Source organism: Pseudodesulfovibrio halophilus DSM 5663, from assembly GCF_059568665.1.
Genome location: NZ_JCANTV010000010.1, coordinates 175,043 through 232,713, shown reverse-complemented (window position 1 = coordinate 232,713; position 57,671 = coordinate 175,043). Strand labels below are relative to the sequence as shown.

Below are 57,671 nucleotides of genomic sequence, written 5' to 3'. Positions count from 1 at the left end.
ATATTTTTAGCCGTCTGTTTTGGGCAATTTTTATTGCCCGGAATTACGACGACCTAAGCCGACATCGCCCAAGAAGTTTTCATGACGGACAGTCAACCCCTTGCTTCGAAAAAGGGCTTGGGCTAGGTTCTTGCGCGTTCACGATGTCCTTCAGGTGGCCTACCGGTCGCAAAAGGGAATCCGGTGAAAATCCGGGGCGGTCCCGCCGCTGTAACCCCCTCCCTAAAGGGAAAGGAAAGGTCCATGAGCCACTGCTGCAAAGCGGGAAGGCGGGCCTGACGGGGAAAGCCAGAAAACCTGCCTGAAGCGTATCCAGCCCGAAGCGAAGCGCGGACTTTGCCGAGGGTCATGATTGGTTCATATAATAGAAAAACAGTTGCCGTGCCGTGTCGGTTCAGCCGTCCGCGCCGAAAGGGCAACCCTGCAAAACAGTCAAACGCCGTCCACCGTGGTCCGGCGTTTTCAGCTTTCCGCGAAGCGCTGTTTTCAAGAGAGACACATGCCGGTTCAGATTCTCAAACGCGACGGATGCCTCGAAACCTGGTCGACCAAACGGGTCGGCGAAGCCATCTTCAAAGCCCTCAAGGGCAGCGGCATCAAGGACCCCCTGCTTTCCACCCGGCTGGCCAAGAAGGTCGAGCAGAAGCTCCGGAACGTGGACGTTCCCGAGCAGGAAATGGTCCAGGACATGGTCCAGCAGGTTCTCATGGAAGCCCGCCTGTACAAGGTGGCGGAGCGCTACATCATCTACCGTGAGAAACGCCGCGAGATGCGCGCCCAGAACGAATCCTTCCTGAACATATCCGGAGTCACCGAAAGCTATCTCGACAACATCGACTGGCGGGTGAACGAAAACTCCAACATGGTCCACTCCTTTCAGGGCCTGATCCTGCACATGGCCGGATCGGTTCAGGCGAGGTACATGCTGGACAAATATCCCGAAGAAGTCCGTATGGCGCATACCCACGGATACTTCCACATCCACGACCTGTCCTTCGGGCTGGCTGGCTACTGCTCGGGCTGGAGCCTGCGTGACCTGCTGCTGGAGGGCTTCAATCTGCGCGACCGCTGCTCGTCCACCCCGGCCAAGCACTTTGACGCCGCCTGCGGACAGATCGTCAACTTCCTCGGCACGCTGCAGAACGAGTGGGCCGGAGCGCAGGCCTTCAACAACGTGGACACCTACCTCGCGCCATTCGTGCGCTACGACGGTCTGGACTTCCACACCGTGAAGCAGCAGATCCAGAAGCTGCTGCACAACCTGAACGCCACCTCACGCTGGGGCGGGCAGAGCCCGTTCACCAACTTCACATTCGACTTCGTGCCGCCGTCCCACATCGCCAACGAGCCGGTCATCATCGGCGGCGAGTTCCAGGACACCACCTACGGCGAATACGCCGAGGAAATGGCCATGATCAACCGGGCCTTCCTCGAAGTCATGCTCGAAGGCGACGCCGATGGCCGCATCTTCTCCTTCCCCATCCCCACGTACAACGTGACCGAGGACTTCCCCTGGGAGTCCGAGGAAGGCAAGCTGCTGCTGAAGATGACCGCCAAGTACGGCGCGCCCTACTTCCAGAACTTCATCAACTCGGACCTCAACCCCGAGGACGTGCGCTCCATGTGCTGCAGACTGCAGATGGACCTGCGCGAGATCCGCAAGAAAACCGGCGGCCTGTTCGGCGCGGGCGACCTCACCGGCTCCATCGGCGTGGTCACCCTGAACCTGCCCAAGCTGGCTTACCTCGCCCAGAACGAGGACGACTTCATCGACCTCATCACCGAATACGCGGAGATGGCCCGCGACTCGCTGGAGTACAAGCGCAAGGTCGTGGAACACAACCTTGAGGCGGGCATGTTCCCGTTCTCGCGCCGCTACCTGAAGAACGGCTTCAACGGCCACTTCTCCACCATCGGACTCATCGGCGGCCACGAGGCCTGCATGAACCTGCTCAAGAAGGGCGTGGACACCGATGCGGGCTGCAAACTCATGGAACGCGTGCTCAATCACCTGCGCCAGCTGGTTCTGGACTTCCAGGAACAGACCGGCCACCTGTACAACCTTGAAGCGACCCCGGGCGAGGGCACCTGCTACCGCCTCGCCAAGATTGACAGGGAGCTCTACTCCGACATCTACGCTTCGGGCGACGGCGTTCCCTACTACACCAACTCCACCCTGCTCCCGGTGGGCGTCACCCCGGACGTGTTCTTCGCTCTCGAGCATCAGGACAAGCTCCAGACGCTCTACAACGGCGGAACGGTGTTCCACACCTTCCTCGGCGAGGCAGCCCCGGACGAAGAGAGCGTGCGTCAGTTCCTGATCAAGGCCATGAGCAAGACCAAGATTCCCTACATCTCGGTCACGCCGACCTTCTCGGTATGCCGCGATCACGGCTACATCTACGGCGAGCACTTCTCCTGCCCCACCTGCGGCGACGAGACCGAAGTCTACACACGCGTTGTGGGCTACTACCGGCCGGTAAGCCGCTGGAACAAGGGCAAGCGCGAGGAATACAAGGAACGCACCGAATATACCATGAACAGCTTCTGCGACGCCTGCTAGCAGCCACGAATCATCATGATTCTCGACGCCAACCAGATAGCCGCCATCCAGCAGCGCAACGACGAGGAGCTGCGCAGGGGGAACCGGGCCACCCACGGGTACCCGGCCAACACCATTCAGAACCTGCTGCACACCGTCGAAGCGCTCAAGAAGGAGAAGCGCAAATGGAAAAAGCTGGCGCAGCAGCGAGGCAAGGCGCTCACGGAGATAGGCAGGCTCGCCGGTAACGGTGACAACGACTCCGACTAGCTCCAGCCTCCCGCACGATAGCAAGGCCCGCTTCCCGACAAGGGGAAGCGGGCCTTTTCATACTCGGGAAAACAAAGTGCACTGCCTTGGCGAACTGCTGCCACGTCGGTCCGGCAGACATAACCGTCGACATCCCTTACACGTTCTGCGGCAGTCGAAAGAAAAACCATCTATTTTCCAAAGCCTTGCGATTGGCGTTGAACTTGCTTGTATCTTCTATTTCGCACATGAAAAAATGGAAGGTCACCCATGCTTCGATCCCGCCTGATGAATCGCGACAAGCTTCTGGGCACTCCCCTTCATTTGTTCATGATCGCCCTGTACCCGCTGGGGTGGGTGGTCATTACCGCCATCTTCGGCGGCAGAGTGATGGGCATGGATACCCTTGCGCTGCTGGCCTACTCCTCGGGATATCTGGCGGCGGCGCTGGTGGCGCTGCACATGTGCCGTAAGGAGTACGAAAAGGTGCGGCTCTTCGACCCGCACTCCAAAGTCTTCAACGAACGATTCCTGCTGGTGTCGCTGCGGCTGGAATACAACCGCAGCAAGCGCCACAGCTTTCCCATGGCCCTCGTCATATTCTCCTTCAACGGCATGACCAGCGTCTCACAACGTGTGGGGATCGCCCCCGAGGACCTCAATGCCAAACTGGTCGGCCCCGTCTTGCAGAGCATCCGCACCAGCGACATTCTCTCCAAGCTCGACAACGAGCGTTACGCCCTGCTGCTGCCCAACAGCGGCATCGACGGCGCACAGGTGGTGGCGAACCGGATTTCGGCAGAGCTGAACCGCGAACTGCAGAAACTGCGCCTCGGTGCCCGGGTGGACCCCGTGTACGGAATCTGCGGATTGGACTGCAACGGCGTCAAAGCCCCGGAAGACATCATGGCCGGAGCGGTGCAGGCCCATCTGGAAGCGTCGGATTCGGTGCGGAACAAGGTCGGCATCTGCGGCGCGCAGTGCAACTGATTCAGGCCTGACGAAAGACCTCGAGGTAGGCTTCCACCATGGCCTCCACGGAATGCTCGCGCATGATGCGCGCCCGCGCTGCCACGGCCCGCTCCTGCAGGGCGGATTCATCCGCCAACAGGGCGTCCAGCGCCCGGGCGAGCTCCGAGGAGGAGCGCCCCTCCAGCATGATGCCGACATCGTCATCCACCACGTTGCCGATGGAACCGACATTGACGGATACCACCGGCAACTCCGTGCTCATGGCCTCCATGACCGAAAGAGGCAGCCCTTCGTCCCGCGAAGTGATGGCGTAGACATCCAAGGCGTTCAGCCAGCGGTGGACGTCCTGCACCATGCCGGGGAAACGGCAAACGTCCAGCACGCCAAGCTCTTCCGCCCGTGACTGCAACGCCTCCCGAAGTGAGCCGTCACCAAGAAGCACAAGGTTCAAAGGACGGCCATCCCTGTTTCCCTCGTCGACGAGTCTTGCAAAGCCTTCGATGAGCAGGTTCAGGTCCTTCACCGGCTCCATCCGCGCGCAGGTACCCACTACTCGTGCATTCGGCTGGATGCCGAGCAGCTCCCTCACCTCATCCCGCACTCGCGCATTCGGCCGGAAACGGATCGTATCCACGCCGTTGGGAATGCTGATACAGCGGTCGGCGGCTTTCGGCAGACGCCGTGCGAACCAGTCGCGAATTTCATCCGACACGAAGATGAACTGTCGAACTATCGGGGCGATCTGCTCGAACCGCCGCATCACGTCGGGACGAGCTTCATAGGAATGGTAGTCGTGCTCCACGTGAACCAGCTTTTTTCGAAGAGCGAACGCGCCGGGAGCGGCATGAACGAGCTGCCGGAAATGATGGGTGACCACAACGTCCGCGCCGTAGTGCATGAGGCGTCCGAGTCTCAACATTGCACCGGGACGGATGCCGCTGGAAGCACCGAGATGCATGGCAGGGACACCCTTGCCGTCCAGCCGCTGCCGGAGCGCCCCGTCGGCACCGAGGGCACATATTCGCGAGGCAAAACCGCGTGCGGTAAACCGTTCCGCAAGGGTTGCCGCCAGCGATTCCGAGCCGCCCACATTGAGCGAGTCCAGGACCTGAAGAATCCTCATCGCGCCTTCCCCGCCCCGGATGCGGCCTGCTGACTGGACGATGCGGCGGTCCAGACGTCCCCCTTTCCGGTCAGGAACTTGTGCCACGCGAGCACCACGGCGGTGTTGAGCAACAGCAGTGCGGAGAGCACCCGCGCTGGCAGGGAGCCGCCGGAGGTCGCATACGCGATGCAGGCCGTGAGCCAGCAGGCGAGCTGCACCATTCCGAAGAGGGTCCACAATCCTCCGGCAAAAAGACAGGATATCAGGCTGCCCGCAAAGAGCAGCGGCAGGAAAAGTCTGAGCATCTTGTGCGAAATGAAGCGGAACCACAGCCGGTTGCCAAGGGGAGAGAACAGCTCCGGCGCCAGCCGCATCAGCTGAAGATTGCCGTACAGGGTGCGGACCTTGCGAGCCAGCTCCCCCCTGTCGTGCACCGGCTTGCGGTCCACGGCAACGGCATCCGCATCATAGAGGACTCTGTAGCCGTCCAATACCGCGCGCATGGGTATGAGCAGATCATCGAGGATCGTCCCCTCTGGCACGGGCCGGAAGCATTCGCGCCGGAGGGCATAGATGGCCCCTGTAGCGCCAATGGCCGAATCCGTGGCGGCTTCGGCGGTGCGAAGGCGCACTTCGTAATCCCAGTAGGCTCCCACCCCCGCCGCGGCGCCCTCGCCCTCCTCCGGGGCGATGACCAGCCTGCCCGAGACGCCGCCGACGCTCGCGTCGGCAAAGTGAGAGACCAGGCGCCGCGCAACATCCGGGGCAAAGCTCTGCCGAGCATCGCCGAACAGCAACAGATCGTGTCTCGCGGCCTCCACCCCGACATTGAGCGCCGCAGCCTTGCCCGAAGGCACGGGCAACCGCACGAGCTCGACCTCGTCTGCGGCGCGCGAGCGAACAATATCCTCGGTCGCGTCGACCGACCCGTCGGACACCACCACGATCTGCAGGAATTCGCGGGGATAATCCATGGCCAGGAGATTATCCAGCCGACCGCCTATCTGACTTTCCTCGTCGCGGACGCAGATGATCACGGAAATCGGGCGCGGCTGATCGTCCGTTCCGACGCCTACCGGCCGAAGCCTCGCCCGGGTCAACTGAAGAAACGGGTAGCCGACGACGGCGTAAGCCAGCATCGCCAGAAAAAACACGGCCAGAGCTTCCATGTATCACCGCCTCCCTTGCATGGTTAGCCGAAACCGGATCAGTTGCATCCGTCCGGAGCGGTCGGAAGCACCTGCGGACGACTGATGCCCACCGTGACCGTCTTTGCCTGATGCCTGATGGTGTCGATGGGGCGGGTCATCTCCTCGATGGCCTTGTTCAGCACCGCGAGGATATCGTCGAGCCGCGCATCCGCTGCGCAGATGACCGAAGGCTGCGTCATGAGCCAGAGCATGTAGTTCGCGAGCGAGGCCCCAACATGGGCCGGAAGCGCCGAATCCGTGGCTTTTGACGCGATGCGCTCGTTGCAGGCGTTGAGCTGGGTCAGCAGCGCGGTGCGGTCCCAGCGCCCGGGGTCGGCGATCATGCCGCCCACCATGGCTCTGGCCGCCCGGAACGGCGCCGCCTGTTCGTCGATGGCCTTGGCTGCGGCGATGCCCCACCAGTGTCCGGCCACGGTCTCAAGAAGGAAGTCCAGCCCGCCGCCTACGCGCGGGACCTTGACGATGGCCTCGGCCACCCGGTCGAACCGGGTTTCGCCCCGGGCGCAGAACACCACGGGCCTGCCATTGTGCGCCTTGAAGATGGCTGTCTCCTTCACCGTATCCATGACCACCATCTCCGGCAGGTCACTCGCCATGACCAGCGTCAGCGGCTCGGTGGACAGATCGATATGCTTCTTGTCCTCGGTCACGTCGCACGGGATGGACTTGTAGCAGAGTTCGGAGAGCTTGATCCGGACCTCCTGCGCCGCGATGCGGTTGGCACCGTTGCCCACGAGCGCCCAGTACCGGTACACGGGAGCGAATGTCCGGGCCACGTCCGCAATGGCCTCCTTGTCCCGGAGCACTTCGTCTATGGCATCGGGGAGCGCTTCCAGCGCACGAATCTCCTGCAGGATTTCGGACTTGGCCATCGTGCCGAGCAAGTCCGCGAACAGCAGCGAGAGCAGTTTCCCGGCCGCCACCTGGGAATAGAAGGCCTTGGTGGACGCCACCGCCATCTCCACGTCCCGACCGTCGGAGGTATACACGCAGGAGTCAGACTTCTTTACCAGCGGCGAATTTCGCCGGTTCACGATGCAGCTCACCCACGCGCCTCTGTCTCGACACAGATCCACCACCCGGTTGGTGTCCGTGGTCGTTCCCGACTGGGAGACGGGAATCAGCAGCACGTCGTTCATCGGCTTGTCACCCATAAAACCTATGAGCTCCGAGCCGGTGTAGCTTTCAATGGAGATGCCGCTGCCGTCCAGCGCCCGGCGCATGAGCTCGGCCACGGCCATGGCCGCCACCGCCGCCGTGCCTTGCCCCACACAGATGATCCGCCCGAGGCTCCCGTCCCCTGTCATGTGCCAGACCAGTTCAGGCCCGTTCACGAACCCGGCCGGCAGAAAATCCACCTGATCGGCACGCACGGCGTACTTCCCGTTCAGGGTATTGCGCACGGACTGCGAAGCTTCGTGTACCTCTTTTTCGATATAGTGCTCGAACTCGCCCCGGAAGATGTCGCGGGAGAATATCTCAATGGCCTCTTCTGGCAGCGGGACTTCTTCGCCGCTTCCGAGCGAGCGGGCATGCGGCACGGCATCGGCAGGGGCATCGTTTCGCAGGATGACGGAGACCCCGCCCTCGCGGTGGACGGCCAGCGGATGAGAGCTGCGGCTTCTTGCGGCGAGGCCGTATGCCTCCGAGGCCACGAGCCAGCCGTCGCGCACCTTGCCGACGTAAAAACTCTGTCCGCTTCCCTTCTGAGCCAGAAACTGGCTGTCGAAGTCGTTCATGTTCTGCATGACCACGGCGAGAGAGCCTTCGCAACGCTTGAGCACGCTGCGGAAGCGCTGCTCGGCATCGCCCTTCGCGGGGGCGTCCAGATGAAATAACACCGGAAGAATCTTGGCGTCTGTGGAGATGACCTTGGGGATGCAGGCCCCGCGCGAAACCACGGTCTCTTCCACCAGCGTGTGGTAGTTGTCCACGTCGCCGTTAAGCACGAACATGGTCTTCTCCAGTCCGGTGGACACGTCCCCTTCCACCAGCCCGTCCACAGGATGGCAGTTGGGAACCGAGATGATGCCGTTGGATGCCCAGCGGGTGTGGGCAATGATGTTCACGCTCTCAAGCCCGGCGGACATTTTCCAGAGCAGCTCGTCATGGCGGATGGCCGTGCGAAGCGCCGCGCCGTTGTCCCCGAGCTGCCCCACGAGCTGGGCCACCTTGTAGAGAAAGCGGCACACCGTACGCCCGTCTTCGAGGTTACGCATGAGGACCTGCCCGGTATCGGCGTTTCCAATGCCCGCACGACGTTTGACCTGTTCACGTTGAGAGTCGCTCAGCGCTTCCATGGGGTCGACACCCGCAGGGAGCGTGAAGGCTATGGCAATTCCAGCCGAATCGCGGCCGCGCACTTCGAGCCTGTCCAAGGCCTCGAGGACCAGCTCCGAGCTCCAAGCCAGATAATGCCTGTCGCGCCGCGAAGGGGTGGCCGCCAAATCCTGCGGCATGATTGCGACGGTGCGCTCGACGTTGCCGAGCACCTCCATGTCCAGCTGCCAGTGATAATCTCGCAACTTTTCATGCAGCGCCTCAAGCTCGTCGGTGCGCGGCCCCTTCTCCAGAGCGACTGCGGCGGTTCCGGTCAGCCGGGCGATGCTGTCGCGAAGGGAGCGGGCGTTTTCGAGCACCGCAGGGTCTGCCATGAGTCCCATGTGCAGTTCGAAGGACATGAGCTGATCAAATGAGTCGGCCAGCCGGTCCAGCGGCTCGGCCGCTTCCAGCGGATCGAGTTCCCGACAGCCCTCGAACGTCTTCGCGAAATCCGCAAGCCAGTCCAGGCCGCTTTCCCCGGCCCAGTCACCGCAACTCAGAAAACTCGCTATACCGCACATACTGCCGCTCCCATGCGTCCATCAGGCGTTTCGGACGCCGTGTTTCTTCATCAGGTCATAGAAGGTGGGTCGGCTGACGCCAATGGAGGCGGCGGCCTTGACGATGTTGCCCGACTCCCGCTTGAGCGCGTCCTCGACCATGTCCCGCTCCAGAAGCATTCTGGCCTCCTTGAGCGAAAGGTCGTTGGTATGCAGCCGCTGCCGAAGCACATCGCCGCCGTTGATGCCGAGATCGTCTGGCGCAATCTGCGGCCCGGTGGCCATGATAACGGCACGTTTGACGCGATTCTCCAGCTCGCGAATATTGCCGGGCCAGTCGTAGCCGTTGATGCACTCCAGCGCCTCCGGACTGAACGACTTGCCCCGGCTTCCGGTCCCCGCGCCGACGCGCTTGAGAAAATAGTTCGCCAGCAGCGCGATGTCCGCCCCCCGGTCGCGAAGCGGCGGGAGCACTATGTTGACCACGCCGATTCTGTAGAAAAGATCCTCGCGGAAGGTGCCGCTCTGCATGGCTTCCTGAATGTCCACGTTGGTGGCCGCGATGATGCGCACGTCCACTTCGATGTCGCGACGCCCGCCCACGCGGGTGATGACCATCTCCTGCAGAAACCTGAGCAGCTTGACCTGAAGTGACATGGGCATCTCGCCGATTTCGTCGAGGAACAGCGTCCCCTTCTCAGCGTACTCCACCTTGCCTTTCACGGTGCGGTTGGCTCCCGTAAAGGCGCCCTTCTCGTGGCCGAACAGCTCCGACTCCAACAGGTTCTCCGGAATGGCGCCGCAGTTGATGCAGACCATGTCCTTGTTGGCGCGCGGCCCCTTGGCATGAATGGCTCGGGCCACCAGCTCCTTTCCGGTGCCGGACTCTCCCGTGATGAGCACGGGCACGTCCGAGGCCGCCACGCGGTCAATGAGCGTGAAGACATCCTGCATGGTCCCGCACTCGCCCACAATGCCGCAGTCCGCCACGGAGGAGTCGCGAAGGTCCTGATTCTCCTGTTCCAACGTCTGCAGGTACATGGCTCGGTCGATGATGATCTTGAGCTCGTTCAGGTCGATTGGCTTCTTGTAATAATCATACGCCCCGCCCTGCACGGCCTTGAGCGCGGCTCCGTGCTCCTCGTTGCCGGTGATGACGATGATCTTGGACAGCGGGTTGATGCGCAGCATCTCGCCGAGGCAGCGCAGTCCTTCCTCCACACCATTTTCATGCGGAGGCAGTCCGAGATCCAGCGTCACCACGGAGGGCTCCTGCTTCCTGAACATATTCAGTCCTTCCACGCCGTCGCGTGCGAAGGTCAGCTCGTAGCCGCCCTTTGAAAGACCCCACTTGAGCTGGCGACGCACTTCGTCGTTGTCGTCGATGATGAGTAGCTTCTGCATGAATTCCGTACCCTTGATATTTCGCCCGGTTACTCTGTCACGGGAATGCCGGGGAAGTTGACGCTGAAGGTCGCTCCCTCGCCCTCTACGCTGGTGGCGAGGATAGCGCCGCCATGGGCTTCCACGATCTGCTTGCTCTGGTACAGGCCGATGCCCATGCCCTTGCGTTTGGTCGTTCGGAAAGGAAGAAAGAGGCCGTCCTTGAGCAGTTGCGGGTCTATTCCGCCGCCGAAGTCCACGACCTTGAGTCTAGGACCGTCCTCGTCCTCCTCGACGATGACCTTGAACGGCTTGCCGCCGCCCGCCTCCATGGCGTTCATGAACAGGTTGAGCGTGACCTTGCGGATTTCCTCGCTGTCCACCCGCGCCTTGACGCCGCCTCCTTCGAACTCGATCCTTGCGTCGGGAATCAGCTTGGCGGTTTCCTTGGCAAGCTCCATAAGGTCCACCGGCTTGAGCTTGAGTTCGCCCTTGCCGGGGATATTCGTGAGCTGGGCGATGAGAACGTTCATGCGGCCCACGATGTTCGAGAGCGAGTCGAGCATATCTTTCTGGAATTCCGGCTCATTAATGTATTCGCGGGCGTTTTCCACGAGCAGCGAGAGCGGATAGACCTGATTCTTCAGGTCGTGCAGCACAAAGGCCGCAACCTTGCCGAAGCCTTCCATGTCTCTGGCCTCGGCCAGTTCGTCGCCGAGCCGCAGGTTCATGATCACCGCCGCGGATTGACGGGCGATGGACTCCATGAGCTCCCGGTCCTCTTCGTCATAGATTTCCACGGGATTGATGGGCGGCCCCAGCAGAATCAGGCCGAGCAGGCCGGAGCCGGTGAAAAGAGGCAGGATGAAACGGACTTCGCGACTCTGCAGGAACGCGTCGGTCTCTTCGTTGAAGGAGAACTTCCCGGCTCGCATGTCGATGATCTGCTTTTTACCCTTGAGCAGCCAGATGAGTTCGGACTCTTCGGGTATGGAGAATTCGGACTCGTCCATTTCATGGAAGTGCAGCGGAATGAAGTCCGTGTTGTGACGACCCTGCATGAAGACGCTCGCTCCGACCACGCCGAAAGTTTCGCAATAGACGGTGAGAATATTGCGATACAGTTCGTCCCTGCTCCGGGAGGAGGTGACGCGGTCCGTGAACTTCTTCCATTCGATGCGATAATCGTACTTCTCGCCGTAGAAATTGCGCTGGATCGCCAGACGAACCTTTCGGCGAAGGTTCTCCGAGAGCGAGAGCACCACCAGCCCGACACAGGCGAAGAAGGCGACCACGAAAAACGCGTAGGTGTTGAAGTCGTCTCCGAAGAGCTTCATGCCCTCCCCAAGCAGGCCTATCCCCAGCAGGAAGATGGCGCAGAAAAGGACCACGAAGGACCTGTACGCCAACCGCCTCGAGATGACGATGCGCTCGTCGAACCCCCGGCTCAGCTCGGAATAGGCAATCATCAGCACGCCTATCACCACGCCAAGAGAGCGGGCAGTGCCGAAGCCCATGTCCACGGCCCGGAAGAGCAGGCTCTGGCTGAAATACAGGATATGGGCGGCAACGATGGTTCCGCTGCCGACCATGGCGAACTTGATCTTCCACTTGGCGCCGTGTGGCGCGTTGGTGACGGTTGCTTCGAGGTTGAACAGGGCCACCGCCAGAAAGAGCATTATCTGCAGGTAGAAGAAAAAGGCCACCGGCTCCAGAAAGAGCATGTTGTCCAGCGCAAAGTCGGGCGAGTAGAAAAAGCTCTGCGTGGGAAAGAACAGCGCCATGACGAACGGAACGAACGAGAGTCCGAGAATAATCCGCTGAGTTATGGAGACATCACCCGGCGAAAAGCGTCGGTAGTAGCTCAGGCTGAAGAGTATCCACGCGGGACACAGCAGCCCTTCCGCCACGTGAGCGTATCGTTTGTACTCAAGGAACTCCTGCGGGAACTCGAGAGCGAGCAGGTCGAACACGTTGAGCGCCGCCACGGTCCACAGCGCCACGAACAGCGCGATACGGGAGCGCCCGCGGTCCCGGCCCACCAGCCGGTAGAGCGGGTACAGCAGCGCCAGAGCAATAGCCAGTGCTTGAATGGTCATATCCATGATCTCCCCCTCCTACGCGAGCCTAACTCGGCAGAAACGCCTGAATGGTCGGATAGAAATCCGACACGAAGCGGGTCACCGCGGATTCGGCCACTTCCCCCCGACCGTCCGCTGAAATCCTGACAAAAGCCGTGTCGCGCCTGCGGCTGGTCACGGAACCGAGAATCTCGCCTATTTTCAGCGCGTACTCATTGGTGACGGGACGTCCGCAGACTTGGAACCAGTAATAGAAGACGGTGCGTTTCTGCCCGCGCCGGTAGACGGCGCTGACAACCTCGAGTTCCCGCCCCTCCACGGGAATACGGCGACGCTTCTCGGACTCGAGATACCAGCCGCTGCCCGGAAGACAATTCTTGGGCGAATGAATGGCCCCTGCCTCGGGCCCGCCGTCGTGGTAACCTATGTACAGCTCCACGGCCCTGCCTTCCGGCCCCGCGTACTTCCTCGCCAGATAGTCGCTGGGCTGAAGCACCTGAAGCGTCCTGTCCGAAAAACGCCAGTCCCGAACGGCGCGCCACTGGTCCACCGCCGCCGGAAACTCGGAGAACGGCCGGTTCAAAGGCGTGGCCACATCGCTGTAAAACCGGATGAAGAGTCCCGCGCCCCCTATCAGCACCGCAACCGCAAGTATTCTCAGGTTCATGAGGCCACCTCGTGGGCGTTGGTGTTGGTCGAAGTTCCGGTATCAAGAACGAATCGTGCACACTCTCCAGCCACGCGGCACCCCGGACCAGGCGAAAGACGCCCTGCCGTATGCGGAAAAGGTCCGACGCTTCCGACGGTGCTCGCCGAAGCGAATGTGGTCTGCCCAGAATGGTCAAATGGGAAAGCGGGCAAGAAAAAAGCGCCTTCCGCCCTGTGAAGATCAGGGGCGTGAGGCACTGCGAGGGGAATCAAGGTTGCGGGACGTTCGCCATATGAAGAGCGGGCCATGGCGGCATGTCTGCGGCTATGGCGACACGGGCCTTGTGCGGCTCGTCCAGAGCGGGTGCTGAACCTGTGCGGATATGTGGTCATGTACTATTTCTGTTCGAGCATGCCCTCCCGTTTGCAGTCTTTCGGAATCATCAGTAGCTCCATGTGAACTCTAGTCCCACCGTGTTCGAGACGTAGTCACTGGAGGAGCCAGTGCTGTCGTAGCTCTTGAACCGGTAAGTCAGGCCGGCGGAGGCGCGTTCCGTAAAACTGTAATGAAGGCCGTTTGCCACGAGCCACCTGGTACTCGTATTCGGAGAACTCTCCAATTCGAGCGATGCGTCGTAGGTCAAGCGGAGCCTTTCGGTCAGTTCATGCTCGCCTCCTGCTGAAGGTACCCATTTGCTCGTGTCGCTCGAGTTTTCGGACGTGCTTTCATACACGTTGTAGGCCAGAGCGACGTTGAAGCTGCCTCTGTCATATTCCTTGACCACGCTTGCGGAATAATCCTGCATGGCCCTTGTATCCGCCGTGCTCGGGTCCTCGCGGTACTCGAAAGACGAATTGAACCTTGCCGTCCACCCCTGATCCATGGCGTGAGTGACGTTGAAGTGCCACGGGAACTGAAGGGTCGAACTATCACTGGTGTCCTTGAAGTTCGTGTAGGCGGGACCGATCCTGAAATCGATCTCGGACCCTTCGGCATAGGTGTACTTTGCGCCCAGCGCGGCCAGATATCTTTCAAAACCGCCGTCTTCCGTGGGGTCTCTCGGTTCGTGATTCTCGTACTGCACCGAACTGGACATGCTCCAGAGCTTGGTCAGTTCGTGCTCCACGTCCCAGTAAAGGCGGTATATCTGCTTGTCGACGCTGTCTTCGCCGGAGTACCAGATGTCGTCGTACTTCGCGCCGATGGTGGTCTGCGTGCGATCCTGAATCGGGAAGCGGAAATAGGGATTGAGCGTGAACGTGTTGGAGTCCACGGTGTCGACGCTGGTGTCGTTCTCCGAGACCTCGCCGCGGGTAACGTCGGTGAACCTCTTTGTGTAAACGTCGCTGACGTCCACGTAGAACAGGTCCTTGAGCGCTTCCACGTTGAGATTCGTGTTCAGGGAGTGGTTCTGCTCGTCGTCCCGCCGGTTGCGCATGTAGTCCTTGTATTCGAAGTCGTAGGACAGATTGAACCGGACCCTGGAATGGTCGTACGTGGCAGTGACCCCGGGCCTGGCAATGACGAGATAATCGCCCCTGCCGTTTCTGGTCTCGTTGACGTTGTCGTTGTATTCCGTCGCAGCCGTGAATCTCGGCTTGATGGTGAAGTCGGCCGCCATGGCCGGAAGGGAGGAGAGAACGGATACCAGCATTGCGAGCGCAAGAATCTTGAGTCCGATGATCCCGTTTTTCAGACGCTTCATGCCGATAACCTGTCCATGGTGTAGGTTGGCCACAAGTAAAACCAAATTGAACCATTGGTACACAATTACCTTTAAGTATGCAAGATGAAACATGAGTCTTCATGTCTTACCCATCCCCCAGCAGAAAGCGGCTGATCCAGCTCCGGCGCTTGCCCGGCCGCAACCTCGCCTCCCCCCTTACGGGGCCGGTCGAAGCCTGCGCCTGCGCCGGTCTTCCGAGGCCGATGTCCCCATTACAGGAGAGCGCGTGGTCCACTCTGCCCCCTAGAGCCATGAGGCTGTTTTCGAGCCGCTCGAGGCGGTCCATCATTTCAAGCACCGAAGCCTGACCGCCTTTCTCCAGCTCCTTTTCAAGCACGTCTATGCGCGACTCCATGTCCTTGATGTTGCGCAGCACCCGCTCGGCCTGCCGGTTGCGGCCGGAAGCGGTCTTACGCGCCGAAGGATACGCTTTGGAGCACTGCTGCGTAGCCGCGCCGGCTTCGCCGGACCAGTACTGCTGCTCGAAATCCAGATCTTCCACGATTTCCATGACATCCTCGCGGGACGTCTCGCACTTTCCGTTGGCGCACGCGTCCATGAGAATGTAGTCGCAAAGGATGTTCACGAGCCGTGGGATGCCGTGCGTGTTGCGGTAGACTTCCTCGAACACCCCTTCGCCGAAGACCAGCGCGTCGCGATTCCCCGCTCGCTCCAGTCTGGAAAGGACATACTCCCTGAGCTCGTTCTTTTTCAGCGGCGTCAGATGGCAGGCGACCTGAATGCGCTGCCTGAGCTGGAGAAGCGCCGGGCTCCCGAGTGTCTTGCGCAGCTCCGGCTGACCGACCAGAATGATCTGCAACAGCTTCCCGCCATCGGTTTCGAGATTGGAAAGCATCCGCACCTCTTCCAGCAGCTCCAGCGACAGGTTCTGCGCCTCGTCGATGATCAGCACCGCCTGATTGCCCCGAGCGTACTCGTCGATGAGAAATTCATTCAGGTCGCGCACAAGCTCGATCTTGCCCCGGCCCTCGGTCTCCAGACCGAAGTCATCGTTGATCATGGCAAGCAGCTGCCGGGAATCCACCCGCGTGTTGAAAACCTTCGCCAGCGTGACGCGGTCGAGATGGGTCTTGATCAGCTGCCGTATAAGGGTCGTCTTGCCCGCCCCGATCTCGCCGGTAAGCAGGATGAACCCGATCCTGCCCTGTATGCCGTACTTCAGGTACGACAGAGCCTTCCCGTGCGTATCGCTCATGTAGAGATAGTCCGGATTGGGCAGCAGGTCGAAAGGCCGCGAGTTCAGGTCGAAATAGGATTCGTACAAGCCACACCTCGATGAGTTCAGTCGGCGTAATAGTATTTGTAGGGCGAATATCCCGAGTACCCCATGCCGACACCCATGGCGGCCTGATTGTAGACCGCGCCAAGAATGTTGGAACCGCTCAGGGCCTCGACGGTGTCGCGCACTTCGTACTGCGTAACCTGTCCTTCCTTGACCACCAGCACCACTCCGTCCACGATCCGGGCAAGACTTCTGGTCTCCGCGAAAGGCAGAACCGGCGGGGAATCCACAATGATATACCGATCGGAATAGCGATTCTTCATTTCGGTGAGGATCTGCTTCATGCGCCGGGAGGCCAGCAGCTCGCCGGGGCTCTGCATGGCCTTGCCCGCAGGCAGGAAGGTCAATTTGCCCAGCCCGGTCTTTATGAGCGCCTCGCTCACATCTCGTCCGTTAGTGAGGCACTCGGTCAGACCGAACTCCGGCTCCAGTCCGAGCAGCTGTTGACAAGTGGGGCGCCGCAGATCGCCGTCGATCAGCAGGACGGTATGGTCGAACTCCTGCGCAAGGCTGATGGCGAGGTTGGTCGCAGTGACGCTCTTGCCCTCTCCCGAGGTGCCGCTGGTCACGAGGATGGTATTCTGAAACCCGTCGCGCTTGGTGACGCGCACAAGGTTTTGCTTCAGTTTGCGAAACTCCTCGGCGGCCGGACATTGCGGGTCATTCACCGAAACCAGCATGTGCTGTTCGGCGATGCGGTCCAGCACCTCCTGCGGCGGCTGCGGGGTGCGGTGCATGTAGCCGCGCGTCTCCACGCGGCGGCGGGGCTCTTCTCCGCGCATTTCCGTCGCTGCCCTGAGGGCTCGTTCTATACGACTCATGAAACCGTTCCTTTAGGCCAGCGCGGCCCTGATTTTCTCAAGCGTGTTGTCGACCAGCGGGAGATGCAGAAGCTCCACCGCGAGGAAGAAAAGGGTCACGGAAAAGACCAGCCCGGAGATGAGGTACAGACGGATATTCCGCAGTCTGCGTTTGCGGTCCTCTTCCGGGTCGCGGACCTTGGGGACCACGGCGAAAACCGGCAACCCCAGACCGCGCAGGTCATCCACCGTCTTGATGGACGGGTTGATGAAGTCCAACAGTACGATCAGCGCCAGCGCCAGTCCGAACCCTCCCGCCATGCCGCCGGCCATTATTATCGGCCGGTTGGGGCTCGTGGGGATGGACGGGACCACGGCCGGGTCGAGCACCTTGAACGAGACAGACTTGTCCTGCAGCTCCATCTCCTTGGAAACTTCGGACTGCCCGTAGCGAGACACCAGCTTCTCGTAGATGATGACCTCGTTCTGTCGGCGACGCTCCAGTTCGGCCAGCTGCGTTTTCAGGGCGGGAATCTGCCTCAGGAGTTCGCGATTCTTACGAATCTCCTCTTCCAGATTGTCCCGCTTGGTCTCGAGGGATTTCAGCTGGACCTTGATGCCCTGATAATCGCCCGAGCGGTAAATCTGCTGACGTTCCATGTCCCCGTTTTCCCGAATCTGACGCTTGGTGGCCTCGATAGACTTCCGCAGCCGGATCACCTTGGGGTGCTGTTCGGTATAGCTCGTGAGAAGCGTCTGGAGCCTTGCCTCCTGATTCATCAGCTTACTGCGCGAAGGGGTGTTGCTGACGATCATGCTCCGAGCCGTATTCAGCTCGTCCAGGCGTATCTGAATGCCCTCGAGCTGCTGCTCCGCGCGGTCGATACTCGCACGTATCGACCCCTCGTCAGTGGCGAGCATCAGACCGGATTCGCTCTTGAAGTCGTCGATTTCCTGCTCGATTTCCTCGATACGATTTTTGAAGGTGGCTATCTGCTCCGCCAGAAACTGCGTCGCCTCATAGGATTCCTTGCGCTTCTCCGAGGTCTTCTCCTCGATGTAGAGCCTCGTCAGGGTGTTGACCACATCTCGGGCCAGCACGGGGTCGCGGTCGGTATAGGAGATGTCGAAGACGCCCTTTTTTTCGTCCAGCCGGATCTCGAGCTTGCTGTTGAGGGTGCGGATGAGGTTGTCCCAGTCCGCTCCGGTACGCAGCTTGACGTCAAGGTCGAGGTCCTTGATGACCTTGAGCAGCATGGACCGGCTGAGCATGGTCACCTTGATGGCCTTGATCTTCATGTCCATGGACGGCGTGATGGCGATGCCCTTGACCAGATCCTGAATGACGTTCTGTTCGATGAATACGAGGCTCTTGGCCGTGTACTTCTTCGGCATCACGTAGCTGACCACAACCGCGCCCATCATAACCAGAAGCGCAACGCTCAGGAACAGGCCCTTGCGCTCCAACACCAGACGCAGATAGCGCATGATGTCGAAATCGCCCTGATCGCCGGTGTTGTTTTGCTGTTGCGTATTCATGTCCTATCCGGGGCTAGAAGAAACTTTCGCTGACGATGATGTAGTCGCCGGGCTGGAGCAGCACGTTCTCCGTGAGGTCGCCCTTCTTGATCAGCTTGTGCGCGTCCACCTCGATGCGTTCGCGTTCGTCACCGTTCTTGCGGACGATGGTGAACGTGTCCTCGTTCGCATACTTGTTGAAGCTGCCGGCTTCGAGCAGGGCGTCGAGCACCGTGAATCCCTCGCGGCAGAATATGGCCTTGGGCTGCGTCACGGCGCCCAGCACGAAAACGTTCATGTTCTCCTTGAGAGGAATGAACACGGTGTCGCCGGGCTCGAGCTTGATGTCGCTTTCGAAGTCGCCCTTGGTGAACAGGGCATGGAAATCCTTCATGACCTTTTTGCCGTCCCTGTAGACGTAGGCCTCGTGAAGGTCGGCCGCCGCCAGAGAACCGAGCGAGGCCAGCAGATGCAGCAGCGTGGTGCGCTGGGTCAGGTCGAAAACGCGCGATTCCACCCCGCCGCCAACGATGTAGACCTTGCTGCTGGCGCTGTTGAGCAGGGAAATGTTGACCAGGGGCTCGCGCACCAGTTCGGAAAGCTCGGTGTAGAGCTTCTGCTTGAGCTGCTGCACGGTGAGACCGGCCGCGTGCACGTCCTCGATGCCGGGCATGGAAATTTTCCCGTCCGGCCGGACCACGGTCTGGGTCTGGAGCTCATCCTCTCCCCATACCTGAATGGAAAGGGCGTCTCCTTCACCTATGGAGTAATCCGATGCGAAACAGGGTGCGGCAAGTGCCAGGACCAGACAAAAGGCATAGATGAAACTCTTCACGACAGTCCCCCGACTTTTTGAAGTTCTCGTTCTCCCGACCCCATGGTCGTCGTTCATGTCCGCTAGCGCCCCATCTTTCGGGCCATGACCGCCACGGTGGCGAACATGATCCTGAAATCCAGCAGGAGCGTGTAGTTCTTGATGTAGTAAAGATCGTAGCGGAGCTTCTCGATGGAATCCTCCACCGAGGACCCATACGGGTAACGGACCTGTGCCCAGCCGGTGATGCCCGGCTTGACGAAATGTCTTTCCGAATAATAGGGAATTATCTTCTTGAGATCCCTGACGAACTCGGGGCGCTCGGGCCTCGGCCCCACGAGACTCATTTCCCCTGCAAGCACGTTGATCAGCTGCGGCAGCTCATCTATGCGCGTCTTGCGCAGGAAGTTGCCCAGCCGCGTGATGCGACTGTCGTTCTTGTCGGACCAGACCGCGCCGCATTCCTTTTCCGCGTCACAGCGCATGGTCCTGAACTTGTAGATGAGGAACTCGCGGTCGCCCCGCCCCACCCTGACCTGCTTGAACAGCGCCGGTCCGGGAGAGTCGAGCTTTACGGCTATCGCCACCAGCGGCAGAAAGGGCCCGACGATCATCAGCCCGAAGAGGCTCAGGACGATGTCGAGCATCCGCTTCACAATGCGCCGCAGGCCGGTGATCCTGAACCCCTGAGCAAAGATGAACCAGCTGGGCGTAATGTTTTCCAGCATCAGCTTGCGGTTGACCTGCTCGTAGAATCCGGGCGCATCCAGCACTTCCATGCCGCTGAGCTTGCAGTTGAGCACTTCCTGCAGCGGGAATGCCCCCCTGCGCTCGGACAGGGACACCACGATCTTGTGCGCCTTGAGCTTTCTGGCGCGGCTGAGGATGTCCATGGTCACCGGGTTGTCCGGGTCCTGATCGCTGAACTGGCCGGGACGGCATTCAATGTAGTCGCGGAGTTCGTAACGTCCGTTGGAGGACTTCACGAGCTGCATCATGTCTTCGGCCATGGCGCCGTTTCCGACGATGACCACGCGCCGCACCATGCCCGGAAAGCGCATGACGTTCTGCGAGGCAAGAATCCACAGGGCGCTGGTCGCTCCGAAGAAGCACAGGATCTGAAGCACCACTTCCTCAAGCCTGGTGAACATGCCCACCTGCCAGTGGATCAGAAACGCGGCGTTGGTGGCGATGATGAGGCTCAGGAGCAGTCCGCTGAAGCCCTCCTTGCCCCTGCGGCGCGCCCCCTTGATGATCATTTCGGACGCGACGGACGACAGGATGATGATCCCAGCGAGCGCGGCGAGGTCCATGCCTCTGGTTTCAAACAGCACGAAGATGTCCGGCATGTCCCTGAACGCCGCAAGCGGCATGAAGCCCAGAACAAGGGCCAGAATCACGAAACTCTTGAAAACGCGTATGGAGGCATAGGTGACCATGATATCTCCTCGGGTTATCCGCCGTTGATCTCGTCGAGCAGCTTGCGTGCCCTCTCGGCACTGTCCGCGTCGGAACTCTTGAGCGCTCCGTTCAGCGCAAGCCTTGCCTGCTCGACATTGCCCTGCGTCCGGTAGGCATAGCCGAGGTGGTAGAGCACCGCCCCGTTCTCACCATCCAGCTCCCGGGCTTTCTCCAGCACCTTCACCGCTTCGTCGGCCTTGCCGTTCTTGGCGAGCGTATAGCCGAGCGTGTCCATGACCGCGAGGTTGGACGGAGAGTTCACGTAGGCCGTATAGGCCAGACGCAACGCTTCAGCGGCGGTCTCGGGATTCTCCACATAGATCGTCGCGAGGTTGTTGAGGGCGGGCACGTAGCGGTCGGACAGTTCGAGCGTTCTGTTATAGCGCTCCACCGCTTCATCCATGCGACCCATGGACTGGTAGATGCTGCCCTGCGCCGAATAGGCGGGGTAGAACTTGTCGTCGCGCTTTATCGCCGCGTCGAGGTAGTTCAGAGCCTTCCGCGGGTCGCTGCCCGCGAAGTGTCTGCCGAGGGTCAGGAAGATCTGGGGCGTGGGGCCGCACATGTCGAGTCCGCGCTCCAGGGCCATGACAGCCTTGCCTTCCTGCTCCAGACGACGGTGAATATTGTAGAGCGTGAGGTATCCGCCGGGATTCTTCGGCTGAAAGTCTGTGATCTGCCTCGCGGCCACGAGGGCCTTTTCAAAGTCGCCCTTCATCATGAGGGCTCTGGTCCTCAGCCCGAGGGAAGAACCGGGGCTGTGGCGCTCCTTCTCCCGGCAGATTTCCAGCACTTCGTCATAGCGCTTCATGCCCAGCAGCACTTCCGCCTGCATGGCCTCAAGACCGGCGTGACCGCGATGCGCCTCAAGCCCCTTTTCAACGAGCTTCAGGGCCTCTTCGGGCTTCTGCTGGCGAACCTTGTAGGAGGCATATCCGGCGTACGCTTCGGGTATGTCGGTCTGCAGCCCCTTTTCAAAGCAGGCTTCCACCTCTTCGGGACGATTCATCAGCTCCAGCACGGCGGCCTTGCCGAGCAGTCCGCGAAGAATTTGGGGCCGCTGTTCCAGCAGGGCATCGTATTCGGCCAGCGCCTCTTCGGGCTGCTCCAGAGCGAGCTGAAGGCCGGCGCGCATGAGGTACGGCGAAGGATTCTTCGGATCAGCCGCCTTGGCCTTTGCCAGCAACTCCTCGGCGCGGTCCATCTCGTTGGCCGAGAGCGCGATGCGGGCCAGCAGGTTGTAAATGGCAACGTCCTCGGGGCCACCGGTCAACCCTTCGGTCAGGGTCTGTTCAGCGAGATTCCTGTCGCCGTTTCTGAGATAGAACGAGGCGAGAATCACGCGCGGGCGGAAGCTGTCCGACGCGGAAGTGATGGCTTCGCGAAGCGTATTCTCCGTTTCGGTCAGTTCGCCGAGGGAATACTGCAGCGCGCCTATCTTCATATAAGCCCCGGTGGCTTCGGGACGGTCCCGCGTCACGGTGGAGTACATCTCCAGCGCCTGATCACGCTCGCCGCGCAGCATGTGCGCGTCGCCGAGGGTCATCCGTGCGGCCACGTTGTTCGGGTCCGCTTCGAGCACCTTGCGGGCCTCGACCATGGACTCGTCCACGCGCCGTTGCTGAAGGAGAATGGCGCTGATCATCTCCCGCGCACGCACGAACTTGGGTGAACGGTCGGCAACGTTTCGGAAATGAGTGATGGCGGTTTCGAGGTCTCCCTTCCCATAGGAGCTGAGGCCAAGGAAAAACAGGGTCTCCAGTTCCGGTCTTTTGGTCAGGGCCTTCTGGAAGGACTGGATGGCCCCGCCGTAATCCTTCCGGGTATACTGGATCAGCCCTGTGAGCTTGTCGCCCTCGGGGGAATCCGGGAAAGTCTTGTTGAGCGACTCGGCGACGCTTTCCGCGTCGTCGAACTGCTTCTGTTCGATATGGTTCTTCCCCACGATATAGCGGGCGACAGGGTCATCGGGATGCGCCTTGCTCAGGCGTTCGTAAGTGCGGAAGTACTCCTCCCTCTTGCCCTCTGCGGACTGACGCGCCGCCAGGAGGTAAAGCCCCTGCTGATGGTCGGGCCACTTGGCGAGGAGCGCGGCCAGCGAATCGTCCAGCTCTTCCTTCATGCCCAGCTCGGCGTAGGTGCGCACCAGCGCAACGCGGGCCGTATCCCTTTCAGGGGCAAGGCGGACCACCTTTTCCAGTCGCTCAAGCGCCTCCTGATGGCGTCCGAGTCCGGAATAGGCAGCCGCGAGATATTCCTGTGCCTTGGCGCTGTCCGGATTCTCCGAACAGTATTTCTCAAGCAATACCGATGCTTCATCGAATTCACCCCGCGCGAGGGCGATCCGCCCCAGATCCAGATTGACACGCTTGTCGTAAGGATTCTGGCGCAGATACTTCTCGAAACTCTTTTCGGCATGATCAAGTTTGCCGGCCATGAGATAGGCCCGGCCGAGGCCGTATCTGGCTTTCATTTTTTCGGGGGCCTTTTCCAGCACGGTCTTGTAGATGACTATGGCACCCTGATGGTTCCCTTCGGAAAGATACGTGGCACCCTCGTTCATCATCTCTTCGACACTGCTGCCGCACCCGGCCACAGGGGCAAGAAGCACGGCAAAAAGGATTATCGCAAAAAGGAATCTCAAAACGACCCTCCGGGTTCTTGAGTGAGGATTCATGATGCCGCATCCCGTCCGGCGGCACCGGCAATCGTCCTGCAACCTGCCCCCTAAATAGCCAGAATTATGCCAAGCCCATTTGAGACCTTTTACACCATTAATTACATATAGTTATATGCGATCAACAATCTGTGGATCACCCGCTTCGGACGCTCATGTCCGGCAAAGTCGGACAGGGGCGCCTGCCTCTCGGCACGAAGTGAGCCGTCCCATTATCCGCACGAGAAAAGTATGAATTCTTAATTTTTTTTAAACCATTAAAATCAGCATCTTGGACAAGTTGAATTTCACTGTCACATTTTTTGCTCAGAAGAGTTTCGGAACAAAAAATACTCTGGACAGCAACGGAGAGGGACAGATGAGGAAAAACCTTGCAGACGGGATGTTTGAAACCCTTCGACTCAAACCCCGCCGTTGGACTGTAACCGGAGCCGCCGGTTTCATCGGATCGCATCTGGTGGAAACGCTGCTTCGGCTCGATCAGTTCGTGGTGGGAATGGACAATTTTTCAACCGGTTACCAACACAACATTGAAGACGTGCGCAAGTCCGTAAAACCCGGACAGTGGCAACGCTTCAGTTTCATACACGGTGACATCCGCAACCCCGGCGACTGCACGCGATGCGTTTCGGGCAGCGACTACGTCCTGCATCAGGCGGCCATCGGGAGCGTGCCGTGGTCGCTGGACGACCCGGCCTTCAGCAACGACAACAACATAAGCGGCTTCCTGAACATGCTGCTGGCGGCCCGCAACGCCAACGTCCGCAACTTCGTCTACGCCGCATCCAGTTCCACCTACGGCGACCTGCCCGGTCTTCCGAAAAAGGAGGACATGGTGGGCGTGCCGCTGTCCCCCTATGCGGTGACCAAGTACGTGAACGAGCTGTATGCCGAGGTATTCAACACCTGCTACGGCTTTCCGTGCATCGGGTTGCGCTATTTCAACGTATTCGGCCCCAGGCAGGACCCCAACGGCGCCTACGCGGCGGTGATTCCCCGCTGGTTTGCCACCGTGCTCGACGGCAGACGGCCCGAAATCTACGGCGACGGAGAAACCACGCGGGATTTCTGCTACATCTCCAACACGGTCCAGGCCAACATCCTCGCGGCAACCACGGAAAACCCGGCGGCGAAGGGGCAGGTCTTCAACGTGGCCCTCGGTGAGAAAACGTCCCTCAACCAGCTCTTCGGGCACATACGGGATATCGTGGCCCGCCGAAATCCGGAGGCGACCTCGCTGGAGCCGATCTACAGGGAGTTCCGTCCCGGTGACATCCGACATTCGGTGGCGGATGTGACCAAGGCATGTGAGCTCCTCGGCTACTGTCCGGACACGTCGGTCGACAAGGGGCTCGCTTACGCGTCCCAGTGGTATATCGCCCAAACACCCCAGCCCGTAGCGCCATGATCGTCACGATAGCACGACAGAACCTGCTTCACGACAAGGTCCGGCTGGCCGTGACCTTGACGGGAGTGGTGTTCGCCGTCGTGCTCATCACCATCCAGATAGGACTGTTCATAGGCTTCACGCACACCATCTCGGCGGTCATCGACCACTCCGGCGCGGACGTCTGGGTCACCTCCCCCGGCGTCAAGAACTTCGACATCGCCCTGCCCCTGACCAAGGAGAAATATTATCAGGTGCTCTCGGCCCCCGGAGTCGAGAAGGCCTCCAAGTTCATCATCCAGTTCGCCGACTGGAAAAAACCGGACGGCGGGCAGGAATCAATCGAGATCATCGGCTTCGAGCCTGACAAGGAGATGGGCGGACCGTGGGGATTCGTGAAAGGCACGCCCGCAATGCTCGACCTCAAGGACGCCGTGGTGGCAGACCAGCTCTACATGGAGAAGCTCGGCATCGGCAAACAGGGCGAGAGCGTGGAGATCAACAGCAAGAAGGCGCGGGTGGTGGCCTTCACGCGCGGCATACGCTCGTTCACCACCTCTCCGTTCGTCTTTGCGTCATACAAGACCGCCCTTCAGTTTTCGCACCTGCGCCCCGACGAGCTGACGTACATCCTCGCCAAAGGGGAGAACGGCATCACTCCCGGCCAGCTGCGGGACTCCATCGCCCGCAACGTGAACGGCGTGGACTCCTACACCACCCGCGAATTCAGCGACAAGACGCGCGAATACTGGATGCTCAACACCGGTGCCGGGACAAGCATCCTGCTGGCCGCTTTTCTCGGACTGGTGGTGGGCACGGTCATCGTGGCCCAGACGCTCTACGCCACGACGCTGGACCACATCGGCGAGTTCGCCACGCTCAAGGCCATGGGCGCCCCCAACTCCTATATCCATTTCATCCTCATCACGCAGGCGACCCTGAGCGCCATTCTCGGCTACGGCTTCGGCATCGCCATCTCCTACCTTGCCGCAAGCATCAGCCAGTTCGCTGCCATGGCGATCATCATCCCCCTCGAGGTGGCCGTGGGCATGTTCTTCCTGACGCTGGTCATGTGCGTCAGCTCCTCGCTCATTTCGATCCGGAAGGTCATGACCCTCGATCCGGCGCTCGTTTTCAAGGGACGATGACATGCAGCAGCCACGCACCGCCATATCGCTCACCGGAGTGACCAAACGATACGGGGAACCGCCGTCGCAGGAATACGCCCTGCGCGGGGTGGATCTGGAGGTGAAACAGGGCGAGGTCCTGCTGCTGATGGGACCGTCCGGAAGCGGCAAGACCACGCTGCTCTCCATCATGGGCTGCATCCTGAGCCCCACGGACGGCGACGTGGTGGTGGCGGGACAGTCGGTCACCGGGCTGTCCACCGGCAGCCTCGCCAGAGTCCGGCTCGACAACCTCGGGTTCGTCTTTCAGGAGTACAACCTTTTCCCGACCCTCTCCGTCATCGAAAACGTCATGGTGGCCCTCGACCTGCGAGGCATGAGCAAAAAAGACGCCGCGGCGGCCGCCATGGCCGCTCTCGAGAACGTGGGCCTCCCTGAAAAGGCGCACGTCTACCCCGAAACCCTCAGCGGCGGCCAGAAGCAGCGGCTGGCCATCGCCCGCGCACTGGCGGGGTCGCCCAAGGTCATCCTCGCTGACGAGCCCACCGCCGCGCTCGATTCAGAAAACGGCAGGCTGGTCATGGACCTCATGTCCTCCCTCGCCGACGACGGCACCCGCTCCGTCGTAGTGGTAACGCACGACCAGCGAACCTTCGAGTTCGCCGACCGCATCATCACCATCGAGGACGGCCTGCTTCTTCCGCCGAAGGAAATGAACAACATTCGAAAGTCGAGGAAAACATGAGAGTACTGCTTCTTCTGCTCGCCCTCACGGCAGGTCTCGCCGTTGCCGTCCACTATCAGGCGCCGGGATGGCTCGCACGACTGCTGCCGCAGGTGGACAACTCCACCGAGGCCTTCGAGTCCGTGCCGCCGCTTGAGGAGTCCTCTCCCTGGATCGCCGCCTACGGACGGGTCGAACCCGTCTCCGAGGAACGAGCCCTCGCCTTTGAGATCAGCGGCCTCATCGAGTCGGTCTCCGTGAAGGAGGGCGACCCGGTACGAAAGGGGCAGGTGCTGGCCAATCTTCGAAACGAGGACTATCAGGCCCAGCTCGCCTCGGCTCAGGCCATTCAGGAGGCGCGCAGGGCTACCTATGAGAAGTTGGTGGCAGGCGCGCGCAAGGAGGAAAAAAGCGAGGCATGGGCCGCCGTGGAGCGCGCCCGGCTGGTGATGCAGAACGCTCGGGTCGAGATGCAGCGAAGGAAGGAACTGCTGGAGAAGAACCTCATCGCAAAGGAAGAGGTCGACCGCGCCACAAGGGATTTCCGCGTGGCCCAGAAGCAGTACGAGGAGGCGGTCCAGCGCCATCTCATCGCCAAGGACCAGTCCCGAAAGGAAGACATCGCCTCGGCCTACGCCGAATTTGACGCAGCGAGGATGCAGGCCCGCGAGCGAGAGGCAAACCTCGAAAAGACGCTGCTGCGCTCCCCCATAGACGGAGTGGTGCTGCGCACACACCGACGGGCCGGGGAAAACGTCTCAATATTCTTCGAAAGCCCGGTGCTCACCGTCGGCGACACCACGGAATACAACATCCGGGCCGAAGTCGATGAAAAGTTCGCGGCCGGGGTCAAACTGGGCCAGTCCGCTTTCTTCGTCTCCGATGCCTTCGGAAACCGGCGGTTCGAGGGTCGCGTCGTTCGCCTCGGAAGGATGACCGGCAAAAAGAAGCTGCCTCTGGATACCCCGGGAGACAAGGCTGACACCGAGGTGCTGGAGGTGATCGTCTCCATGGACGAGGACCGGGACCTCATCACCGGCCTTACGGGTGACGTTTTCATCAAGACGGGCCAGTCGGCCAAAAACCGATAAAGGATCAAGGCTTCATGATCTCCCCCGCAGCAGCAAGAATCATCCCCTTCGCCGCGTACATGACCTTCATCGCTCTGGCCGAGCTCGCGGCTTTTCTCCCCGAAGACGCGCTCGAACCGGGTTTCTTCGACACACTGTATCCGCTCCGGGCCGGGCTGACTGCCCTGCTTCTCTGGGTATTCAGAAAACATTACACCGAAATCCGCTGGAAAGAACTCGCCGACGCTCGCGTTACCCCGGTCACAGTCGCGGTGGGTATTCTGCTGTGCGGCGCCTGGGTGAACATGGACTGGGGCTTCGCCATACAGGGCGAACTCACCCCCTACGAGCCGGGAGCGCAAGGGGCGGCACTTGTCGCAATGCTTGCAGTCCGCGTGGCCGGAGCCACGCTCGTAGTGCCCATCATGGAGGAGCTCTTCTGGCGCTCGTTTCTTGCCCGGTATCTCGTGAACCGTGATTTCCAAAAGGTGCGCCCCGGCGCGCTCACCGCCCTTGCCGTGATCGCGACGTCGGCCCTCTTCGGTCTGGAACACAACCTGTGGCTGGCCGGGATACTGGCCGGGGTCGTCTTTGTATTCATCTACATGCGCACCAACAGTCTGGCCCAGTGCATCCTCTGCCACGCGGTCACGAACGGCGCGCTGGCGTTGTACGTGCTGAGTACCGGCGACTGGCGCTTCTGGTAGTGTCAAGAGCTTCCGAACATTCTGTCGGGGAGGTTTACAAAGCCAGACCTCACGGACCCACCTGCCTCACTTAAGAAGCTGAAAAAAATAGATAAAACAACTTGGCACACCAGTTGCTTAAACTAGGGCAAATCGCAACTTTTTTTGGAGGAATGACATGAGAATTTTCAAGACCCTTATCCTGACAGTCGTCACCCTGGCTTTCACGGCCAGCCTTGCCGCGGCAGCCCCGATTCTTGCTGGCGGCTACAACTACATCAGCTTCGACGGCTTTGAAAACGTCTACGGCCGCACCGCAGACAACATTGCCGACCCGCTGGTCGACGGAGATGTCGTCTACGGCGTCTTGCAGGCAGGCAACATCAAGGACAACATCGGCACGGTGGTAAACCAGCCCGCAGGCTCCGAACTGACCGGCTTTTTCGCCGCCTCGGCCCAGTACGTGAACGACAACCTGACCTTCACGTCCCTGAGTGCTGCCAACGACACGTACAACTACTACACCGTCGACGGCGGAACCGTTACTTGGAACGACGCAGGTCTCGGAGGCATCATGGGTGACACCTTCAGCGCCGACGAGCTGGCAGGCTACTCCGTGATGAAGCTCTTCAGTGACGACACTGCCGACGTGTCCTCGCCTGATATCGCTACCAGCATCGCCACCCACACCGATGGCGACGAATGGGCGACTCTGGCCCTGACCCCGGGTAACAGCTACTGGTACAGCATGCTCGATCCTGACGGCTTCGGCACCAACATCTACGGCTTCCAGTCCTACGGCGAAGCTCCCTGGGGCAACGCGCTGATCAACGACCCGACTGAAAGCGTCTTTGACTACGACGTGGCCCTCTTCGGCGAAGCCGACATCAGCGCCAACGCCAACCCGGACATCCCCTGGCTGATCGACATCGCCGACCCCGCTGTCATCGCCACTCCGGAACCGAGCACCTTCCTGATCCTCGGCCTCGGACTCCTCGGACTCCTCGGCTTCAGAAGGAAGTTCCAGAACTAACCGGCAAGTCAGATTCCTCACAAAATCAAGGGAGTCTCCGCAAGGAGGCTCCCTTCACTCTTTTCCAGACACCGGGCCCCATCCCCTCCCAAAAGCTCGCAGCCTGTCCGCACAGCGTCCCGCCCCCACGCACAAACGGCCCAGAGCGCCTGCCCCGCTTCTGCCTCACACGCGAGACGGCCACCAATTCCACCTCGGGATGGCCACGGGATGTGCTCGTCCCAATGAGTCTTGCGTGCGCGAAGAGTCGGCTCACCGTGCGAGCCGACCAGCCGTTGTCCGCAGCCGAACGAATATGGGTCAGGAGATCAGGAAACTTTCCACGGGCCGCCTGTGGGTGCCGTGTCGGATGGCCGAACCGAACCCCACGCGGAAAAACATGACGGGCACCGAGGCCAGAAAGCCCGGAAAGACATCTTCCACCAGCGGCCACGAGCGGGACAGTATATCCAGATGTCGGTCACTGCCGAAGGAGCTCTCCCCTTCAAGCAGCACGCGCAAACGGAACAACGCCGGGGCCGCTGCGGGCTGGAACTGAATGCCGTAATGCGCAAAGCGAAGCCATACACGCTGCAGCGCACGCCCCGCCCTCAGAAAGTCCTCGGGGCTGCGGCCGTCCATGGAGATGAACCCCACACCGCCCGACTTGCGGATGCCCCGCGCCGAATGCGCCGCCACCGCCCGCGACGTGCCGAGCAGGTTGGCCGCGCGCATGACGGACCAGCTTTTGGTGGCCCTCAGAAACAGTTCCCCCGGCTTGCCCGCTTCAAGATTCTTGAGGGGCAGGCCGTCGCGCGTGATACGCTCTTCCTGCGGCGTAAATCGAATCATCGACACAAGATGCTCATGCAGCGAGCGGTTCTCGCTCCGCAGCATGTCCAGCTGCATCACGGCCTTGGCAAAAGTTCGGATGCCATCCCGATCATTTGCCCAGTGCAGCCGCAGTCCGGAGAAACCGTCCAGTGTCTCCGCAACGGCTTGCCATACTCCGTCGGACACGGCCTCGCTCGAAAATTCTCGGCGATTGGTGGTGCGAAGCCAGATGGCGTCCAGAAAGGAATCATCCGCAGGGTCATCCGTGGCACGCAGTTCCATGCCGTAGACACGGTCGGGCTCGTCCCCCGGGAAGCATTCCACATCAAGCCTGCGTCCGCAGGCGCGGGCCGCGACCGACATGTTCTCAGCCACGGCACCGCAGGACATGAGGGACGCGGTCTGGGCGACATTGAAGAAGCTGTGGTCCGCCTCACGGTCAATGAAGAGATCGATCCGTCCGGGGCTCTTGCGAAACCGCCAGGGCTGAACATTGTCGCCCGAAGGCGCACGGACCCCGGCGCGGATCAGATAATCCAGCACCGTCCCGTCGCCGCTGTCGGGGGGTGGCGAAGCGACGGGACGGTTGCCGGTGGGACGGGGAGATAACAGAAATTTCTTGAAGGCCCAGAGCTTGGCTTTCTGAAGCGGTCCCTGATTCCCCTTGAAGAGTCTGCCGCGAACCAGTTTGCGCTTGTATGCGTCAAACTGAAGGTAATAGGGAACGGCTTTGACGCCTTTGCGCCCGAGGATGACGCGAATGGCCTCCATGGAGGCCTGCGCGGAACAGAGCCCGCAGGCCAGTGCCGAGGAAGGACCGCGCTCCGCGTCAATGTCCACGGCGTTGAGGTCGATGTATCCGGCGTGCGTGGCCCGCGGCGAGAGCCCCATGGCGAATTTGAGCAGCCTGTCCCGCACCGGGGTCTCGTCGGTTATGTCAAAGTATTCGTCAAACCCCATACCTCCGGGCATGAACACCAGCACCGCCGAACTGAACCCCATGGGGCCGGCCGTGATGACGGGAATACCGAGCTCCAGGGCACGCTTGAAGACCATCCGACGCACCTCGAAAACGAAGAAGTCGAGTCCGTCCAGAACAACGTCCGCGCCGTGGAGGAAATCGTCCAGATTGTCAGCGGTCACGCCCTGGGGGAAAGTCCGGATATCGAGGTGCGGATTCACTTCGGTGGCAATGCGCACCATGGTATTCAGCTTTTCCGAACCGAACGTGGCTGCGCTTGCTCCATACTGGCGGTTGACGTTGACCGGATTGAACTCATCCATATCCGCGATGCTGAAGCCGCCCACGCCGCAACGGATCATGGAAACGAGATGGCTGCCGCCCACGCCTCCGAGCCCTGCAACCGCCACGCGTGCGCGCATGAGTCGATCCAGCTCGTTGGCATTCATGAGGCCCAGATTCCGTGAGAAGGCCGCCGCGTGATATTCCGCGCGGCTGCTCAGACCGTATCCGGATACTTTCCGCAACAGTTCTTCACGATTCACGGTCGCCCCCCGACATTGCGTTCCGCATCAGTGTCCGATTTCTCCCTTTCCCCCGATGGCCTGAGGATAGAGATAGGCGAGCACTTGCATCTGTTCTTCGTTGAGCCCGTTGAGGACGTGCGGACGCTGATCCAGAAAATACTGTACAATGGACTGCTCCAGCGGCCTGTCGTTGCCCACGGAATATTTCATGTCGGGATCCATGACCGCGTTCTTCATCTTCACGAAGAAGGAAAGAAGGTCCGTGTCGAAGTCGGCCTCGCCGTAAGCATCTCGCATTCGCTGATCGTAGGTGTGCACATCGGCGTGAAGCGCCACCGCGGGCGCGCCGACCGCATCATACATGCGCTCTTCGGCAAGCTGGTCGAAAAGGAATATTTCCTTGTAGAACCTGACATGCTTGGGATTGACCATTATGCACACGTCGTCGAGTTCCACGAGATGGGCGTAGTGAAACAGCGCCTTGGCGAGGTAGATGACCAGATTGGCCCAGCGACGGTTTCTGGGAGTGGCCAGCGCACCGACTTCGGCAACCTGTCTTCCCTTGGCTCGCAGTGCATCCAGCTCCGGCTTGTAAACGGCATCCATGGGCAGACCGAAGACACGCGTGTCCTTGTACAGGCTCATGGTCGAGATGACCTTCAGGTAGGTCTTGAAAATAAATACGGAAGTCGTCGGCAGCAGGCTGTGAACGCCGTAGAGCATGCCCGTTGGCTCCGGGTTGGGCACGTACCCGGCATTGTAATACTCCGTGTAGACGACCCGAAAGGCCTGTTTCAGCTCGTCAAGCGTTTCCCCTATCTTGATGCTGGGACGATCGATATCGTCGAGGTTGTCCCGAACGAGTGCGGAACGCCTTATCCTGATGGTGCGTCGCCGCTCCACTCCGTTGAGCGGAGGCTTGCCGACTTTTCCTTCCTTTGCAGCCATTACCATCGCCATCCACCTGTCCAGCTCATTGCTCACCCTTCCATGTAATTTGAGAGCATTTCGATCGGTCTCGAGTCTGATGTATCGAACCCGCCTCCCATGCTCACGCCGTTGGACACGTTGCTCCATGTCTTGCGGCAGTAGAAAGAGACCGTCTGGTACGTCTCCGGAATGGTGAAGACCACTTCGAAATACGACACTCCCGACAACCTGTCCGCGAACCCCATGTCGAGGTTATGAAAGGAAATTCTCATGCCCCCCTTGGAAATATCCTTGATGGTGACCGGCAGACTGTGCACGCCCCTGTCGGGGATGTTTACACACGATACCGCAGGAATTGACACTTCCAGCCGCGGATGCGCCCGTCTGTCGCTTCCGCCGCGCTCCGTCACCCCTCCTTTATCCTTGAGATACCCTAGGACAATTTCCCGGGCGCAGTCTCCCGCAGGGCGTTTGTGACTCTGCGCGACTGCCTGCAAAGCCTGATATTCCGAGTGGTTCATATCAAAGCAAACCTTCACGAAGAACCTCCTGTACCTTTGATCCCCTGACCATCGCCGCACCCGGAGGTGCGCCAGCCTACATTGTTACGATTTCCCGTATTCCGGCGTCGGATTGTCATGGTTATTGCTATTAACATGCCAATAAAAGCCGAACTCCCTAAAGTCTCTGACAACAGGAAAAATCATGCAGATCACTTTCCAGGATATAGCTCTCAAACCCATGCCCAAGACGATCGCGCAGACCGATCTGAGCAGAATTTTTTCACTTTTCAAACGCTTCGAGTCCAACCACATCCCCTACCCGGTGGAGGGTGGCAACTTCCAGTGCCTCTGCGCCTCACAGCTCGCGGCGCTGACCATCTGCAATGCTCCGCTGGACATCGAGCAGGCGCTCAAACCCCATGTAAAAAAAGTCCGCCCGGCCGATCTGGTGGAGAATCACCTCACGGAAGGCTCCCAACTCCCCGAACTTTTTGTCGTCGAGGACGGTCGCCGCCCAGTGGGATGGACCAACCTCAAACGGGTGCTGGTAAACACCCTCCTGTGGTCAAGCCCCCGGCTCGACGAGATATTCTCGCCGCATAACGGCATCATCGTGCTGGAAACCGAATCCGTGTACGAAGCGCACCGGAAACTGCTCATGAACAGGACGGAAAGCGCCATCGTGACTGGCGGCAAGCACATTCGCGGCATCATCATGGATCGCGACATCAGCAAACTGGTTCAGGAAGGGCGCGATATCTGGAACCTGAAAGTGCGCAAGGCCATGCGTGAAGTCCCTGTGCTCGGCTCCTGGGTGTTGCTCAAGGACGCCTACACCGCATGCATGCGAAACGATGCGGAAAGAGTCGTCGTGAGCGACGCCGACGGCACTCCGCTCGGCACCGCCACGCTTGGCGACATCGTCAATGCTCTGGGCATCCGTTCGCAGATTCCGCAAAATGCGGACGGAGAATCCTTGGCCAGTCCGGGCCTTTATGAAGCGGCCTTCATGGACACGGTGTTGAGCCAGTCCATGCAGACCGGAATTATCGGACTCAACGACAGGCTCCGGGTGGTGTATTACAATGAGACCCTGCGCGGCCTTCTGGACAAGTCGGACCGCATCAGGGTCGGCGCGGATATAGAGGCCATCTCGCGCTGCTGCGGGAGTTCTCGCCACAAGGTGCTGACCATGATAGAGCGCGCCAGAAACGGCGATGAACAGGTCTTCACGTCCTGGCGACAGCAAAACGGCAACCCGAGGCTCATGCAATGCCGGATCAACGCGGTTCGGATCACGCACCGGGCCATTGGCTACGTCCTCGCCGTGCAGGACATAACGTCACGGCACAATACTGAGAAAAGCATCAGAAAGCTGGCGTATTACGACAGCCTGACGAGCCTGCCGAACAGACACCTCTTTGAAGAGCGTTTTGTTTCGGAACTGAACAAGTCCCAGCGACACGGCACCAAGCTCGCGGCGATGATGATGGATCTGAACGGCTTCAAGGATATCAACGACCGGTTCGGGCACTTTGCCGGCGATACGCTTCTGAGAGAACTCGGGCTGCGGATGCTGGCCACCGTCCGGGATTCCGACACAGTGGCCCGCTTCGGCGGGGACGAGTTCATGTTCCTTTTTCCGGAAATCACGGACAGGAAAAGCGCCGAGAAGGTCGCGGCGAAGCTGACCGAAGCCGTGGAACAGCCCGTGGTTCTGGGGGAGGAGAGAGTGACGATCAGCGCGTCCATCGGAACGGCGATCTATCCCGACGACGGCGCCGACTACCGGACCCTCATGGACCGGGCGGACTCCGAGATGTACTTCAACAAGCGCTCGGCCTGAGCTACATCAGGTACCGACCGGCCTGCTTTTCGTCGAAAACCGCACCTACGACATGCGAGCTCAGGTCCATGCGGGCAGGGCTACAGTCCAGCACCACCGGTTCGCTCTCTCCAGGAATGACGAATATCAGATTGAAGTGCTCTATCGACTCGAGCATGTCCATCCAGACATGCCCCTTGTCAACGATCTCCAGAAGCACCCCGGAAAGCGAGATGTTTTTAATCAAGGCGGGCAGGCACACCACCTCCCGCTCACCGCTGAACAGCTGGACAACGGCCTGTTGCGCCACCTCGTAGCGATCGCCGTGCCGCCTGTCGGCCCCGTCAACCGACGGATCCTCCTGCATGACCGCACGGATCAGGCGCAGCACCGCGTCGGAAACGCAGCGCCCCGCCGCGCCCTCTGCGTCGAGAGCGATGTCCAAAAGCTGGCTGTATCGTTTTTCCGTTCCGGAAATGGGCATATTCACCTCTGAGGAGCCCCGTCCGGACTCCTGCCATGCTGATTGTTACGCCCGCAGCGACATGTTGTGCTTCTGCAGGAGTTCGTAAAGCCTTGTCCGCGAGAGCCCCGAGATGCGGCAGGCTTTCTTGACGGAGTTCTCGCTGACCACCGCAAGGTGCCTGAGGTAGGTCTCCTCCACCTGATTGATGGCCTCTTTCCTGTACTGCTTCAGGTCCGGAAAATCCGGAGCGCTCTCGACCGGCAGGGCCTGCAGCTCAAGGCTCTCGCAATTGCAGCTGCCACCGTTGCCGTCCGCGCTTTTGCGGGCGCTCCCGTTGCCGTTGTCGTCGGGGCTGCCGCCATTGCCGCCGGGCGCTCCGTCCGCCCCGATCTCCTCAACTGCGGACTCTTCCTGAGGCAAACCGGAAATGATGCCGCCCTTGTCTTCCGCCTCAACCACGACCTTTCTGGAGCGAAGGTTCTGCGGAAGATGAAAGAAGGTCAGCTCGTCCTCGTAGATGGCCTTGTAAACCGAGACGCGGACCACGTTCACGAACTCGCGCACGTTGCCCGGCCACTCATAATAGAACAACGCCTCCATGAAGCTGCCGCTAATCTTGAGGGGCTTGCGTCCGATCTCCTTGCAGATGCTCTTCACGTAATGCTTGGCGAGCAGCTTGATGTCACCGTTTCTGCTGCGAAGCGGCGGGAGCTCTATCGAGAATGTCTTGAGCCTGTAGTACAGGTCACGCCTGAACAGACCTTTTTCGACCATTTCATAGAGATTGCAATTTGTTGCGGCCACCAGACGGAAGTCGACATTGACCTCCTTGGAGGAGCTCAGAGGCCGGAAGGTCTTCTCCTGAAGCACCCGCAGCAGCGACTTCTGGACACCCAGGGAGAGGTCACCGATTTCGTCAAGGAAAAGCGTCCCCTTGTGAGCGAGCTCGAAAAGCCCTTTCTTGGTCCTGTCCGCTCCGGTGAAAGCGCCCCTGTCATGGCCGAAGAGCAGACTCTCCGCCAGATTGTCCGGCAGATTGGTGCAGTCCACGACCACGTACCGGTTGTCCACGCGCGAACTGTTGCGATGCAGGGCGCGGGCGAAAAGCTCCTTGCCCGTGCCGGTCTCCCCGGTGATGAGCAGGTTGCCCTCGGTCCGCGCGGCGAGCCCCATCTGCTCGATGCAGCGGTTGAGCCTGCTGCTCTCGCCGATGATCCCGCAACGCTCTATGGCCGGACGGCTGGAGGCCCGGTCCTTCTGGCGCAGGAGGCTGTCTATGACCTCATAGAGCCGACCTTTTTCAATGGGTTTGAGAATGTAATCCTGTACCCCGGAGTCGAACGCCGTTTCTATGCAGCGCGGGTCGGAATGCCCGCTGAGAATGACTATGGCGCACTCGGGGTTGGCCTCCAGAATCATGGGAACGTGGTCAACGCCGTTCCCTTCCGGAAGCATCACGTCGAGGAAGATGATATCCACCGGATACTGACGGATATGCTTGATCCCCGAAGTGATCGAACCGAAAGCCTCACAGATGTGCCCCATCGATTCAGACCAGTGTGAAACGAGTCGTCTGATCGACGGATCATCGTCGATAACAAGAATGCGACCCAAACCGTTCCCCCTCTCGAAAACAATTAACGGTCAGGCGTTTTTTTCAACCTGCCGGACGAAGGCAATGCTAATCATTGCCAAATACATACTTTTCGCCCCCAAAGTCCATAGGACTTTCCCCCATTTTCCCATAACGGGACATAATCCAGTATTCCTAATATACTCATCACAGCGAGAATGTCATCCTCATATTATTTTTCCTCACGGCTCTGTAAAAACATCCGACACACCCAAAAACGGCAAGCTATATTGCAAAAACAAAGTAAACAGTCATTCACATCACGCAAGAACAGCTTCACCATCAACAATATTCGACATTTCAATGGACAAAAACCGCACAAGGCAGAGCAAAAACCTCAACTCTAGACTAATACAAGACATTTTCATTACGGCTTGTACATGACAGGTTCCAAAAACGAGTTCAGGATGCAATGGAGAGGATGAAGGACTCGATCCGATCAGAAAGCCGTTTCAGCAACACGGCTCCGGCAGCGGTCAGGAAAAAACCCGCGAAAAACGAAACCCCGTAGCCGGTATTGAGCACTTTGGTAAAAAGGATCAGTACGCCGCCGTGCAGCAGGAAAAACTCGTACGAATAGTTCTGCAGCCGGAAGAGCAGGCCGGAAGACACCTTGAACGAGGTACCGAAGGCGCTTCCCGAGCGGACGCTCTCGCTTTCCGCCCCGGCTTTCGTGAGCAGGCGACGAAGCAAGAAGCCCAGAGCGAACGCCACGAAAAAATACGGCGGGATATCGAAGGTGGTGAGGAACCACGCCCAGAGCACGGTCACGAGCACGCGCAGCACAATACTCCGCAGCACGGCAATGACGAAGACGTAGAGATAGAAGCACAGTATCGCGGAGACAAACCATGCGATGACATAAAGACTGTTGTCGATGAACAGATTCCCCCCTGCCAGCAGCACGCCTATCTCGAACATGCCGACATCCTTGTAGCCGTAGATCATGTTCGAGGCCACGACCCCGGCCACCACTATCCAGTAGGGAATGTAGATGCGCCGAAGCCTGCGCATGAGCCATCCGACCGGGTTGGTGCGCGCCGATGCGGCGTAGAACCCCGACAGAAAGAGAAAAAAGGAAAACGCGTAAAAGAGCGGTCTGTCGCTGCCCAGACCGTAAAGCGCGTTGCAGTGAAACACGAACACCAGCACGGTGGCCGTGATTCTCAGAACGGAATTCACTGCGGAAGTCATTTCTCGCACAGGAAGCTCTCCCTTGCGTTCAACACTCATCGTCGACATTACCCTCTTTCCCCGTGGCTTTCATCATATCTTTCGTTTCATTTTCGTTATGCAACAGATTCTCCTCAGAGACGGGCGGACGTCCGGCCGGCGGTCAGTCCATCCAGCATGGCACCGCACCTCCGACCCGTGACGGCCAGCGCCTTGCCGACCAGAAAACTCATCGCAAACGCGAACACACCGTTCAGAATCGGGCTGTTCCACCACGTCACCTGAAAATACTGGTGGATGATGTAGACGGGCAACAGCACATCGCCGATCGCGTCCAACCACGTCATGCGAACGCCTCCGGCAAACCCGATCACCAGAAGCGCGGCCCCCGCCCCCAGCAGGCTGATGACCCCGTAAGCACCATATCCCAGCGACAGCGCCTTGACCAAAACCCCGGCACCCAGACCGATGGCCAGTAGCGCAGCGCCGGCGCCGGGCCGCAGGCGCAGACCGCGTCTGGCCATGTAGATGCCCACGACATACCCGTACGCAGTGGACCACAGCGCGACGCCGTAGGGGTTGGTCTCCGGCAGAATCAGGGTGGCCACGAACCCTCCCAGCAATAGTACGTCAAGGACTGCGGGTTTCATAAGCATCCCGTTCAGCAACGGGAAAAGCATGTAGAAAATGACAAGAAGCGTCAGAAACCACACGCCGAGGCCGAAAGGGCTCTGGTTCTGGACGTGAAACCAGTTCAGGAAACCGCTCATCCCCAGCCAGCTCACAAGTGAATGCCAGCTGAATATATCCGCACGCCCCTGCGCGAGAAACAGGGCGACAAGGAACACGTTCACTACCAGATACACCACAAAGAGCCGCCTCACCTTGTTTTTCCAGTATAGCCGCATATCCGCTCCGGGCGGATACCTCCGGGCGATGAAGAAGCCGGAGGTTATGGCGAAGAAGCACAGCCCGGTATCCACGGGAATCCAGAAGTTGTGCATGATGACGCCGCGCGGGCCGTGGTAGACGTGCCCCCAGACGACCAGCGCGAGAAACAGCAGCTTCACGTACTGGACCATTGGATAGTACGCTGCCTTCTGCTGATTCTCGCTCATGCCGCCCCCTCGTGTCCTGCGTTGTCCCGCTATTCCATGCGGGCGATTATGGCCTCTGCGAGTCGCTCTCTGGCCGTGGCGAGAACGTCCGGATCATCGGACCAGTCGTACTCGCCTCTTGCGGCAGCCCGGATGATGACTTTCGCTTCCTTCTCACCGCCGAGCCGTTCCAGAAGGGCCAGATATTCAAAGTCCTCGAACCCGTCGCGAATGGAGTTGAGACGGATGGACGGAACCGGTATCCCCTTCGTTCCTCCGATGAATTCAGGCAGGCCGGGATACCAGAGGGTGCCGTCGCCGTTGGCGTGGAACGCATACTGGGTGCGCCAGGGACGCTTTCCCCACTTGTATCCCATCTGATAATAGAGGACCCCCTCCACATCACGCAGCCATGAGAGCGCGCCGACGATCCTCGGAGACACCGCGCTCGCGTCGATGAAGTAACTCGGCAGCTTGACGGTCTCCTCCGACATCATGGACGTGTACCACCAGACCTCCTCGCCCATCGCCTGTCTGGAGCGATACATTTCGACCCCGCCGTGGCGGTCTTCCTTGTCGAAGAAATTGATGACGGGACACCAGATGTCCACCAGCCCCCGTAGCGAGGGGCGACATTCCGTGGTTACAAGAGTCTTGAGCTTCGGCGCGCCCTGTTTGATGAGCGCGCACTTCTTCTCGACCTGCGGCATGTTCCCCTTTTTCGGCTCGTCCCAGACATAGACATAAGCCTTTTCCAGCCAGCCTTTCTCCTGCAGAAAATCCTGCACGGCGCGCCAATATGCGATCCACGCTTTGTCCGTCTTGACGTTGGGGCTGCCGGTGACGTTGATCGAGGTGAACCGACGTCCGTCGGGCATGCCGTCGCCGCTCAGGGCGTCGCCGAAGAAGCGCTTGGTCTGGTTGGTGCTCAGACTGCACGAGTCCGTCTCCTCGTCGTACCTTCCGGTAATGGTGAAGAACCCGGTGTAGAACGCGATCCTGTGCTTGGCCGCCTCCTTCTTGCAGAGAGAATACATGCCGCTTTCGGGCACATTGGACGGGTCGAACCCGAACGCGGTGCGCAGAGTGGGCTGCACGGGCAGATCGAACGGCAGCACTTCCAGCGAAAGGGGGAGCGTCTGCGGCTTCTGTCCCTTCATGTCTACCGTGATGCTGCTCCTGTAGACTCCCGGTTCCTGTCCCGGCGGCACGGAGACCTCGATCCAGAACGATTCGTTTTCTCCGGCATTCAGATTCATGGGACGTCTGCGCCGCTTCTCGCCGAAATACGGATCCACGAGCGGCACCAGCGCGTCAGGCCACCAGCCGGTCTCGCCGACGTTGCGTGAAGGCCTCACGATGTCCATGTAGTCCTGCCGGTAGATCACGACGCGCGCTTCGGGAATGCGCCCACCCTCGTCACTGCGGAAGGAGTCGAGACGCACGCTCATGTCCTTGTGGGCGCTCGCGGAAGTCACCACGAGCTGAACGGCCTCGGTTTCTCCGCCGGCGGCAATCCAGCGAGGCGACCGCTCGGGATAGGCCGGGCGCCTGAACCGCATGACCTTACGCAGCGGGGAGTCCAGAAACATTCTGAAGCCGGTATCGACATCCTTCGCAACGGTGTACGGGGCGGACACGGAGACCCAGTCGCTCACGGCATCGCGCGAATCCACGGCGCGGATGCGCATACGCATGCTGCCACCGGGAGCGGAGGGAACGGAAATCTCTGCGGACCGAGTGTCACCGGACACCCTGCCGTCTTTGGTCGCTTTCCACGCGCCTCCGTCGAGGGAGGTCTGTATCTCGTAGAAAACCTCGTCCTCGGGGTTGAAGTCGCGCGGTTCCTCGTGCGTCCATTCCAACAGGACCTTGCCGGCCACGGGTCTGGTGGATGGGACCGTAACCACGGTGGGCGCCGAGGGAGCGGCGTTTCCGGTAAAGGCCACATCCATGGTCAGCTTGATGCGGATGTCATCGTCACCGCCCGGCCCGCCGAACACGAGCGGATGGCTGGAATTGCGCCCGCCGCCGACGTACTTTCGCTTCAGCGTCAGCCCCACAGGCTCCGCTCCGGACATCCAGCCCTGAAGCACGTCCTTGGGAACGGGGATATCGTAGCGTCTGGCCCACTCGGTTTTCTGCGGATGGCGCGCCCCGTACCACGGCTCGGAAAAGAGTTCCCTGCCCGAAAGAGTCAGCACGCTGAAGCGCAACTCCACATCGGTCCAGTCCGGCTCATAACGGTAGAAGATGCTGACGGTGCCGGAGCGGACCTCGGCGGAGGCCCCGGGCAGATCCGGTCGTTCACCCTTGAACGTTACCGGGTTGGCGTAGAGGGTGACCCACTGCCTGTCCGCGTATTTCCCCTTGTCCAGCGGCACGTCGAACTCGATGCTCTCGGCTCCGGCTGCCCGGCTCGCGTGCGGAACCGCCGCCAGCGCCGCCACCGCAATCACAAGGGCGGCGAGGACGAGCTTTCGCACAGAGCCACTCCGGCAATGAAGACCGGACACATTCACCATTTCATACCATTTAGACATACCGTTCCTGCCTTTGGAGGTAATTCGGGTTCGACCGTCTCATGCCTGCTTTCCGGAAAAGGCAGGCACGAAATCCAGAGTCTGCATTATCCTGCGCCGGTCCAGCAGCGCGAGACCGGCCAAATAGACGACGCCGGCCACCGCCAGCTTCACGATCAGGGTCTGCCACATGGGACCTTCCACGACGTACTGCATGCCCGCGAGCGCGGCCAGGAGCAGCGCCTGCGCCGCCAGCGTCCGGCGCATCCGCACGAACACGACGCCGATTCCCAGCCCGATGGCCTTGAGAAGAATGCCGCTGAAGACGAGACAGAGTATGGGGTAGACGGTGATCCAGACATACAGGGATGCTTCGATACCCTGCCAGAGAGAGACTCCGAGGATTGCCCCGCCCACGAGAACGAGCTGCATCATGACGAACTTGACCTGCTCCGTTATGCGCCCGAGCGCCGTCAGCGCGACCATCACGTAGCTTTCCGCCAGCTTGAAGATGTTCATGAGGCAGAAGATGCGAAGCGGCAGGACCGCCGCGGCCCAGTCCTCGCCGAGGAGTATGTGGATGGTCTCTTCCGCGCAGAAAAACAGCACGTAGTAGAACGGCACCAGCAGGAGCACCTGAAGGTAGGAGACCTTCAGCGTCCACTCGCGCATGCGCACGTGGTCCGACTTGTCCTTGGCCAGATACGGCAGGAGCACCCTGTTGATGATGTTGATGATCTTCTCGAACGGCATGTTGGCAAGGTGCTTCGCGAAGGTGTATCCGCCGAGAAACACGGGCGAGGCCAGCTTGCCGAAGATGAACACATCCACCTTTGAATACAGCTGCTCAATGGTCTTTCTCGCCAGTATCTTGATGCCGAAGATGAGCAGCTCGCTCACTTCGCCCCAGCGAATGATGAAGGTGGGTCGAACCGGCCTGTAGAAGCTGAAGCCGATCAGCTGGAAGAACTCGATCAGCAGCCACTGCGAGGCCAGCGTCCAGTAGCCGAAACCGGTTGCGGCCATGGTCAGGGCGCAGAACGAGGTCAGTATCCTCGAGGCCGTCTCTATCTTGGCGATGGAGTCGAAACGCGTCTCGCGCGCCAGCAGGCTCCACTGCAGGGACTTGGGCGCGCCCACGAGAAAGACTATGTTCTGGAACGAGACCAGCGCGGTCAGCCTTGGATCGTCGAACGCCCAGGCCATTGCCGGGGCCGCCGCCAGGCCGATGCCGAACATGATGATGCCCATGATGATCGAGAAGCCGTACAGCGCCTTCGTCTGATATTCTGTAATGGTGTCCGCCTGAACCACCGCCGCGCTCACGCCCATGAGGCACACCGTATGCGCGAACACGGTGTACAGACCGGAGATGGCCACGATGCCGTAATCCTCCGGACTCAGAAGCCTTGCCACGATTATGGTCACGGTCCACGTGATCACCTGACCGAGGAGACTGGTGCCGCCCATCCAGGCAAGGCTTTTCCTGACGCTCATGCCGCTCATCGGGCTTCCCTCGCTTCATATCCGTTGAAGACGATGCCCGTTTCGCGGGAGCCGCTCGCGACCATCTCCGCCATAGTCCGATAGCAGGAGGCGTAACGCTCCTCGGAGAGCGGACCGCGCGCCCGCTCCCTTCCGGCCTCGCCCATGCGGCGGCGCAGGACGGCGTCGGACAGCAGAAGATCCAGCTTTTGCCGCAGGTCTTCCGGGTTCTCCGGCTCTGCGAGGAGGCCGGTCACGCCGTCCGCGATCACATTCGGGATGCCGCCGACCTTCGTGCCGACGCACGGCTTGCCGCAGGCCATGGCCTCGATGAACACCCTGCCCATTCCCTCGGAACGCGAGGGAGTCACCAGCACGGTGCATCGAGAGAGGTACCTCTGCACCTGATCGTAAGGGACCGGGTCAAGCAGCTCGACGCCCGGGATGCCTTCGGCCAGCTCGTCCCACTTTCTGCGCTCGAAAGCACGACGGTATCCGACAACCTTCAGCCGCGCCTCGGGATGCGTTTCGCGAAGCCGGGAAAAAGCCTCCAGCAGGATGTCCACGCCCTTCACGTGGAAGGGGTGGCCGAGGCAGAGCAGGTAGCCTCCGTCCCCTTCGTCGCTGAAGTGCGACGTGGACACGAAGTCGTGAAACATGGCGACCGGCCTGTCGCCGATTGCGTCCCTCCATTCGTCGTACTGATCGGCGTTGAGCACCTTGACGCAGTCGGCCATGCGAAGCGAGAACCCTCCCACCAGATTGAATAGCGCCCTGCGCACCCGCCCCACCGGCTTTCCCGCCAGACGCGCGGCCTCGGCATTGCGGACGTGCCCGTTCACCTCCACCGCGAGCTTCGCGCCCGAGGCCATCTTGGCGCACGCGCCCATGACGCCCAGCGTGAGGGGATCGTAAACGGTGATGAGGTCGGGCCGCCTGCTGCGTGCAATGCGTACCGCTCGCCAGACCATGCCGATGGTCCGACGGATCATGCGCCAGCGGGTCCAGCGCCGCTCGATCGGATGAACATGCAGCACGGCGTTGGCGAATCTCTCCCCGTCGAGCGAAGCGTCGCCCGCGGCAAGCACATCGAACTCCCAGTCCGGCGGCATGAAGTCGAAGCGCGAACGGAACTGTTCGGCGTGCAAGGCCTGTCCCGGCGGAAAGATGCTCAATATCCTCAAACCGCCTCCCCCTTTTGCCGCAGCAGTCCGCTCAGGTGCTCGCGGAGATGCTCCACATGAACCTTCAGCGAGCAGTGCCGCCATACATGCTCGTGGGCGGCCGCCCCAACCCGGGCACGCAGTTTCGAATCCTGCACCAGACGCACCATGACCTCCTCGAACGCTTCAACCGTTTCGGCGAAAAAGCCTGTCTCTCCATGCCGGATCACGGCGCGTTCCGAGTGCGTGGGGCAGACCACCGCAGGCAGCCCGGCAGCCATGTATCCCTGAACCTTGTTGGCGTCCTTGAACCGCTGAAGATTCGAGGTATCCCGCCAGCGAAAAGCGATGTCGGCGTCGAGGATATCCTCGGCCCAAGTGGCGTTGTCGAACATGCGGTACTCTATCCAGTCATGCTCTCCCACGCGGTCGGTGTCGTAGAGAATTCGGCAGCCGTGATTTTCGTGAAGCCTGCGCAGCACCGGCAGGACCGGATCATTCTGGGGCTGGTTGAGCCAGACGCCGGTCCAATACAGCGTAACCCCGTCCGCGCTCTCGCCGTGGTGCTTGCGGCGGGTCTCGTTGGCATCATTGTATATCTGCCGTGGGAGATGGATGGGCGTGGTTCCGGCTCTTCGCACCACCTCGTCGAGCAGCGGCGAGCAGATCATGCAGCCGTCGAGCAGGGAGAACCGCTTCAGGTCTCTACGCTCGGAGGGGTAGTAGCAGACATGCTTCAGCCAGCGGCGCCACGCCGCGTCCTCGTAGACCGAAGGGCAGAGAAAGGTGTCCTGATAATCCAACAGCATGACCTTCCCCTCATTCCGGAGCATGCGCATGGTCTGCAGTTCCGGGAGATATTTGATGAACACCAGCGCATCGAACCGACGGAGCTCGTCGATATCAAACGGATTCCACGAGAAAAAGCCGCACTCGAAGCCGTGGCGGGATTCAAGCTCGTGCGCCACCTTGCGGCCGGACTGCTCGAAAGAGTTGGCATCGGTCACGGGCCCGAAGCCAATTCTGGGGGAGCGATCAGTTGCGCACATCCGCCCCTCCCCCGTTTTTGCGACGCTCGATTTCATGATGCATGCGCCCGATGACCGAAGGCCATACATATTCGGCAAGCGCCAGCTCCCGCCCCTTTTCACCGATCCGACGCCGCTTCGCTGCGTCACCCATGAGGTCCAGGCAGGCGGCTGCGAACGACTCGGCATCATCGCGGATCACGATATGCTCATCGTCGCGACAAAGGATTCCCTCGCACCCGAGAGAGGTGGAGACCACCGCCTTCGACATGGAAAACGCTTCCAGAATCTTGAGCCGCGTACCGCCGCCGAAACGAAGCGGCACCACGGCAACGGCCGCGCCGTGAACATAGGGGCGCACGTCATCGACGGTGCCGGTGACGCTCACGCCCTGCTCGGGGGCATGCAGTGCCGCCACGTCAGGATGCGGCCTGCGACCCACGATGGTCAGATGCGCCGAGGGCCGACGCTCGCGGATTCGCGGCAGAACATCCCGGACAAAGCCGATCACGCCGTCCACGTTGGGGAGCCAGTCCATCGACCCGACAAAAACCATCTCGTCGGGACGCTCCGCTTCCGGCGGCCCCGGCGTGAAGTAACGCTCATCCACGCCGTTCTCCACCAGCACGGCCCGTCCGGAAACGCCGCACATGCCGTCGATCTGTCCGCAGTCCTCGCGGGACACGGCCAACACGGCGTCGCAGGCTCCGAAGGCCGCCCGCTCGAATCGGCGCATGTTGCGGGCGTGCAGGGCCAGCACGGCGCGGCGCGGCAGGGATTTTTCCAGATCACGCATACGCTCCGCTATCTGGCACTCCACGTTGTGAGCATTGAGGGTCAGAAAAGGTCTTGATGCAGGCACCAGATCAGACACGTCGCCCGCAAGATGCACGGTCTCCACATGTACGCCGTCGTACCCCTGCGCGAGCCTCTCCCCGAACAACCGGGAGAATGCGTCGTTGCGGTACTTCATGATGGAAACGGGGAGCCTTCGCATCACCGCAGAGACCACCTGCCGGATCGTCGTCCCCCGCCCAAGCAGGCTGTTGGGGATCTGCTCCACCCGGTTGACGCCCAGCTCCAGTGCCGCGTCCACCCACGCCTGCGTGACTGACTTGTCCATGGAAGGGTCGGCATAGCAGATGACGTCCACGTCATACCGTTGCGCGAAGCCCGCCAACGTGTTCCATGAGCGGATTCTCGCACCGGTGTCGCAGGGATACGGCGGCCTCGCCACCGCGAAAAGAACTCGCTGCCGACTCATGACCCGGCCCTCCCCGCGATTTCGGGCAGCCCCAGCTCGCGCAGCATGCCGTTGGCGATGGTCGCGGAGCAACGCTCGGGCCGATACCGCTCGCGACTCAACAGGCAATTCTCGCGCATGTCACGCAGCCGCTCTTCATCCTCGAGCAGCAGGGACACCGCGTCCGCAACGGCCAGCGCGTCCGGCTCCTCCGTAATCAAGCCGGTCTCGCCGTGCTCGACGATCTCGGGAATCCCTCCGCATCCGGAAGCCACGGTGGGAAGACCGCAGGCCATGGCTTCCTTGATGACGTTGGGGTAGGCATCGTAACGAGCCGGGTGCAGCAGCAGGGCCGAGGAAAGATATTCCGCGCGCAGGCGCCCGTGAGAGACCACGCCCAGATGCTTCGCCCCCTTTGGGAGCCGCCTGTCTACGGGACCTCCAAGGACTGTCAGTTCAAGGTCTGGAAACGTTCGCCTGAGGATGCGGAAGGCGTGAAAGACGATGTCCCCGCCCTTTCGCTGGAAGTCGGTGCTGACGAAGAGAATCTTGTGACGGCGCTTTGCAAGGGCCTGATGCACTTCAGGGAACGGCAGCTTGCAGGCCGTGGGGGCGACCGAAACCTTCTCCGGGGCAAGCCCGTAATCGTCGACCATGGAACGCCGCGCGGCTTGGCTGTAGGTGAAGACCCGGTCCTTCTCCAGAAGGGAAGCCCGCTCCAGTTCCATAAACCGTCCCCTGTACGCAGAGAACTTCGCCGGCAGCCACTGCGGCCAGTGGCGCTCCACCATGGCAACGGTCTGGTCGTGATAGGAAAAGCTCTTGGCCCCGTTACAGGCCACGGGGCCGAACAGGCAGCCCACCTGAAACAATGCGTCCTGCGGCTGAGAGTATGCCTCCATCGCGTTGCGGAACCTACGGGTTCGTGCCTCAAACGCCCGCGGGTACTTTGCGGCCCATTCCATGCGACGATGAAACTCGCGTCTGGCATCGAGCGGGCGACAAAGCACGGCCTTGACCATGCACCGGAGTCGGTTACGGCGTTCCGCAGTCTCGTCGTCTGCGTTGAGCACGTTCGTATGAAATGCGCGGGCCAATCCCTCGTAGAGCCAGTTCTTGCTGGTCCCGGCCTGAACATCCGGTCCGGCCCACTGGTCCAACACCAGCAGCGAGGGAGCGATATGCGACTGCGTCCGCCCCACAAGGCCCGCACCTTTCATGCCTTGATACGCAATCATTTGCGCTCCTTCATCTTGTAGCGTCGGCGCGGGGTGTTTCGGACCGGCTCGGCCTGGGCCTCCTCCGGGTGCGACACGTTTTCCACCGCGGCGGGGGCGTACTCCAACGCCAGCACCCGCTCCCGAACCATCGCAATAAAGAGCACGAAATACAGAACGAAAATGTATCCCCACGACAAGAACATGCCCCCGAAGACGTATGCGGTCAGCGAAAGGCGTATCCCCCTGCCGAGCCAGTCGCCTTCATCCACGGGCGCCGCCCTTCGCCATGCGGAGAAGAGCATTGCCAGAAACGCGGCGAAGCCGAATATGCCCAGCTCCGCGCCCACCTCGATGAACGCGTTGTGCGCCTCGCTCCACTTGCCGCCGCTGTGCGTCTGCCCTTCGGCCACGATGAACGTGGCGAGCCCGGTGCCCGTAAGCATGTTCTCCCGGAAAAGCTCCAGCCCGTTCTTCCAGACCTCTATGCGGCCATGTTTGGCCGTCATGTTGTAGTCGTCCTCAAGGTTCACGATGGAGGTGAAGCGTTGCAGCTTTTCCGGCGGAGCAAAGGCCAGCACGAGCATGAGAGCAAAGCCGCCGAGCACGGCGAGCCGGACAACGCCCTTGACCCCGTGAGACAGGGCCCAGACCGTCACGGTCCCCACGAGCGCCACCATCCCGCCACGGGACTGGGTCAGGAGGATCGCCCCCACTCCGAGCACCGCCGCGGCGCGCAGCGCCCACTTCCAGGCGTTGCCCACATGCCGGATGGCGGGCAGGACCAGCGCAAGGATCATGACGAAAAGCAGGGCCGTGTCGTTGGGATCATAGGTCCAGTTCGCGGCCACCCGGCCGCCGACGATACGTGGATGGAAAAAACAGATGAGGCCGAGCACGATCAGCGTCAGGACGGCTCCGCCGATGACGTAGTTCAGGTCCTCCCGCCGGTCCACCTGACAGTTGAGCGCCAACAGGAAGACACCGCAATACAGGACGAACTCCTTCAGGAAGCCCAGCGACTTGCTCCCGTACACGCTGAAAGCGACGCTGACCGTCATGATTCCGACGAAGAGCAGGAACCTGCGGAAGGTCGGGGACAGCCAGAGCAACCCCAGCCTATAGCGGCTCATACCGCCTTTCAGCAGGACGGACACGGCCATTATCAGGAACATCACCAGCACGAGACGCAGCGGCCAGAGAAAAACGAAAACCTCCTGCACACGCCCGAGCGTGATCATGGTGCCGAACAGCATCAGGTTGGCCAGCAGGCCCGGAGAACGTCGGATGGCGACCTCCACGTTGCTCATATCGTCCCCCCTGCACACTGGCGCGCGTCGCGGATGACCTCGTCGTAGAAGCCCAGATGTCTGCGGCCCCACTCCTCGGTGCCGAAGTCGTTGCGCACCCGTTCGTAGGCAAGCCTGCCGTGACGGTTGCGGGTCAGGGAGTCGTCCATGTACATTTGGAACCCTTCGCGGAGGGCCTTCAGGTCGTTGACGGGGTACAGCACGCCGTCGCTGCCGCTTTCCACGACATCCACATTGCCGCCCACAGCCGGGGCCACCACAGGCAGAGCGTAGGAACGCGCCTCCAGCAGACACATGGGCGTCCCCTCCCAGATGGAGGTCTGAACCAGCAGGTCGGCGCCCCGATACACCGTATCCATGTCGGAGACAAAGCCTGTAAACACCACGCTGTCGCGGATGCCCATGCGCCGGGCCGTGTCCTCGAGCTCATCCTGCAACTCACCGTTGCCGACCAGAAGATAGTTCACCGGGGCGGCCCCGTTTTCGGAAAGGTTCTGGCGAATCATCTCGAGATAGAGCGGATAGTTCTTCTGGACGCAGAGCCTGCCCACGTTGATGACCACGGGGCCCCCGGGGTCGAGGCCGAACCGAGCGACAAGATCACCGCGAGCCTCGTCCCGCGCCGCGAGCAGCGCGGAAGCGTCCGGTTCCGGGAGCTCGATGGCGTTTATTATGGAGGTGGAAAGCCCCCGGCACCGACGCGGCAGCGAGCTCTCGAGCACCTCGCGCGAGCATCCGATGACGCCGTCTGCCAGTCTGAGCCCCATGCGCTGAAATCCCATGATCATGAAAGCCATCCCCCCTTTCGGCAGAATCAGTCCGTGCAGGGTGTAGACGACCACGCCGCGATACAGGCCGAGCATCCGCATCAGCTCCGCGTAATAAAGAGATTTGTAGCAGTGGCAGTGAACCACCGAAATTTCCAGCTCCCGCAGTCGGTTCGCCAGTCGCCGCACGAGTCCGCATGAGAACCGGCTGTTCGTCAGAAAGACCTCTCCGAACGTCCCGATGTCACCGAGTGAACGCATGAGGTTACCGTTTCGCAGCTCGCCCGCGCGCGTCTCGACCACCATGAACAGGCGGCAGTCCACATCCATGCCCCGCAGGCTGCGGCACAGGCCGACCGCCACCTTCTCCCGCCCGCCGAAATCGCCGGAAAAGCTGAAGTGAGCCACCCGTGGCGTCGAAGTGCAGCTGTTCGTACTCAAAGAAACTCCCTTGCGCCCTCAGCGTTTGTACTTGTCTTCGAGACGCACGATGTCGTCCTCGCCGAGGTAGGCACCGGTCTGCACCTCGATCAGCTCAAGGGGAATCCTGCCGGGATTCTCCAGCCGGTGAACATTGCCGAGCGGGATGTAGGTGGATTCGTCTTCGCAGAGGATGAACTCCCTGTCGCCGTTGACGATCCGTGCAGTTCCCTTGACCACCACCCAGTGCTCCGCACGATGAAAATGCTTCTGAAGCGAGAGGACTTCACCGGGCTTGACCACGATGCGCTTAACCTGAAAACGATCATCCACCGTGATGGACTCGAAACTCCCCCACGGGCGATAGACCGTCTTGTGCGCCTCGGTCTCTGGCCGCCTTGCGGCCTTGAGGCGGTCCACCACCTTTTTCATGCCGTCGAGCCGGCCATGCGGGGCCACGAAGACCGCGTCAGGAGTTTCCACTACCGTGGTATCCTCCAGCCCGAGGGTCACCACGAGCCGTCCAGACGAACGTACGTAGCAGTTGCGGCTCTCTTCCAGAACCACGTCGCCAAGCGCGCTGTTTCCGGCTTCGTCACGCGGATGCATGTCGTGCAGGCTTTTCCAGGAGCCGAGGTCGCGCCATTCGATATTCATGGGCACCACCTCGATGCCCGAGATGCGCTCCATGACCGCGCAGTCGATGGAGTCGGACGGGCAGCGCGAAAAGCTCTCGGCACAAAGCCTGATGAAGTCCAGATCGCGATAACTGCCGTCCACCGCCGCCCGGCACGCCTCGAGCATCTCCGGCGCATGGCGGCCCAGCTCCTCGAGATACCGGGACGCACGGAAAAGGAAGATGCCGCTGTTCCAATAGAATTCTCCGGAGTCGACATACTCCTGGGCCACGTCGGCGGCCGGTTTCTCGACGAATGCGTCCACCCGGTAGACATCGGAGGAGACCCGCTCACCCCGTCGGATGTAGCCGTACCCTGTCTCCGGATGGTCCGGGACGACGCCGAAACAGACGACCCCGCCCTCGCGCGCACGCTCGGCACCAACGGCGACCATGTCCGCGAAAGTTGAAAAATCGGGGATGGAGTGATCCGCCGGCATCACGAGCATCACGGGATCCTCGTCCTCGCAGAGCATGGCCGCAGCAGCAGCGGCAGGCGCCGTGTTGCGACCGAAGGGTTCGAGAAGGACCTGACCGTCGACAGCACCGTTTCGCAGCTGCTCGGCCACGAGGAAACGATGGTCGTCGTTGCAGACCACCATGGGGCCTCGGGCGTCAGAGAACATCCCGCAACGGGCAAGGACGTCCGAAAACAGATAGCGGTCCGCGGACACCTCGATGAACTGCTTCGGATACAGGGTTCGGGACAGCGGCCAGAGCCGGGTCCCCTTTCCCCCGCAAAGAATCACGGGCTGCAATGCGGTGCCTGCATTCATGTCTTCCCCCGATGTTGCGCCGCGAAAGCGACACGTTATGCGATTCGCCGACGTCCCGCTCTCCCCGCCGGACGCCGCAAGGCTCTTACTCCCGACTGACGGAGCTCTCTCCGGATCTGGCCTCGATTTTATTCAGTACCAACCCGGCCCCGCCGAGCAGCACCATGGCCATGATGAAAACGGCCATTCCCGCGAATTCATGGAAAAAACCTTCTGCCGCCGCCCTGCCGTAATATCTGGAAAGCACGCCGGTCATGATCACCCTGAAGGCGTTGGTCATGACGGCGAACGGTATGGCACTGAGCACCAGCACCCAGCGCGTCCACGATTTGCGAAGCATCAGGAACGCCAGCGTGACGGCGATGGCGATCAGGGACATGAGCGAACGCATACCGCTGCAAGCATCCGCCACTTCGAGAACGATGTTCGGAAACGAGATGATGTTCCCTTCCCGCCAGACCGCGAAGTCCATGAGCTTGAGAGCCATGACCGAAACCTTGGTCACGAACAGCTTCAGGGGAAAGGCGATGGCATCGTATATGATATAAGGAAGCGGGACCATGAGGACCAGATATCCGAGCGGAAGTCGCAGCCTGCCGAACGTCTCCCTGCCAAAGAAAAACAGGACGGACCCGGCAAGGATCACGACCAGCGACAGACGCATGTTGAAGTATTCCGTCGCCAGCCAGGCGAACAACAGCTGGACCACACCGGCGGCAATCACCAGAAGGCCAATGTTGGACGGACTGACTCGCGTCTCTTTCAGACGGGGCCAGTCACGGTAGACGAACCATCCCGCAATGAATGGTATGAGGAACCCGTGAGAATAGTTGTCGTCGAGGTACCAGTTCTCAACCATCCTCTGAATAATGGCGCTGTAGGCCGCCGCCAACACCACCAGCAGCCCGATCAACTGGAACCGGTATTTGTAAAGCGATTCGGAAAACGTCACATTGCCCCCGGCATGATACTGTAAACGGCACCATCATCGATGCACTCGTGCGATCCATTCGGAAAAAGCGGTTTCCCCGTCCGCTTCGTGCCGCTCTTCCACAGCGTGTTTCTTGGTTCTGGTTCCACCAAAGCCAGAAACATGCCAAAGGCTTTTTTCGATAATATAACCAATGATTACAAAGCAATAGCCACCGCCATCTCTCCATAGAATAAGAGTATCCCCTCTCTCCATCCTGAAAAACCGGACACCCGGAAACAGAGCTGCTGCGACATGCGAACCAACAACAACCACCACTGCTGAGTGCCCCGTCTGCCAGAGCCTAGCTGAGATTCATCTCGAAAAGCCGTCAGGCGCTTTGCCCGGACGAAAGCTGTCGTCCATGAATGTCCGGTTTTTTCGGAATTACAAATCAGCAACGCTTCTTCCCCACTGTGCCGCCCTCGCCATTTCCTCCCAACCAAGTCGTATTTTTGAACCTCTTGAGAACGCCTGACTACGGCAGGCTGCAGTGGTCCATTTGTTGCTCGGTGAGTGACTGTTCGGCAGGGAGTGGATTCCCTGCCGGATGCCCGGTCGGAACATCTTACAAAGGGGTAACGATGGTCACAGTTTCCGTAATTTCCCCCGTGTATAATGCCCGGGAGATTCTTTCAGATATGGTCGAATCGGTAATCAACCAGTCATTCGAGGATCTTGAACTCATACTCGTGGACGACGGGTCCACGGACGGCACCTCGGAAGTCGCTGCCAAGCTGGCGGAGCAGGATCGGCGAATCCGCTTTTTTCGCAAGGAGAACGGGGGAGTGGGTAGCGCCCGGAATCAGGGACTGGAACTCGCCAAGGGGAAATACGTCACCTTTCTCGATGCCGACGACACCTTCTTGCCGAATCGCTTCGATTCTCATGTCGAAAAGCTCGAATCCAGCCCTGAACTGGTGGCGGTGTACGGACGCTTCAAGGTTTTCGATCAGGGCGACGGGCAATCCTTCTGCGTTGACAACCCGTTTCCGCCTGAAGAAACGGATACCGCTTCCTTTGTGCAATACATGCTTCAGGCCGGGATGTTCTATCGACTCGATTCGGTCACCTACCGCATGGAAAGCATTGAGGAGTTGCGCTTCGACACGGAACTCAAGCTGGGGCAGGACTTCAAGTTCATTCTGGAAATGGCTTCCCGAGGCCGCCATGCCCCGTCAGACGGATACTGCGCCACATTGACGCGTGGACACGAATCCATCACCACACTGCGCTCACGGCATACATACGGCTGTGAAAGGCAACTCGTCTCGGAGTTCATCCGAAGTCACGGTCTGGGTTTCGCCACGCTGTGCAGCTCCATGTCCCACCAGCACGTACGCTTTTCGAAGCGATACCAGACAAGCATGCCCGCCAAGGCCTGGGCGCACGGACTCAAGGCCATTCCGTGGAACCCGCTCAACATATCAGCATACAAGCACATAATGGGGCAACTCATACTGCACAGGGGCGAATGATCTCCACAGCATAAGCCCGGAGCGTTCGCACTTTGGCCTGCTGTTCTGCAGGGTATTCAATCGCATCGACAAAAAAAATCCCTCCGATCTTCAGACCGGAGGGCTCATTCGCTTTTGTCGTCGGCTGACCCGGAGCGTCTATGTCCTGTGGGAGGGTCACCCCTTCTTGACGACGGAGGTCTTCAACAGCATTGATCCGAATCCGGGAACCTTGCAGGAAATATCATGCACCCCGTCTTCCGGCTCGATGAGCTTGATATTCTTGACCTTGGTGCCTTTCTTGATCGGCGAGGGAGCCCCTTTGACCTTCAGATCCTGAGCGACGATGACCGTATCCCCGTCCACGAGGACGTTGCCGTTCATGTCTTTATAGACTTTCTCCTCAGCGTCTGCCGACTGAAACTCGTGCCCGCACTCGGGACAATTGAGAATACTGCCGTCTGAATATACGAACTCGGAGCCGCACTGCGGACAATTTGGTAAATTTTCCATAACTTCCCAACCGTTGATTTAATGTTGCCCTCTCCCCTTAATGAAGTTCGGACAAGGGCGCAAGCAGTCATGTCCGGACTCTCCGAAAAACCACATTCCCAGTGGTGGCCCTTTGCTGAGATGCCTCTTTTTCATCCAACCGCTGCGCGGTCTGATTCTTCAAACGGAAACACCCCGCTCAAGCGAGTCCTTATCATCATCTTTTGTGCAGCTCTTCGTCATACGTCCTTCCTTATCGGTTTTAAGGACGCTCATTCCACCTTAACCGGTGGTCCGAATTTCCGGAAAAAACCATGTCGGCACTCCTGAGTTTTGCTGGTAACAACACCAGTGAAACCAAAAACAAAGGGAGGCCGACATGGTATTTTTCATCTAGTACCTTGTGGAGACCTCTCGACTCTTGTGCTCGATTTGATCATCTTTCACTGCAATGACATCAAAAAAATCGGCACTATGGGAAACGTACCCAATCTCACTGTTCAAAGTCTGCCCCGGTTGAAGCGACACCTTTATTTCATAGTGTGATTCAGTGGTTACATCATAGCGGGCAAACGCATGCTCCCCTGTTGGAATGTTTGAGAAGCCAAACGTCTGCCCACATACGATTATTTCAGCAGAGGTGATGATTCCTGAACTTTCATTGCTCAACACGACAACCCCCACATCAGGAGCGAAGATCAACTCATTGAGCTTGGCTCCAAGCCACATTGCGAAAAGGAAGCCAAGGATCAGAAGGATTTTACTTTTCATCGTTGGAACCAATACTCGCTTGGATCGTAGGGGTTGGCCTGGAATCCACCTTTGGGTTTGTTTTGCAAATACATTTGTATCCACGGCTAGAGCTTTGCAATCATAATCAGATAGAGGCATTTATTCACCTATGAAAAAACGGTGATAATCTCGATTCTCTGTAGGTCATTTCTTCATGATACATTCGCATATTCGTCAAACCTAACCAAAAAGGATTTGATTCTAGAATCAAGGTTCGATGAAAAATCAGGCCACTCAAAAATAGCCTTCAGCTTCCTATAGGACTCTGATGTTATTTTTATTGAATAAAACAAACATGACAAAACAATATTCGACCTCGATTCGCTTGCAGAAACTATTGCATTCTTACCATTCGCTCGTTTCCAGTTCCTTCTCTCCACGGCAAAAGCATCATTGTGCAGAAAAGAGTTGGATAGCCTATAAGCAGTATGATATACTTCCTTTGTCTCGTCCGAAGAAAATAAATTCACACCTTTTACAATTTTTACATTATCCGCTTTCATCCTTCTGATGAAAGGTCGTATTCTTTCTAGCTCTTCTTTTTCAGCATCATACATAGGTCTTAACCGTACTTTAATGTGGGGGTGCTCATCAAGGTAGGAGATAAATGAATTAATATCTTTACGTCGCTGATCCAAGGAGGACAACTCATAACTAGCGGCAAATCCTTCTATTCTAGCAAGAGAATCGAGCCCCGCATACGCTTCCGACATTGCTCGCAATGCCACTGGCAATATGATGTAGTCTTTGTTGCGACAAGTTGTATCCATTGCCTTAGCGTAATCCAAAATCGATCTATACAAGCTAAGGACGTAAGCCTCAGAACTTTGAAAATCCTTAACGACAAACCAGTGAGCATCCTCTTCTAGCTTATCGATAATTCGTCTATAGGAATTGAACATATCCGACATTACTCCCCCCAACGACAAAAAAGTCCTTACGATATTCGATTTCAACTACATTCAAAAAAATACAATGACAAGCTAACTAAATACAAAAAGCCCTTTGAACTAATCAAAGGGCTTTCTTAATCGTATTCCAATCAAAAAAGGACATTGATCTAAAAGATCAATGTCCTAATTCTTTTTGTGGCGGAGCCGAAGGGACTCGAACCCTCGGCCTCCGGCGTGACAGGCACATGACCTAGCTAATCACCGCCGTTTTTATTGAATATTATTGAGCCTTACGAAGCCTCGGTGCGTCTCGGTGGGTTTAAAGGGCCCACCTCGGGGCCCACTAAAATGGTGCCGTTTTAGCGTGACAGATAAACTCTATTTCTCGTGCTCTTTCGCTTCGAGAGCTGTTGCCATATCCAGCAAATCATCTGGAGTAACATCATCTATCCTTCGCCATTTGTCATCTATTTCCACATAAATGCTTACACCGTCTTTTTTCTTTATTGCCTTGGCAGCTTCCAGCATGTCCTTGGCTTTGGAGCGCTTCGGCAACCTGTCATACAGGTGAGCAGCGGATAGAATTCCTGAGGGTATCAGCGCTATCAATGTCAGGATACCTATCAGGTCCGAATCTGTTTTGGTTTCCTGTGCTAATCTCGCTTCTTGCGGCTGAACCTGAAGGGCTATACCGCACTGCTCAGACAGGTCACTGGCAGCCTTCTCAGCCTGATTGCCACTTATACTGAGCCGAATAGTATCACTCATCGGGTTGGTCCAAATCTTTCGCAAGTTGTTCCATCTGGTTCAAAAGCTCTCTGGCATTCTCGGCGCTTCCGGCATCACCCATTTTTTCAAACAGCTCGAGGCTTCTCATTATGATATTCATGCCGTCACGCTGATGCCCTGCGGCGAAGGCGAACTGACCGTGCACTATACCAATTATAGCGATTCCTTGAGCGTTCTGACAGTTATCCACCAAAGCGTAGGCTTTTGGCACGTATTCGGCCGCCTGCTGAAAATCTTCCTTAGCTATAAATATCTGTGCGATCTTCCAATAACAAGCGGAGAGTTCTCGCACATCGCCAAGACGCTCATAGACCGGCAACAGTTCCTCCCGACGAATCCGCAACGCCTCGTCCAAATCGCCACGAGCAAAAAGAATGTCACCTATCTTACCATGCGTCACAGC

At 59.6% G+C, this 57,671-nt stretch carries 46 protein-coding genes and 1 riboswitch; of the genes, 11 read left to right on the top strand and 35 right to left on the bottom strand.

The window, feature by feature from the left end:
- Positions 1–135: 135 nt before the first annotated feature.
- A riboswitch (cobalamin riboswitch) is annotated at positions 136–319 on the top strand.
- A 180-nt stretch (positions 320–499) separates the two neighbouring features.
- The 3 genes from BR24_RS07910 (at position 500) to BR24_RS07900 (ending at position 3,781) form a co-directional block, all read left to right on the top strand.
- A complete protein-coding gene (locus tag BR24_RS07910; protein ID WP_496540960.1) occupies positions 500–2,563 on the top strand; it encodes a ribonucleoside triphosphate reductase in 2,064 nt (687 codons plus the stop codon).
- A 15-nt stretch (positions 2,564–2,578) separates the two neighbouring features.
- Complete coding sequence (locus BR24_RS07905) at positions 2,579–2,812, top strand: hypothetical protein (protein WP_496540959.1); 234 nt, start codon at positions 2,579–2,581, stop codon at positions 2,810–2,812.
- 249 nt (positions 2,813–3,061) lie between these two features.
- The gene (locus BR24_RS07900) at positions 3,062–3,781 is read left to right on the top strand and encodes a GGDEF domain-containing protein (RefSeq protein WP_496540958.1); all 720 of its coding nucleotides are present in this window, start codon (positions 3,062–3,064) and stop codon (positions 3,779–3,781) included.
- Position 3,782: 1 nt separating this feature from the next.
- On the opposite strand, the gene BR24_RS07895 is transcribed toward BR24_RS07900, so the two are convergent.
- From BR24_RS07895 to prsT, 13 genes are all read right to left on the bottom strand, one after another.
- Positions 3,783–4,886 (bottom strand): glycosyltransferase, encoded by a 1,104-nt coding sequence (locus BR24_RS07895; RefSeq protein ID WP_496540957.1) that lies wholly within the window; start codon positions 4,884–4,886, stop codon positions 3,783–3,785.
- Positions 4,883–6,037: a glycosyltransferase family 2 protein gene (locus tag BR24_RS07890; protein WP_496540956.1), complete on the bottom strand. Its 1,155-nt coding sequence runs from the start codon at positions 6,035–6,037 to the stop codon at positions 4,883–4,885. Before BR24_RS07890 ends, BR24_RS07895 begins: the two co-directional genes overlap by 4 nt.
- Before the next feature lie 38 nt (positions 6,038–6,075).
- Positions 6,076–8,922 (bottom strand): SIS domain-containing protein, encoded by a 2,847-nt coding sequence (locus tag BR24_RS07885; RefSeq protein WP_496540955.1) that lies wholly within the window; start codon positions 8,920–8,922, stop codon positions 6,076–6,078.
- Positions 8,923–8,943: 21 nt separating this feature from the next.
- Positions 8,944–10,305 carry a PEP-CTERM-box response regulator transcription factor gene (prsR, locus tag BR24_RS07880; protein ID WP_496540954.1) on the bottom strand — a complete coding sequence of 454 codons (1,362 nt, stop codon included), beginning with the start codon at positions 10,303–10,305 and terminating at the stop codon, positions 8,944–8,946.
- 29 nt (positions 10,306–10,334) lie between these two features.
- Positions 10,335–12,389, bottom strand: a complete 2,055-nt coding sequence (gene prsK / locus BR24_RS07875; protein WP_496540953.1) for an XrtA/PEP-CTERM system histidine kinase PrsK — start codon at positions 12,387–12,389, stop codon at positions 10,335–10,337.
- 22 nt (positions 12,390–12,411) lie between these two features.
- Positions 12,412–13,032, bottom strand: coding sequence for an exosortase C-terminal domain/associated protein EpsI (locus BR24_RS07870; RefSeq protein ID WP_496540952.1), 621 nt, complete (start codon positions 13,030–13,032; stop codon positions 12,412–12,414).
- 424 nt (positions 13,033–13,456) lie between these two features.
- Positions 13,457–14,719, bottom strand: a complete 1,263-nt coding sequence (locus BR24_RS07865) for a TIGR03016 family PEP-CTERM system-associated outer membrane protein (protein ID WP_496540951.1) — start codon at positions 14,717–14,719, stop codon at positions 13,457–13,459.
- Between the two features lie 106 nt (positions 14,720–14,825).
- The gene (locus tag BR24_RS07860) at positions 14,826–16,025 is read right to left on the bottom strand and encodes an XrtA/PEP-CTERM system-associated ATPase (RefSeq protein ID WP_496540950.1); all 1,200 of its coding nucleotides are present in this window, start codon (positions 16,023–16,025) and stop codon (positions 14,826–14,828) included.
- 17 nt (positions 16,026–16,042) lie between these two features.
- Positions 16,043–16,864 (bottom strand): XrtA-associated tyrosine autokinase, encoded by an 822-nt coding sequence (locus BR24_RS07855; protein WP_496540949.1) that lies wholly within the window; start codon positions 16,862–16,864, stop codon positions 16,043–16,045.
- A 12-nt stretch (positions 16,865–16,876) separates the two neighbouring features.
- On the bottom strand, positions 16,877–18,382 hold the full coding sequence (locus tag BR24_RS07850; protein ID WP_496540948.1) for an XrtA system polysaccharide chain length determinant: 1,506 nt from the start codon (positions 18,380–18,382) through the stop codon (positions 16,877–16,879).
- Positions 18,383–18,395: 13 nt separating this feature from the next.
- A complete protein-coding gene (locus tag BR24_RS07845) occupies positions 18,396–19,196 on the bottom strand; it encodes a polysaccharide biosynthesis/export family protein (protein ID WP_496540947.1) in 801 nt (266 codons plus the stop codon).
- 62 nt (positions 19,197–19,258) lie between these two features.
- Complete coding sequence (locus BR24_RS07840) at positions 19,259–20,614, bottom strand: TIGR03013 family XrtA/PEP-CTERM system glycosyltransferase (protein WP_496540946.1); 1,356 nt, start codon at positions 20,612–20,614, stop codon at positions 19,259–19,261.
- 14 nt (positions 20,615–20,628) lie between these two features.
- Positions 20,629–23,280 carry an XrtA/PEP-CTERM system TPR-repeat protein PrsT gene (prsT, locus tag BR24_RS07835; protein WP_496540945.1) on the bottom strand — a complete coding sequence of 884 codons (2,652 nt, stop codon included), beginning with the start codon at positions 23,278–23,280 and terminating at the stop codon, positions 20,629–20,631.
- 391 nt (positions 23,281–23,671) lie between these two features.
- Between prsT and BR24_RS07830 the strand changes: the two genes are divergently transcribed.
- The 6 genes from BR24_RS07830 to BR24_RS07805 all read left to right on the top strand — a co-directional run bounded on the left by BR24_RS07830 (position 23,672) and on the right by BR24_RS07805 (position 29,340).
- Positions 23,672–24,721: an SDR family oxidoreductase gene (locus BR24_RS07830; protein WP_496540944.1), complete on the top strand. Its 1,050-nt coding sequence runs from the start codon at positions 23,672–23,674 to the stop codon at positions 24,719–24,721.
- On the top strand, positions 24,718–25,848 hold the full coding sequence (locus tag BR24_RS07825) for an ABC transporter permease (protein WP_496540943.1): 1,131 nt from the start codon (positions 24,718–24,720) through the stop codon (positions 25,846–25,848). The genes BR24_RS07830 and BR24_RS07825 overlap by 4 nt, the downstream gene beginning before the upstream one ends.
- 1 nt (position 25,849) lies before the next feature.
- Positions 25,850–26,572: an ABC transporter ATP-binding protein gene (locus tag BR24_RS07820; protein WP_496540942.1), complete on the top strand. Its 723-nt coding sequence runs from the start codon at positions 25,850–25,852 to the stop codon at positions 26,570–26,572.
- Positions 26,569–27,642: an HlyD family secretion protein gene (locus BR24_RS07815; RefSeq protein WP_496540941.1), complete on the top strand. Its 1,074-nt coding sequence runs from the start codon at positions 26,569–26,571 to the stop codon at positions 27,640–27,642. Before BR24_RS07820 ends, BR24_RS07815 begins: the two co-directional genes overlap by 4 nt.
- Positions 27,643–27,656: 14 nt before the next feature.
- Positions 27,657–28,328 (top strand): CAAX prenyl protease-related protein, encoded by a 672-nt coding sequence (locus BR24_RS07810; RefSeq protein ID WP_496540940.1) that lies wholly within the window; start codon positions 27,657–27,659, stop codon positions 28,326–28,328.
- Between the two features lie 157 nt (positions 28,329–28,485).
- Complete coding sequence (locus BR24_RS07805) at positions 28,486–29,340, top strand: PEP-CTERM sorting domain-containing protein (RefSeq protein ID WP_496540939.1); 855 nt, start codon at positions 28,486–28,488, stop codon at positions 29,338–29,340.
- Between the two features lie 300 nt (positions 29,341–29,640).
- Here the strand turns inward: BR24_RS07805 and BR24_RS07800 are convergent, their stop codons facing one another.
- The 3 genes from BR24_RS07800 to BR24_RS07790 are packed head-to-tail and all read right to left on the bottom strand — an operon-like array spanning position 29,641 to position 32,888.
- Entirely contained in the window at positions 29,641–31,659 is a 2,019-nt protein-coding gene (locus BR24_RS07800) for a ThiF family adenylyltransferase (RefSeq protein ID WP_496540938.1), read from the bottom strand.
- A gap of 27 nt (positions 31,660–31,686) precedes the next feature.
- Positions 31,687–32,589 (bottom strand): N-acyl amino acid synthase FeeM domain-containing protein, encoded by a 903-nt coding sequence (locus BR24_RS07795; RefSeq protein ID WP_496540937.1) that lies wholly within the window; start codon positions 32,587–32,589, stop codon positions 31,687–31,689.
- A 32-nt stretch (positions 32,590–32,621) separates the two neighbouring features.
- Positions 32,622–32,888, bottom strand: a complete 267-nt coding sequence (locus BR24_RS07790; protein ID WP_496540936.1) for a hypothetical protein — start codon at positions 32,886–32,888, stop codon at positions 32,622–32,624.
- Positions 32,889–33,276: 388 nt separating this feature from the next.
- Here BR24_RS07790 and BR24_RS07785 point away from each other — a divergent pair, with 388 nt between their 5' ends.
- Positions 33,277–34,920, top strand: coding sequence for a diguanylate cyclase domain-containing protein (locus BR24_RS07785; RefSeq protein ID WP_496540935.1), 1,644 nt, complete (start codon positions 33,277–33,279; stop codon positions 34,918–34,920).
- A gap of 1 nt (position 34,921) precedes the next feature.
- Here BR24_RS07785 and BR24_RS07780 read toward each other — a convergent pair whose 3' ends face one another.
- From BR24_RS07780 to xrtA, 14 genes are all read right to left on the bottom strand, one after another.
- Complete coding sequence (locus BR24_RS07780; RefSeq protein WP_496540934.1) at positions 34,922–35,383, bottom strand: hypothetical protein; 462 nt, start codon at positions 35,381–35,383, stop codon at positions 34,922–34,924.
- Positions 35,384–35,428: 45 nt separating this feature from the next.
- Complete coding sequence (locus tag BR24_RS07775) at positions 35,429–36,979, bottom strand: sigma-54-dependent transcriptional regulator (RefSeq protein WP_496540933.1); 1,551 nt, start codon at positions 36,977–36,979, stop codon at positions 35,429–35,431.
- Positions 36,980–37,400: 421 nt separating this feature from the next.
- A complete protein-coding gene (locus BR24_RS07770; RefSeq protein ID WP_496540932.1) occupies positions 37,401–38,240 on the bottom strand; it encodes an acyltransferase family protein in 840 nt (279 codons plus the stop codon).
- A gap of 65 nt (positions 38,241–38,305) precedes the next feature.
- Positions 38,306–39,289 carry an acyltransferase family protein gene (locus BR24_RS07765; protein WP_496540931.1) on the bottom strand — a complete coding sequence of 328 codons (984 nt, stop codon included), beginning with the start codon at positions 39,287–39,289 and terminating at the stop codon, positions 38,306–38,308.
- 29 nt (positions 39,290–39,318) lie between these two features.
- Positions 39,319–41,754: a DUF4091 domain-containing protein gene (locus tag BR24_RS07760; protein ID WP_496540930.1), complete on the bottom strand. Its 2,436-nt coding sequence runs from the start codon at positions 41,752–41,754 to the stop codon at positions 39,319–39,321.
- A gap of 96 nt (positions 41,755–41,850) precedes the next feature.
- Positions 41,851–43,296 carry a lipopolysaccharide biosynthesis protein gene (locus BR24_RS07755; protein WP_496540929.1) on the bottom strand — a complete coding sequence of 482 codons (1,446 nt, stop codon included), beginning with the start codon at positions 43,294–43,296 and terminating at the stop codon, positions 41,851–41,853.
- Positions 43,293–44,459, bottom strand: coding sequence for a glycosyltransferase family 4 protein (locus BR24_RS07750; protein WP_496540928.1), 1,167 nt, complete (start codon positions 44,457–44,459; stop codon positions 43,293–43,295). Before BR24_RS07750 ends, BR24_RS07755 begins: the two co-directional genes overlap by 4 nt.
- Entirely contained in the window at positions 44,456–45,487 is a 1,032-nt protein-coding gene (locus tag BR24_RS07745) for a glycosyltransferase (protein WP_496540927.1), read from the bottom strand. The genes BR24_RS07750 and BR24_RS07745 overlap by 4 nt, the downstream gene beginning before the upstream one ends.
- The gene (locus BR24_RS07740; RefSeq protein ID WP_496540926.1) at positions 45,474–46,730 is read right to left on the bottom strand and encodes a glycosyltransferase family 4 protein; all 1,257 of its coding nucleotides are present in this window, start codon (positions 46,728–46,730) and stop codon (positions 45,474–45,476) included. The genes BR24_RS07745 and BR24_RS07740 overlap by 14 nt, the downstream gene beginning before the upstream one ends.
- On the bottom strand, positions 46,727–47,947 hold the full coding sequence (locus BR24_RS07735) for a glycosyltransferase family 4 protein (RefSeq protein WP_496540925.1): 1,221 nt from the start codon (positions 47,945–47,947) through the stop codon (positions 46,727–46,729). The genes BR24_RS07740 and BR24_RS07735 overlap by 4 nt, the downstream gene beginning before the upstream one ends.
- A complete protein-coding gene (locus BR24_RS07730; protein ID WP_496540924.1) occupies positions 47,944–49,236 on the bottom strand; it encodes an O-antigen ligase family protein in 1,293 nt (430 codons plus the stop codon). The genes BR24_RS07735 and BR24_RS07730 overlap by 4 nt, the downstream gene beginning before the upstream one ends.
- Positions 49,233–50,444, bottom strand: coding sequence for a glycosyltransferase (locus tag BR24_RS07725; protein WP_496540923.1), 1,212 nt, complete (start codon positions 50,442–50,444; stop codon positions 49,233–49,235). Before BR24_RS07725 ends, BR24_RS07730 begins: the two co-directional genes overlap by 4 nt.
- Before the next feature lie 18 nt (positions 50,445–50,462).
- The gene (locus BR24_RS07720) at positions 50,463–51,875 is read right to left on the bottom strand and encodes a mannose-1-phosphate guanylyltransferase/mannose-6-phosphate isomerase (RefSeq protein WP_496540922.1); all 1,413 of its coding nucleotides are present in this window, start codon (positions 51,873–51,875) and stop codon (positions 50,463–50,465) included.
- 85 nt (positions 51,876–51,960) lie between these two features.
- On the bottom strand, positions 51,961–52,827 hold the full coding sequence (gene xrtA / locus BR24_RS07715) for an exosortase A (protein ID WP_496540921.1): 867 nt from the start codon (positions 52,825–52,827) through the stop codon (positions 51,961–51,963).
- Positions 52,828–53,213: 386 nt separating this feature from the next.
- Between xrtA and BR24_RS07710 the strand changes: the two genes are divergently transcribed.
- A complete protein-coding gene (locus BR24_RS07710; protein WP_496540920.1) occupies positions 53,214–54,323 on the top strand; it encodes a glycosyltransferase family 2 protein in 1,110 nt (369 codons plus the stop codon).
- A 156-nt stretch (positions 54,324–54,479) separates the two neighbouring features.
- Here BR24_RS07710 and BR24_RS07705 read toward each other — a convergent pair whose 3' ends face one another.
- The 5 genes from BR24_RS07705 to BR24_RS07685 form a co-directional block, all read right to left on the bottom strand.
- Complete coding sequence (locus tag BR24_RS07705) at positions 54,480–54,815, bottom strand: zinc ribbon domain-containing protein YjdM (protein ID WP_496540919.1); 336 nt, start codon at positions 54,813–54,815, stop codon at positions 54,480–54,482.
- 372 nt (positions 54,816–55,187) lie between these two features.
- Positions 55,188–55,685 (bottom strand): hypothetical protein, encoded by a 498-nt coding sequence (locus tag BR24_RS07700; RefSeq protein ID WP_496540918.1) that lies wholly within the window; start codon positions 55,683–55,685, stop codon positions 55,188–55,190.
- 53 nt (positions 55,686–55,738) lie between these two features.
- Positions 55,739–56,497 (bottom strand): hypothetical protein, encoded by a 759-nt coding sequence (locus tag BR24_RS07695; protein ID WP_496540917.1) that lies wholly within the window; start codon positions 56,495–56,497, stop codon positions 55,739–55,741.
- Positions 56,498–56,857: 360 nt separating this feature from the next.
- Entirely contained in the window at positions 56,858–57,247 is a 390-nt protein-coding gene (locus BR24_RS07690; RefSeq protein ID WP_496540916.1) for a hypothetical protein, read from the bottom strand.
- The coding region (locus tag BR24_RS07685) for a tetratricopeptide repeat protein (RefSeq protein ID WP_496540915.1) at positions 57,240–57,671 on the bottom strand (432 nt) is incomplete at its 5' end. The genes BR24_RS07685 and BR24_RS07690, both read right to left, overlap by 8 nt.

Excerpts from the sequence above, each read along its gene's own strand:
- BR24_RS07895 (WP_496540957.1), bottom strand. The coding sequence starts at position 4,886 with ATGAGGATTCTTCAGGTCCTGGACTCGCTCAATGTGGGCGGCTCGGAA.
- BR24_RS07745 (WP_496540927.1), bottom strand. The coding sequence starts at position 45,487 with ATGTGCGCAACTGATCGCTCCCCCAGAATTGGCTTCGGGCCCGTGACC.
- BR24_RS07785 (WP_496540935.1), top strand. The coding sequence starts at position 33,277 with ATGCAGATCACTTTCCAGGATATAGCTCTCAAACCCATGCCCAAGACG.
- BR24_RS07700 (WP_496540918.1), bottom strand. The coding sequence starts at position 55,685 with ATGCCTCTATCTGATTATGATTGCAAAGCTCTAGCCGTGGATACAAAT.
- BR24_RS07885 (WP_496540955.1), bottom strand. The coding sequence starts at position 8,922 with ATGTGCGGTATAGCGAGTTTTCTGAGTTGCGGTGACTGGGCCGGGGAA.
- BR24_RS07770 (WP_496540932.1), bottom strand. The coding sequence starts at position 38,240 with ATGTCGACGATGAGTGTTGAACGCAAGGGAGAGCTTCCTGTGCGAGAA.
- BR24_RS07905 (WP_496540959.1), top strand. The coding sequence starts at position 2,579 with ATGATTCTCGACGCCAACCAGATAGCCGCCATCCAGCAGCGCAACGAC.
- BR24_RS07740 (WP_496540926.1), bottom strand. The coding sequence starts at position 46,730 with ATGAGTCGGCAGCGAGTTCTTTTCGCGGTGGCGAGGCCGCCGTATCCC.
- BR24_RS07890 (WP_496540956.1), bottom strand. The coding sequence starts at position 6,037 with ATGGAAGCTCTGGCCGTGTTTTTTCTGGCGATGCTGGCTTACGCCGTC.
- BR24_RS07765 (WP_496540931.1), bottom strand. The coding sequence starts at position 39,289 with ATGAGCGAGAATCAGCAGAAGGCAGCGTACTATCCAATGGTCCAGTAC.
- BR24_RS07870 (WP_496540952.1), bottom strand. The coding sequence starts at position 13,032 with ATGAACCTGAGAATACTTGCGGTTGCGGTGCTGATAGGGGGCGCGGGA.
- BR24_RS07710 (WP_496540920.1), top strand. The coding sequence starts at position 53,214 with ATGTCCGGTTTTTTCGGAATTACAAATCAGCAACGCTTCTTCCCCACT.
- BR24_RS07910 (WP_496540960.1), top strand. The coding sequence starts at position 500 with ATGCCGGTTCAGATTCTCAAACGCGACGGATGCCTCGAAACCTGGTCG.
- BR24_RS07830 (WP_496540944.1), top strand. The coding sequence starts at position 23,672 with ATGAGGAAAAACCTTGCAGACGGGATGTTTGAAACCCTTCGACTCAAA.
- BR24_RS07795 (WP_496540937.1), bottom strand. The coding sequence starts at position 32,589 with ATGGCTGCAAAGGAAGGAAAAGTCGGCAAGCCTCCGCTCAACGGAGTG.
- BR24_RS07840 (WP_496540946.1), bottom strand. The coding sequence starts at position 20,614 with ATGGTCACCTATGCCTCCATACGCGTTTTCAAGAGTTTCGTGATTCTG.
- BR24_RS07695 (WP_496540917.1), bottom strand. The coding sequence starts at position 56,497 with ATGTCGGATATGTTCAATTCCTATAGACGAATTATCGATAAGCTAGAA.
- BR24_RS07730 (WP_496540924.1), bottom strand. The coding sequence starts at position 49,236 with ATGAGCAACGTGGAGGTCGCCATCCGACGTTCTCCGGGCCTGCTGGCC.
- BR24_RS07810 (WP_496540940.1), top strand. The coding sequence starts at position 27,657 with ATGATCTCCCCCGCAGCAGCAAGAATCATCCCCTTCGCCGCGTACATG.
- BR24_RS07825 (WP_496540943.1), top strand. The coding sequence starts at position 24,718 with ATGATCGTCACGATAGCACGACAGAACCTGCTTCACGACAAGGTCCGG.
- BR24_RS07720 (WP_496540922.1), bottom strand. The coding sequence starts at position 51,875 with ATGAATGCAGGCACCGCATTGCAGCCCGTGATTCTTTGCGGGGGAAAG.
- BR24_RS07820 (WP_496540942.1), top strand. The coding sequence starts at position 25,850 with ATGCAGCAGCCACGCACCGCCATATCGCTCACCGGAGTGACCAAACGA.
- BR24_RS07690 (WP_496540916.1), bottom strand. The coding sequence starts at position 57,247 with ATGAGTGATACTATTCGGCTCAGTATAAGTGGCAATCAGGCTGAGAAG.
- BR24_RS07780 (WP_496540934.1), bottom strand. The coding sequence starts at position 35,383 with ATGCCCATTTCCGGAACGGAAAAACGATACAGCCAGCTTTTGGACATC.
- BR24_RS07735 (WP_496540925.1), bottom strand. The coding sequence starts at position 47,947 with ATGATTGCGTATCAAGGCATGAAAGGTGCGGGCCTTGTGGGGCGGACG.
- prsR (WP_496540954.1), bottom strand. The coding sequence starts at position 10,305 with ATGCAGAAGCTACTCATCATCGACGACAACGACGAAGTGCGTCGCCAG.
- BR24_RS07705 (WP_496540919.1), bottom strand. The coding sequence starts at position 54,815 with ATGGAAAATTTACCAAATTGTCCGCAGTGCGGCTCCGAGTTCGTATAT.
- BR24_RS07755 (WP_496540929.1), bottom strand. The coding sequence starts at position 43,296 with ATGAGCGGCATGAGCGTCAGGAAAAGCCTTGCCTGGATGGGCGGCACC.
- BR24_RS07900 (WP_496540958.1), top strand. The coding sequence starts at position 3,062 with ATGCTTCGATCCCGCCTGATGAATCGCGACAAGCTTCTGGGCACTCCC.
- BR24_RS07865 (WP_496540951.1), bottom strand. The coding sequence starts at position 14,719 with ATGAAGCGTCTGAAAAACGGGATCATCGGACTCAAGATTCTTGCGCTC.
- BR24_RS07805 (WP_496540939.1), top strand. The coding sequence starts at position 28,486 with ATGAGAATTTTCAAGACCCTTATCCTGACAGTCGTCACCCTGGCTTTC.
- BR24_RS07850 (WP_496540948.1), bottom strand. The coding sequence starts at position 18,382 with ATGAATACGCAACAGCAAAACAACACCGGCGATCAGGGCGATTTCGAC.
- BR24_RS07855 (WP_496540949.1), bottom strand. The coding sequence starts at position 16,864 with ATGAGTCGTATAGAACGAGCCCTCAGGGCAGCGACGGAAATGCGCGGA.
- BR24_RS07815 (WP_496540941.1), top strand. The coding sequence starts at position 26,569 with ATGAGAGTACTGCTTCTTCTGCTCGCCCTCACGGCAGGTCTCGCCGTT.
- prsK (WP_496540953.1), bottom strand. The coding sequence starts at position 12,389 with ATGGATATGACCATTCAAGCACTGGCTATTGCTCTGGCGCTGCTGTAC.